49 protein-coding genes and 1 riboswitch (1 of these 50 running past the window's edge) are annotated in these 57,671 nt (G+C 50.8%); of the genes, 29 read left to right on the forward strand and 20 right to left on the reverse strand.

What is annotated here, in order from left to right:
• The coding region (locus IDAT_RS13335) for a hypothetical protein (RefSeq protein ID WP_034730905.1) at window positions 1–532 on the forward strand (532 nt) is incomplete at its 5' end.
• A gap of 78 nt (window positions 533–610) precedes the next feature.
• Window positions 611–877, forward strand: a complete 267-nt coding sequence (locus IDAT_RS04065; protein ID WP_156099477.1) for a hypothetical protein — start codon at window positions 611–613, stop codon at window positions 875–877.
• An 81-nt stretch (window positions 878–958) separates the two neighbouring features.
• On the opposite strand, the gene IDAT_RS04070 is transcribed toward IDAT_RS04065, so the two are convergent.
• Window positions 959–1,954 carry an endonuclease/exonuclease/phosphatase family protein gene (locus IDAT_RS04070; RefSeq protein WP_051986574.1) on the reverse strand — a complete coding sequence of 332 codons (996 nt, stop codon included), beginning with the start codon at window positions 1,952–1,954 and terminating at the stop codon, window positions 959–961.
• A gap of 110 nt (window positions 1,955–2,064) precedes the next feature.
• Here IDAT_RS04070 and ubiD point away from each other — a divergent pair, with 110 nt between their 5' ends.
• The 6 genes from ubiD (at window position 2,065) to IDAT_RS04100 (ending at window position 9,349) form a co-directional block, all read left to right on the forward strand.
• Window positions 2,065–3,534, forward strand: a complete 1,470-nt coding sequence (ubiD, locus tag IDAT_RS04075; RefSeq protein ID WP_034730911.1) for a 4-hydroxy-3-polyprenylbenzoate decarboxylase — start codon at window positions 2,065–2,067, stop codon at window positions 3,532–3,534.
• Between the two features lie 14 nt (window positions 3,535–3,548).
• Window positions 3,549–4,247, forward strand: coding sequence for an NAD(P)H-flavin reductase (gene fre, locus IDAT_RS04080; RefSeq protein ID WP_034730914.1), 699 nt, complete (start codon window positions 3,549–3,551; stop codon window positions 4,245–4,247).
• A gap of 21 nt (window positions 4,248–4,268) precedes the next feature.
• A riboswitch (TPP riboswitch) is annotated at window positions 4,269–4,379 on the forward strand.
• Window positions 4,380–4,437: 58 nt separating this feature from the next.
• Window positions 4,438–6,564 carry a TonB-dependent receptor gene (locus IDAT_RS04085; protein WP_034730916.1) on the forward strand — a complete coding sequence of 709 codons (2,127 nt, stop codon included), beginning with the start codon at window positions 4,438–4,440 and terminating at the stop codon, window positions 6,562–6,564.
• A 27-nt stretch (window positions 6,565–6,591) separates the two neighbouring features.
• Window positions 6,592–7,227: a nicotinamide riboside transporter PnuC gene (gene pnuC, locus IDAT_RS04090; RefSeq protein ID WP_034730920.1), complete on the forward strand. Its 636-nt coding sequence runs from the start codon at window positions 6,592–6,594 to the stop codon at window positions 7,225–7,227.
• Entirely contained in the window at window positions 7,209–7,991 is a 783-nt protein-coding gene (locus tag IDAT_RS04095) for a phosphotransferase (RefSeq protein WP_034730922.1), read from the forward strand. Before pnuC ends, IDAT_RS04095 begins: the two co-directional genes overlap by 19 nt.
• 11 nt (window positions 7,992–8,002) lie before the next feature.
• The gene (locus IDAT_RS04100; protein WP_034730925.1) at window positions 8,003–9,349 is read left to right on the forward strand and encodes an MFS transporter; all 1,347 of its coding nucleotides are present in this window, start codon (window positions 8,003–8,005) and stop codon (window positions 9,347–9,349) included.
• 65 nt (window positions 9,350–9,414) lie between these two features.
• Here IDAT_RS04100 and IDAT_RS04105 read toward each other — a convergent pair whose 3' ends face one another.
• From IDAT_RS04105 to IDAT_RS04120, 4 genes are all read right to left on the reverse strand, one after another.
• Window positions 9,415–9,612 carry a DUF3185 family protein gene (locus IDAT_RS04105; protein WP_034730927.1) on the reverse strand — a complete coding sequence of 66 codons (198 nt, stop codon included), beginning with the start codon at window positions 9,610–9,612 and terminating at the stop codon, window positions 9,415–9,417.
• Between the two features lie 80 nt (window positions 9,613–9,692).
• Window positions 9,693–10,169, reverse strand: a complete 477-nt coding sequence (locus IDAT_RS04110) for a Dps family protein (RefSeq protein WP_034730929.1) — start codon at window positions 10,167–10,169, stop codon at window positions 9,693–9,695.
• A gap of 105 nt (window positions 10,170–10,274) precedes the next feature.
• Entirely contained in the window at window positions 10,275–11,201 is a 927-nt protein-coding gene (gene trhO, locus IDAT_RS04115) for an oxygen-dependent tRNA uridine(34) hydroxylase TrhO (protein WP_034730931.1), read from the reverse strand.
• Window positions 11,202–11,273: 72 nt separating this feature from the next.
• Window positions 11,274–11,813 (reverse strand): protein tyrosine phosphatase family protein, encoded by a 540-nt coding sequence (locus IDAT_RS04120; RefSeq protein WP_051986575.1) that lies wholly within the window; start codon window positions 11,811–11,813, stop codon window positions 11,274–11,276.
• A 110-nt stretch (window positions 11,814–11,923) separates the two neighbouring features.
• Between IDAT_RS04120 and recC the strand changes: the two genes are divergently transcribed.
• From recC to IDAT_RS04145, 5 genes are all read left to right on the forward strand, one after another.
• Window positions 11,924–15,367, forward strand: coding sequence for an exodeoxyribonuclease V subunit gamma (gene recC, locus IDAT_RS04125; protein WP_034730932.1), 3,444 nt, complete (start codon window positions 11,924–11,926; stop codon window positions 15,365–15,367).
• Window positions 15,360–19,046 carry an exodeoxyribonuclease V subunit beta gene (gene recB, locus IDAT_RS04130; protein ID WP_034730934.1) on the forward strand — a complete coding sequence of 1,229 codons (3,687 nt, stop codon included), beginning with the start codon at window positions 15,360–15,362 and terminating at the stop codon, window positions 19,044–19,046. The genes recC and recB overlap by 8 nt, the downstream gene beginning before the upstream one ends.
• Window positions 19,043–20,947 carry an exodeoxyribonuclease V subunit alpha gene (gene recD / locus IDAT_RS04135; RefSeq protein WP_034730935.1) on the forward strand — a complete coding sequence of 635 codons (1,905 nt, stop codon included), beginning with the start codon at window positions 19,043–19,045 and terminating at the stop codon, window positions 20,945–20,947. The genes recB and recD overlap by 4 nt, the downstream gene beginning before the upstream one ends.
• Window positions 20,944–21,363 (forward strand): alternative ribosome rescue aminoacyl-tRNA hydrolase ArfB, encoded by a 420-nt coding sequence (arfB, locus tag IDAT_RS04140; RefSeq protein ID WP_034730937.1) that lies wholly within the window; start codon window positions 20,944–20,946, stop codon window positions 21,361–21,363. The genes recD and arfB overlap by 4 nt, the downstream gene beginning before the upstream one ends.
• A 73-nt stretch (window positions 21,364–21,436) precedes the next feature.
• Window positions 21,437–23,974, forward strand: a complete 2,538-nt coding sequence (locus tag IDAT_RS04145; protein ID WP_034730939.1) for a penicillin acylase family protein — start codon at window positions 21,437–21,439, stop codon at window positions 23,972–23,974.
• Here IDAT_RS04145 and IDAT_RS04150 read toward each other — a convergent pair.
• Window positions 23,958–24,860, reverse strand: coding sequence for a MaoC family dehydratase (locus tag IDAT_RS04150; protein WP_051986577.1), 903 nt, complete (start codon window positions 24,858–24,860; stop codon window positions 23,958–23,960). The genes IDAT_RS04145 and IDAT_RS04150 overlap by 17 nt on opposite strands.
• A 103-nt stretch (window positions 24,861–24,963) precedes the next feature.
• Between IDAT_RS04150 and IDAT_RS04155 the strand changes: the two genes are divergently transcribed.
• On the forward strand, window positions 24,964–26,025 hold the full coding sequence (locus IDAT_RS04155; protein WP_034730941.1) for a helix-turn-helix transcriptional regulator: 1,062 nt from the start codon (window positions 24,964–24,966) through the stop codon (window positions 26,023–26,025).
• A 92-nt stretch (window positions 26,026–26,117) separates the two neighbouring features.
• On the forward strand, window positions 26,118–27,389 hold the full coding sequence (locus IDAT_RS04160) for an NAD(P)/FAD-dependent oxidoreductase (RefSeq protein WP_034730943.1): 1,272 nt from the start codon (window positions 26,118–26,120) through the stop codon (window positions 27,387–27,389).
• Between the two features lie 5 nt (window positions 27,390–27,394).
• Here IDAT_RS04160 and IDAT_RS04165 read toward each other — a convergent pair whose 3' ends face one another.
• The 3 genes from IDAT_RS04165 to IDAT_RS04175 all read right to left on the reverse strand — a co-directional run bounded on the left by IDAT_RS04165 (window position 27,395) and on the right by IDAT_RS04175 (window position 29,782).
• Entirely contained in the window at window positions 27,395–28,429 is a 1,035-nt protein-coding gene (locus IDAT_RS04165) for a bifunctional glycosyltransferase family 2/GtrA family protein (protein ID WP_034730945.1), read from the reverse strand.
• Window positions 28,430–28,439: 10 nt separating this feature from the next.
• Window positions 28,440–29,408: a DUF3667 domain-containing protein gene (locus tag IDAT_RS04170; RefSeq protein ID WP_081909750.1), complete on the reverse strand. Its 969-nt coding sequence runs from the start codon at window positions 29,406–29,408 to the stop codon at window positions 28,440–28,442.
• A gap of 113 nt (window positions 29,409–29,521) precedes the next feature.
• The gene (locus tag IDAT_RS04175) at window positions 29,522–29,782 is read right to left on the reverse strand and encodes a hypothetical protein (protein WP_034730948.1); all 261 of its coding nucleotides are present in this window, start codon (window positions 29,780–29,782) and stop codon (window positions 29,522–29,524) included.
• A 186-nt stretch (window positions 29,783–29,968) separates the two neighbouring features.
• Between IDAT_RS04175 and IDAT_RS04180 the strand changes: the two genes are divergently transcribed.
• Window positions 29,969–30,523 (forward strand): WYL domain-containing transcriptional regulator, encoded by a 555-nt coding sequence (locus IDAT_RS04180; protein WP_034730951.1) that lies wholly within the window; start codon window positions 29,969–29,971, stop codon window positions 30,521–30,523.
• On the opposite strand, the gene IDAT_RS04185 is transcribed toward IDAT_RS04180, so the two are convergent.
• Entirely contained in the window at window positions 30,508–30,993 is a 486-nt protein-coding gene (locus tag IDAT_RS04185) for a methylated-DNA--[protein]-cysteine S-methyltransferase (protein WP_034730953.1), read from the reverse strand. The two genes, IDAT_RS04180 and IDAT_RS04185, sit on opposite strands and share 16 nt — an antisense overlap.
• 84 nt (window positions 30,994–31,077) lie before the next feature.
• Between IDAT_RS04185 and IDAT_RS04190 the strand changes: the two genes are divergently transcribed.
• Complete coding sequence (locus tag IDAT_RS04190) at window positions 31,078–32,283, forward strand: Nramp family divalent metal transporter (protein WP_034730954.1); 1,206 nt, start codon at window positions 31,078–31,080, stop codon at window positions 32,281–32,283.
• Window position 32,284: 1 nt separating this feature from the next.
• Here IDAT_RS04190 and IDAT_RS04195 read toward each other — a convergent pair whose 3' ends face one another.
• Both IDAT_RS04195 and IDAT_RS04200 read right to left on the reverse strand, forming a co-directional pair.
• Window positions 32,285–33,286, reverse strand: a complete 1,002-nt coding sequence (locus tag IDAT_RS04195) for a hypothetical protein (RefSeq protein WP_051986578.1) — start codon at window positions 33,284–33,286, stop codon at window positions 32,285–32,287.
• 69 nt (window positions 33,287–33,355) lie between these two features.
• On the reverse strand, window positions 33,356–35,038 hold the full coding sequence (locus IDAT_RS04200) for an NAD-dependent malic enzyme (protein ID WP_034730956.1): 1,683 nt from the start codon (window positions 35,036–35,038) through the stop codon (window positions 33,356–33,358).
• Between the two features lie 51 nt (window positions 35,039–35,089).
• On the opposite strand from IDAT_RS04200, the gene IDAT_RS04205 reads away from it, so the two are divergent.
• Window positions 35,090–35,575 (forward strand): OsmC family protein, encoded by a 486-nt coding sequence (locus IDAT_RS04205; RefSeq protein WP_081909751.1) that lies wholly within the window; start codon window positions 35,090–35,092, stop codon window positions 35,573–35,575.
• Window positions 35,576–35,577: 2 nt separating this feature from the next.
• Here IDAT_RS04205 and IDAT_RS04210 read toward each other — a convergent pair whose 3' ends face one another.
• Together IDAT_RS04210 and IDAT_RS04215 are read right to left on the reverse strand one after the other, a co-directional pair.
• Window positions 35,578–36,279, reverse strand: coding sequence for a 2OG-Fe(II) oxygenase (locus IDAT_RS04210; protein ID WP_034730961.1), 702 nt, complete (start codon window positions 36,277–36,279; stop codon window positions 35,578–35,580).
• Window positions 36,276–36,722 (reverse strand): DUF488 domain-containing protein, encoded by a 447-nt coding sequence (locus tag IDAT_RS04215; protein ID WP_034730962.1) that lies wholly within the window; start codon window positions 36,720–36,722, stop codon window positions 36,276–36,278. Before IDAT_RS04215 ends, IDAT_RS04210 begins: the two co-directional genes overlap by 4 nt.
• 101 nt (window positions 36,723–36,823) lie before the next feature.
• Between IDAT_RS04215 and IDAT_RS04220 the strand changes: the two genes are divergently transcribed.
• Window positions 36,824–39,310 carry an ExeM/NucH family extracellular endonuclease gene (locus IDAT_RS04220; protein WP_051986579.1) on the forward strand — a complete coding sequence of 829 codons (2,487 nt, stop codon included), beginning with the start codon at window positions 36,824–36,826 and terminating at the stop codon, window positions 39,308–39,310.
• A 52-nt stretch (window positions 39,311–39,362) separates the two neighbouring features.
• Here the strand turns inward: IDAT_RS04220 and IDAT_RS04225 are convergent, their stop codons facing one another.
• Complete coding sequence (locus IDAT_RS04225) at window positions 39,363–39,932, reverse strand: SOS response-associated peptidase (protein WP_034730965.1); 570 nt, start codon at window positions 39,930–39,932, stop codon at window positions 39,363–39,365.
• 129 nt (window positions 39,933–40,061) lie between these two features.
• Between IDAT_RS04225 and gdhA the strand changes: the two genes are divergently transcribed.
• The 6 genes from gdhA (at window position 40,062) to IDAT_RS13120 (ending at window position 47,102) form a co-directional block, all read left to right on the forward strand.
• Window positions 40,062–41,414: an NADP-specific glutamate dehydrogenase gene (gene gdhA, locus IDAT_RS04230; RefSeq protein ID WP_034730968.1), complete on the forward strand. Its 1,353-nt coding sequence runs from the start codon at window positions 40,062–40,064 to the stop codon at window positions 41,412–41,414.
• On the forward strand, window positions 41,414–42,556 hold the full coding sequence (locus IDAT_RS04235; RefSeq protein ID WP_034730980.1) for a sensor histidine kinase: 1,143 nt from the start codon (window positions 41,414–41,416) through the stop codon (window positions 42,554–42,556). Before gdhA ends, IDAT_RS04235 begins: the two co-directional genes overlap by 1 nt.
• The gene (locus tag IDAT_RS04240) at window positions 42,553–43,200 is read left to right on the forward strand and encodes a response regulator transcription factor (protein WP_034730983.1); all 648 of its coding nucleotides are present in this window, start codon (window positions 42,553–42,555) and stop codon (window positions 43,198–43,200) included. The genes IDAT_RS04235 and IDAT_RS04240 overlap by 4 nt, the downstream gene beginning before the upstream one ends.
• Before the next feature lie 75 nt (window positions 43,201–43,275).
• Window positions 43,276–45,432: a S46 family peptidase gene (locus IDAT_RS04245; RefSeq protein WP_034730984.1), complete on the forward strand. Its 2,157-nt coding sequence runs from the start codon at window positions 43,276–43,278 to the stop codon at window positions 45,430–45,432.
• Window positions 45,433–45,576: 144 nt separating this feature from the next.
• On the forward strand, window positions 45,577–46,950 hold the full coding sequence (locus IDAT_RS12970; RefSeq protein WP_051986580.1) for a DUF3300 domain-containing protein: 1,374 nt from the start codon (window positions 45,577–45,579) through the stop codon (window positions 46,948–46,950).
• An 8-nt stretch (window positions 46,951–46,958) separates the two neighbouring features.
• The gene (locus IDAT_RS13120) at window positions 46,959–47,102 is read left to right on the forward strand and encodes a DUF2256 domain-containing protein (RefSeq protein WP_081909752.1); all 144 of its coding nucleotides are present in this window, start codon (window positions 46,959–46,961) and stop codon (window positions 47,100–47,102) included.
• Here the strand turns inward: IDAT_RS13120 and IDAT_RS04255 are convergent, their stop codons facing one another.
• The 3 genes from IDAT_RS04255 to IDAT_RS04265 form a co-directional block, all read right to left on the reverse strand.
• Window positions 47,103–49,991: an insulinase family protein gene (locus tag IDAT_RS04255; RefSeq protein WP_034730987.1), complete on the reverse strand. Its 2,889-nt coding sequence runs from the start codon at window positions 49,989–49,991 to the stop codon at window positions 47,103–47,105. It lies immediately after the preceding gene.
• A 118-nt stretch (window positions 49,992–50,109) separates the two neighbouring features.
• Window positions 50,110–51,141 carry a GGDEF domain-containing protein gene (locus IDAT_RS04260; protein WP_034730990.1) on the reverse strand — a complete coding sequence of 344 codons (1,032 nt, stop codon included), beginning with the start codon at window positions 51,139–51,141 and terminating at the stop codon, window positions 50,110–50,112.
• Between the two features lie 2 nt (window positions 51,142–51,143).
• On the reverse strand, window positions 51,144–52,163 hold the full coding sequence (locus IDAT_RS04265; protein WP_034730992.1) for a CNNM domain-containing protein: 1,020 nt from the start codon (window positions 52,161–52,163) through the stop codon (window positions 51,144–51,146).
• Window positions 52,164–52,255: 92 nt separating this feature from the next.
• Between IDAT_RS04265 and IDAT_RS04270 the strand changes: the two genes are divergently transcribed.
• The 3 genes from IDAT_RS04270 to IDAT_RS04280 all read left to right on the forward strand — a co-directional run bounded on the left by IDAT_RS04270 (window position 52,256) and on the right by IDAT_RS04280 (window position 54,528).
• Window positions 52,256–52,951 (forward strand): DNA-3-methyladenine glycosylase I, encoded by a 696-nt coding sequence (locus IDAT_RS04270; RefSeq protein WP_034730994.1) that lies wholly within the window; start codon window positions 52,256–52,258, stop codon window positions 52,949–52,951.
• A gap of 67 nt (window positions 52,952–53,018) precedes the next feature.
• A complete protein-coding gene (locus IDAT_RS04275; RefSeq protein ID WP_034730996.1) occupies window positions 53,019–53,399 on the forward strand; it encodes a BlaI/MecI/CopY family transcriptional regulator in 381 nt (126 codons plus the stop codon).
• Window positions 53,392–54,528, forward strand: coding sequence for a M56 family metallopeptidase (locus IDAT_RS04280; RefSeq protein ID WP_034730997.1), 1,137 nt, complete (start codon window positions 53,392–53,394; stop codon window positions 54,526–54,528). Before IDAT_RS04275 ends, IDAT_RS04280 begins: the two co-directional genes overlap by 8 nt.
• On the opposite strand, the gene gorA is transcribed toward IDAT_RS04280, so the two are convergent.
• Window positions 54,529–55,884, reverse strand: coding sequence for a glutathione-disulfide reductase (gene gorA / locus IDAT_RS04285; protein WP_034730999.1), 1,356 nt, complete (start codon window positions 55,882–55,884; stop codon window positions 54,529–54,531).
• A 127-nt stretch (window positions 55,885–56,011) separates the two neighbouring features.
• Between gorA and IDAT_RS04290 the strand changes: the two genes are divergently transcribed.
• Window positions 56,012–56,722, forward strand: a complete 711-nt coding sequence (locus tag IDAT_RS04290) for a M48 family metallopeptidase (RefSeq protein ID WP_034731000.1) — start codon at window positions 56,012–56,014, stop codon at window positions 56,720–56,722.
• 1 nt (window position 56,723) lies between these two features.
• Here the strand turns inward: IDAT_RS04290 and IDAT_RS04295 are convergent, their stop codons facing one another.
• Window positions 56,724–57,671 carry the end of a S9 family peptidase gene (locus IDAT_RS04295; protein ID WP_034731002.1) on the reverse strand. 1,356 nt of this gene lie beyond the right edge of the window, so 948 of the gene's 2,304 nt are visible here — the last part of the coding sequence; its start codon lies off the right edge, out of view — the gene reads right to left on this strand; it ends in the stop codon at window positions 56,724–56,726.

Genomic DNA, 57,671 nt, shown 5'->3' on the forward strand with positions numbered 1-57,671 from the left:
TGCCAATGACCCGATTAACAACGTAGATCCATCTGGAAAATTCTTAAAATTGGCGAAGGCAGCATTTAACGTTGTCAGGAGAGCCATAAAAAACGGAGGAGACTTCAGGAAAGCCGGAGCTGATGAACTTGCTAGTTTTGCAGATAATCTAAGTACATTGGCGGATGGCCAACTTACTTTAGATGATGCGTTTGCAGTAGCGGATTTAGCTACTGGTTTTGGTGGAGAAGCTAAGCAAATCTATCATCGCTTAGGTGATTCTGCCGAAAATATTCAAGCTATACAGAAATCTGGTAAACTCGAGGGGAACGCCCCAACAAACTTTGTTCAATCTGATATTCCAAAAGTCCAAGCATATGGTGGTCCCTTACCTGAGGGGAAACAGGGGTTTGAATTTACAACGTCTGCAACTCCTGACTCAGGAGGTATTCCAGGGCAACCAACTTGGTCGGGGAATGGGCACAATCCAGATGTTCAAACGGTCGGAGATAAAGCAGTTATTAAGTGCGACGTTACCAAAGTTCAATGTTAGGTAAATATGAATATGTTAGATCAAAGGAAATTCACTGGGTGGCCAAGTAGGGATTGTTATCCGTTGATGAGATTATCAATGGAGCCAGAAGAGTTATCAGATAAGTTTGGTATAGAATTTGTTGATGGAAGAGATGATCTCGATCATTTTTTAGCAGGCCATATTTTTGATGAAATCATCGGATTTGTAGTCTTTATTAGGCACCGCAATGCTCCACAATCAGGTACACCAGTATATGTGGATTCACAGGTGAGTTCCAATAAATCAATTGAGCGGATCACAAAAGTGCTAAGCCTTAAACAAAATCAAATTAATTGGACTAGAGAGCTGGTTAAGGATAATTAATTTGTGCAGCAGTTTCGAATCAAAGGCCCCGCGCTTTTGGGGCCTTTTGAGGGTGTTCAATATTCTGTGTCACAGCCAACCTCATTCCTTTTTCAATGCCAGCTCGATCAGCAATGGGAAGTGATCAGAGCCAAACTTAGGCAGGCGTTTCATTTCTACCAACAGAAAGTGGTTGCTGTGAAACAGGTGGTCGAGCGGCCAACGCAAAAACGGTAGTTGGGTGTGAAACGTATTAAAGAAGCCACGGCCCATGCGCGGATCGAGCAATCGACTGGTTTGCAAAAACTCGCGGGTCGTAGGCGACCAAGCAACATCGTTTAGGTCACCGGTAACGACGACGGGGCCATGCTCTTTTGCCGCACGCTTGGCAATGGTTAGCAGCTCGCGATCGCGGGGCTTGGACTTTTCGTTTTCGGTTGGACTCGGCGGCGCGGGATGTACGCAATGGAGTTTGACGACACGGCCACCGGGCATTTGTACGTCGACATGAATCGACGGCACGTTATCTTCAATCACATTTTCGACCGAAATGTTTTCCAGTGGCCAAACTGAATACAGCATCATGCCGTATAGGTTGTTCTGTGGCACGCGAACAACGTGAGGCAGGTCATCTTCAATGTCGGTGAGCTGCTGCTGCCACCAGTCGTTGGTTTCGACGGCGACGATAATGTCAGGGCGCTCGCGGTTAATGGTACGAACCAGCTCGATAGCGTTGCGATTAGGTTGTAGCACGTTGACGGTAAGAATGCGTAGGTGTTCACAGACTTTGCTTTCGTCACGCTTGCGCTTGTAGCGCGGGACTGTGCGTGCGGCCAGTGGCGTGTAAGGAAAGATCCACCAGAGGTGCCACGCGCACGCGGCGAGTTGGAACGCAACCAATAGCCATGTGCTGCCCGCCGTCAGTGGTAGCCAGTAGGCGCTGGCTAGCAGCAACAGCAGAGCCACAACCGTTAATTGTAGACGTGGAAAATCCCAGACTCTGATTAACCAATGGGTGCGGCTCGACCATGGCACTACACTCACCAGCACCAATAGTGCAGTGAAACAAGCGATAAGGGTAAAGCTAGTGGTGGGCATGGAACAGCATCCTTGTGACGACAATGGCTTTAGCCTAGCGTACTTTGAAAGCACTGAAAACCGCCGTGAAACTCCGTATAATGGAAAAAAACTGAAAAGCCGAGGCAGCAGTGAAATATCAAGACTTGCGAGACTTTATCGCGCTCCTTGAACAGCGTGGTGATTTAAAACGCATTCAGATTGAGGTCGACCCCTATTTAGAAATGACGGAAATCTCTGATCGCACGCTGAAAGCGGGCGGGCCTGCGTTGTTGTTCGAAAATGTCAAAGGCCATAGCGTACCTGTGCTCGCCAATTTATTTGGCACCCCAGAACGGGTTGCACTGGGCATGGGGCAAGACTCCGTCGAAGCGTTGCGCGATGTCGGCAAATTACTGGCGTTTCTGAAGGAGCCAGAGCCACCGAAAGGTTTTCGTGATGCCTTAAACTTGTTGCCGGTGTACAAGAAAGTGCTCTCAATGTCGCCTAAGCAACTTAAAAAAGCGCCGTGCCAAGAGGTGGTGCTCAGTGGCGAGCAAGTCGACTTGACGCAGTTGCCGATTCAACACTGCTGGCCCGGCGACGTTGCGCCGCTCATAACGTGGGGCCTTACGGTGACTAAAGGGCCACATAAAGAGCGCCAGAATTTGGGCATTTATCGGCAGCAACTGCTCGGTAAGAATAAAGTCATCATGCGTTGGCTGTCGCACCGTGGTGGCGCGCTAGACTTTCAAGAATGGCAGCGCCAGCACCCGGGGGAGAACTTCCCGGTTGCGGTGGCCTTGGGCGCTGATCCCGCCACCATTCTTGGTGCCGTAACACCAGTGCCAGATAGTTTGTCAGAGTACGCTTTTGCCGGTTTGCTGCGCGATGGCAAGACCGAGGTAGTGAAATGTGTGAGCAACGATTTACAAGTGCCCGCGCATGCCGAAATCATTTTGGAAGGCTACATCGCACCAGGAGAAATGGCGCCTGAAGGACCTTACGGTGATCACACCGGCTATTACAACGAAGTCGATGAGTTTCCGGTCTTTACCGTGACGCATGTCACGCAGCGGCGGCAACCTATTTATCATTCAACTTACACCGGACGGCCACCAGATGAACCTGCCGTATTAGGTGTCGCGCTGAACGAAGTGTTCGTGCCTTTGTTGCAAAAGCAATTTCCAGAGATTGTCGATTTTTATCTGCCGCCCGAAGGTTGTTCCTATCGCGTTGCCGTGGTGACCATGAAGAAGCAGTACGCCGGACATGCAAAGCGGGTGATGATGGGTGTGTGGTCGTTCTTGCGGCAATTTATGTACACCAAATTCGTGATTGTCTGCGACGATGACGTCAATGCGCGTGATTGGCAAGACGTCATCTGGGCGATGACCACGCGAATGGACCCCGCTCGTGATACGGTGTTGGTTGAGAACACGCCGATTGATTACTTAGATTTCGCCTCACCAGTGTCTGGGCTCGGCTCAAAAATGGGCATGGATGCGACCAATAAATGGCCGGGTGAAACCGAACGTGAGTGGGGCGTACCTATTGTGATGGCCGACGAAGTGAAAGCGAAGGTCGATGCAATGTGGGACGAATTGGGCATTTTGGATTAAGGATTCTTGGATTAATGAAACAATTATTAGCGCAGTTGGCAGAGCTCGAAAATTTGACACCACAGGTGTATCGCGTGGTGTTGCAGTTGCCAGAAGCGATTGAGTTTAGTGCCGGACAGTACTTACAAGTGGTCATGGGCGAGCGCGATAAGCGCCCGTTTTCCATCGCTTCTTGTCCATCGAAAACAGATACGGTGGAGCTGCACATCGGTGCAACACCGGATAATCCCTATGCCATGGAAGTGATTGAACGGCTGCAACAACAGCGTGAGTTGGTGATTGAAGCTCCACTGGGCAGCGCGCAGTACCGTCCGAACAGTGAGCGGGCGATGATCCTCATCGCTGGTGGTACGGGTTTTTCCTACACTTGGTCGATTTTGCAGGCGCACTTGCGTAAGCAACCAGAACGCCCGGTCACCTTGTATTGGGGCGGACGCAAGCCGGCCGATTTGTATTACGATGCCAAACTGCAAGCCTTAAGCGAGCAGCATGAGCATTTTCATTACCGTCCAGTAGTAGAAGAAGCTGATGCACAGTGGCATGGCGCGATTGGCCTAGTGCACCAAGCGGTGATGCTTGAGCAAACAGACCTGGCAGAAGCCGATGTCTATGTGGCAGGTCGTTTTGAAATGGTGCGCGTGATTCGCGATGATTTTCATGCGCGTGGTCTGCCGCTGGCACAGCTCTATGGCGACGCGCTAGCCTTCATTTAAGCACGCTGTTATACTTTGCAGCGCATTACCAAGGGGTGCCCCCGTATTTAACGGTGTGGCTGAGATGCTATGAGCGAACCCTTTGCACCTGATCCGGTTAATACTGGCGTAGGAATGGTAACGAACTTAGTTCATCCAGATCTCTTACCCGACCGGATTGTTTCTGAACCAGAAGTTGAGGAAATAATCCATGATTCGCAATCTTTCTTTATTGAGCGCGCTTGCCGCGACCACCACTCTTTGCAGTTCGCCTGCGTTGGCGCAATCCACCGACGACGCTAATCAATCCATCGAACGCATCACCATTCAAGGTGACTTTCGCCGCATGACCGTGCAAGAAGCACCCACCAGCGTCACCGCTTTAGTGGCCGAGCGCTTTGGTCAACGGGGTGCGGTGCACCTTGAAAGCATGCTTAATGCCATGGCCAATGTGAACTTTTCTGGTGGTAGTTCGCGCGCACGTTTTATCCAAATTCGTGGCGTGGGCGAGCGCAGCCAGTTTGTGGACCCGATCCAGCCCTCGGTTGGGTTGCTCATCGACGGCATTAATTACAGTGGTTTGGCACAAGCTGCGCAGCTCTTTGATATTAGCCAAGTCGAAGTGTATCGCGGGCCGCAAAGTGGTCGTTTTGGTGCCGATGGAATGGCCGGTATGTTGGTACTTGAGAGTACCCAGCCCGGCACAGAAGCCCAAGGCCAATGGCAATTAGGTGTCGCCAATTACGGCGGTGTGCGCGGTGGCTTTGCCGCCGGCGCCGAGCTAGGCGCATTGGGACGGGGGCGTATCAGCGTCTACCAGCAACGTGACGATGGCTTCATTGAGAATACCTATCTGCAGCGTGACGACACCAACAGTCGCTCAGAGCGCAATCTACGTATAAATCTGTTCACCGAATTAGCACCTGATTGGTCACTGCGAACGACTTTTCATGCCTTGCGCCAAGACAATGGCTACGATGCCTTTTCGCTGGATAACGACCGCACAACTTTATCGGATGAACCTGGTGAAGACGATTTACGTAGTCGCGCCGGTCGGTTAGCACTCACTTACAATGGCTGGCAAGCTGCTGAGGTCGAGCTGAGCGTCAGCACGCTAACGGCAGACAGCGTCTACAGCTACGATGAAGATTGGAGCTATGTCGGTATCGCACCGGGTTGGGAATACAGCTCGTTTGATGCATATGAGCGTGAACGCGACGACCAAACCATCGAGTTACGGATTGTCAGTCAGCAACCACTTATGTTGGCGCAACGGGAAACCGATTGGTTGGCCGGTATTTATATTTACGATCGTGACGAAACCTTGCGTCGCGATTTCTATAACTGGGACATTGACCAACAAGATGCCTTTACCAGTGACTACTTAAGCGAGCATCGCGCTATTTATGGTGAACTGACCCATCATGTGAATCCTGCTTGGCAACTGACCGCCGGCGCGCGCTTTGAACGCTATGATAATGGCTACACTGACTCGAATCAGGTACGGGAAAACCCGACCGATACGATGTGGGGAGGGCGCCTAAGTTTAAGTTATTTGCCCGAGGTCGATCAGCTTTGGTACCTGACTTTAGCGCGTGGTTACAAAGCTGGTGGTGTCAACGGTGAGGCTTTGGGTAAAGCGCAGGACGCGAGTTTGACAGATTTGCGCGACTATTTATTGGCACGCGCGACTTTTGCGCCGGAGTTGCTCACCAGCCTAGAGTTAGGGCACAAAGTGGTCAGTGCCGATCAGCGTTTGGCGCTGCAAGCCGCAGTTTTTGTACAACAGCGTGATGACGTTCAACTCAAAGGTTGGGTCAACCGCGATCAAAGCTTTGTCGGCTACCTGCAGAATGCGGCTGAAGGCAATGCCTACGGTGCGGAGCTTGAAGTCACTTACCGCGTCAACGAAGCAGTGGAAACCTTTGCTAGCGTTGGCTGGTTGGAAACTGAAATCGATGGTTTCGTCACTGAAGACGGCGTCGATATGAGTGGTCGAGAGCAAGCCCATGCACCGAATTATCAATACAATGCGGGTGTGCGTTGGCAGTTGCTGGAAAATCTGCAACTGACGCTCGAAACGGATGGTAAAGACGGCTTCTATTATTCTGATTCGCACATGAGTCGCGCTGATTCGATGCAAGTCCTCCATGCCAATGTTCGTTGGCAACTGGGTGCGTGGCGGTTGTCGTTGTGGGCGCGTAACTTAACCGACGAAGATTACGGTATTCGTGGCTTCTACTTTGGCAATGACCCGCGCAAAGAGTATGTGCCAGAAACCTATGAACAATTTGGTGAACCACGTCGCTTTGGTTTCACCGCCAACTATCACTTTTAAGCAGCTGTCAGCGCAAAGGAAACACCCATGAATCCGTGGCTACAACAACTGGTTGAACAAATCCTTGCGACGTCTTGGTTAGAGTGGACTGCGGTCGTATTAGCCATCGGCTATCTGGTGTTGGCGGCACACCAATCTTTGTGGTGCTGGCTTGCGGCGGGCATCAGCTGTGTGATCTACACGCAGCTGATGTTTGGTGCTAAGTTGTACATGGAAGCTGGGTTACAGGTCATTTATGTGCTACTCGCAGGCTACGGCTGGTGGCAATGGCGTTACGGTAAGGCGCAAATCGACGCGCAACAGGTCAGTGCCTTGAGTTGGCGCTTTCATGTGCTGTGGTGTGTGGTGTTAGCCGTGCTGGCTGCTGCTTTGGCGTGGACGCTACAAACCTTTACCGACGCCGATGCGGTCTGGCTCGATAGCTACACCACCGTTTATTCGCTGTTCGCAACCTGGCTCCTAACACGCAAGCAATTCGCCAACTGGTGGTACTGGCTAGTGATCGATGCCATTTATGTGTACCTTTATAGCAGCAAAGGTTTTGTGATCACCGGCGGACTTTATGGCGTATATTTAGGTCTGGTCGTGTACGCAATGTGGCAATGGCGCGTTGGCGCGCATGGAGCATCAGCACAGGAGCAACAATGCAGCAGCAGTGGTTAGAAAGTCTGCCCATCCACGGGGTTATTAAAACCGAGCCGCTCTTACGCGGGGTCGCTAATAACGTCTATAAAATCGTCACCACTCAGCAAACCTACATCCTGAAACAGTTCCGCTTCGACCATCCTTACGGACTTGATCGTGACCAAGAAGTGCGCGTGCAACAACAGTTGGCAGCGCAGCAATTGGCACCGCAAGTATTGCACTACGATGCAGTGCAGGGCTTGGTATTACAAAGTTACCTTGAAGAACCCGATCTGGCGCATGCCGATGTTGCCATGACGGTGAAATTACAAACGCTGGCAGATCTATCTGCGCACATTCATCGATTGCCCGTTGAAGTGGCGGTTTGGTCGTTACGCGAGCGGTTACAGCGCTACTGCGATCAATTAGCCGAATTTGATGCCGAACATGCCGCGCAATTTAAGTCGCGGCTGCAAAAGTTTCGTAAGTTACTCGACAGTTTTGCCGCGCACCCGGTGTTTTGTCACAACGATTTGGCGCTGCATCACGTGTTCTTGGCACCGACGCCGAAAGTTATTGATTGGGAATACGCAGGCATGGGCGAGCGCTATTTTGACCTTGCCAATACCATTGCAGCGAATGACTTAGAGCGCCCGCAACAAAAAGCTTTTTTAAACGCCTATGAAGCTGCCGCAGGTTTTACCTTGCAGTACGACACCTTGGCGCATTGGATGGAGCTGGTCGCAGTGGTGAATCAGCTATGGTACGAGTTGCATCATCATTTGCAGCGTATTAGCGAATAAGGAAGTGAACCATGAGTGATTCGGCCCAGCAACAAAACCTGACCGAAAAAGTCTATGGCTATTTAGCCGAAGATGAAGACGCACGGGTCTGTAAGGATATTCCCGACGCGGCCTGTAATGATCAGCCAAAAGCCTTTATTGCACATTTGCTTGCGCTGAGTATGACCAAGCTAGGCGATTCCTTAGTCAGCGCTCGGTTGGTGCTGCCGTGGATTTTGTCCTCCTTGGGTGCGCCATCGGCCTTTATCAGTGCCTTGGTGCCGCTGCGCGAATCATTGGCGTTATTGCCACAGTTAATTATTGCACAGCAGCTACGCGAAACGCCGATACGTAAATGGTTTTGGGTTGCCGGTTCACTGGGGCAAGCGCTGGCTTTGGTTGGCATGCTGTTCAGTGTGCTGGCGCTGCGCGACGCGGCGCTCGGTTGGGCGATTGTCATTCTGTTGACGATTTTCAGTACGGCCCGCGGTGTGTGTTCGGTGGCAATTAAAGATGTGCAAGGAAAAACCATTTCTAAAACCCGGCGTGGGCGTTTATCCGGTATTGCCGCATCGGTGGCTGGGCTGCTGTCAGTGCTGACCGCGCTGGTAGTGATTTTTGCACCGCAATTTCTCGGTCAAGCGGCCAGTGACGGTAATGTTCTGATCTTTACCGGTTTGCTAGGGTTTGCTGCCATTTTGTGGTTTGCGGCGGCAGTCACTTATGCGCAAGTACCTGAGGTACCCGGCGCAACCGAAGGTGGTGGCAACGCGATGATTGAAGCGTTGAAGTCATTGCGCTTGTTGTGGCAAGACAAGCAATTCGGCAGTTTCGTACTGACGCGAGCGCTATTGGTGTCATCGGCTTTTGCCATTCCCTACATAGTGGTGATGATTCAACGCAGTGGTGAAGGTAGTCTCACCAGCTTAGGTGGAATGATGTTGGCGAACGGCATCGCTGGCATGCTGGCTGGACGCTTTTGGGGCAAATGGTCCGATTCGGCCAGTCATCATGTCATGGCAGCGGCTGCGTTTATGGCGGTTGCGGTTATGGCAGGTGCGTTATTGTGCTTTACCATGAGTGACGATTTGCTGGCCCAGCAATGGCTGGCAGGTTTACTTATCTTTTTGGCTGCGGTTGCCCACCAAGGTGCTCGCGTGGGGCGCAAAACCTACTTGGTCGACATGGCGACACAAGAAAATCGCGCACAGTTTACCGCAGTGTCCAATACAGTGATTGGTCTCGTGCTGTTACTTGGTATTTTGCTCGGTGTGGTGGATAGCTTCGCCGGTGTAGAGATGGTCATGGTGGTGCTGATTGTGCTGGGTTTAATCGCAGGTTTTCGCGCGCTGACCTTGCCGAATGTGCAACAAGACTAACCTTTGAAGCGTATAAAAAAGGCCGTGCGACATTAGGTGTCGCACGGCCTTGTTCATTGAACGCTTTATTTACCGCGAATGATGCCGTAAAGCCCGACAATCACCGCAACGGCGCCGCCGATCAAATACCACATCGCGTTGTCGGTAGTTTCACCGGTTAACGCTTGGCTTGCTTCAGATGCGACGGAGTTATACGCCTCGTAACCGAAATACAGCAAGATAATCCCTACGACTAAAAGAATAATGCCAATCACTTTATTCATGAAACGGTCCTTTTCTTTCTTGTTTTGAGGTTTACTTCCAATTTCAGCTTAGCAAAATCTTGAGCGAATACAATGAATTGTTAGGCACCCAAGTAAGACGTTAACATCCAAGCAGTTTTTTCCTGCTCTTTAATGTAGTCGCTCATTAATGATGACGTGCCTTCGTCACCAGCCTCACCGGCAAGCTCAAGCAGTTCGCGTTGCAAGCGGATGGTGACGCGATAGCTGTCCAAAATCTCACGTACACAGGCTTTGCCGTCGTGAATATCTTTAGCTTCGATAATTTCACTGCTTTTGATGTACACAGAGTAGGCATGCAGTGGGCGCTGGCCAAGGGTTAAAATGCGTTCGGCGATTTCATCGACTTTGAGCAACAAGTCGTTGTAGGTTTCTTCAAATTTAGCGTGCAGTTCAAAAAACTCTTGGCCTTTGATGTTCCAGTGGAAACCGCGCACGTTCATGTAAAAGATTTGGTAATTGGCGAGGAGCTCGTTGAGTTTCTCGGCAAGCTTTTCAGCGTGATGTTGGTCTAGACCAATAACGTTTAGCTGTTGCATTACATACTCCTTGTTGTGAGCTTAAAAACTTGATGTCTATAATAAAACTTATGGTTAAGTATAGACGTTTTCAAGCCACAACAAGAAGTTTATGTAAGCGATTGCCTACATCGATTTTTCTTCGAGCTTACCGTCGCGAATATGTTGCTCGCCGCGTTGCTTGGCGAGTTGGATTTGCTTTTCACGCTCGGCAAAGCGTTGCTTTTGCTCTGGAGTGGTTTTATCAAAGCAATGTGGACAGCTGACCCCTTTTTGATAATGCTCAGAGGCTTTTTCTGCTTCCGTAATCGGCATGCGACAGGCATAGCACTGATCGTAATCGCCTTGTTCGAGGCCGTGGCGCACGGTTACGCGCTGGTCAAAGACAAAACAATCACCGTTCCATGTGGTATCGGTTTCTGGCACCTCTTCTAAGTACTTCAAGATGCCGCCTTTCAAGTGATACACCTCGTCGAAACCAATCGACTTTAAATAAGCGGTGGATTTTTCGCAACGAATGCCGCCGGTGCAAAACATCGCTACCTTTTTGTGTTTGGCCGGGTCAAGATGATCTTTCACGTACTGCGGAAATTCACGGAAACTATCGGTCTTGGGATTGATTGCACCCTCGAAGGTACCGACTGCATATTCGTAATCATTACGAGTATCGATCAGCAGAACTTCAGGGTCACGAATCAAGTCGTTCCAATCTTTGGGTTCAACGTAGGTACCGACCACGTTTTTCGGGTCGACCCAATCGATACCCATGGTAACGATTTCTTTTTTCAGCTTCACTTTGGTGCGATAAAACGCTTGGGTATCGCTCGGTGACTCTTTGTGTTCGATGTCACTGAACTCGTCGCGACTGCGAATAAAAGCAAGCACGGTATCGATGCCTTCGCGGGTGCCACAAATGGTGCCGTTAATGCCCTCGCGTGCAAGCAGTAAGGTACCTTTGACGCCCTGTGCAACCATGCAGTCGTAAAGGGGCTCGCGAAAGGCTTCAAAATCGTTAAATTCCACAAACTTATAGAGTGCGGCGCAAATATACATGTTACTTCCTTCTTTTGGCGATTCGGATCGCAAATCCGAGGTCAAAAATTGCGCGCGTATTCTAGCATAAAATTATTCGCTGAGCAGCTCTTCGACACGCTTGCGTAGGCTTGTCATGCCATAACGCTCACCGATGGCAAGGGCTTCTTCGGTGCTGGCACCTTGATGCCATGCTGCGCGCAACGCCATCATCGCCCCCGCACGGTTACCACTGGCGCAGTGCATGTAGATGGCTTTTTCTTCGTTCAGCCACAAGTTCTGATGGAACAGTAAGACGTTTTCTTTGGTCAGATCATCGGCGCCCGCAATCGGAATATGGTAATAGGCAAGGTGATTCTCGGTGGCCCATTCGGCTTCATGAATACCATTCATTTCGGCATGGCTACGTAAGTTAATAATCATATCCACGCCGGCATCGGCAAGTTCTGCAACTTCGTTTTTCTTCGGTTGTCCGCCAACAAAGTGGCGCGGCTCGGGATGCGCAAAATTCATGATTTCGCTGACCTCGGCGTTGGCCTGTAATGCCTCGCTTTGGGGTTCCTCATAGACAGTAACGCAAGCGCTCAACAGCAGTGTTGCCAATGACAGCGTGAGTAATTGCAAAATTTTCATGAAAAGTGTCCTTTTTTACGGTGTCGCGCGACACCAAATGTCGCGCGGTGTTGCTAGCCTAGCCCTGCATGATTGGGTAGGATGATCCACATGCAAGGAGAGGATAGCAAATGAGTGAAAAAAACGCAGGATTAATCGTTGCCCACAGCCACAGGTTAGAGGACCTGACCGATTTGGTGGTGCGCTTCACACGGATTGCTCCTCTCAACCCGCTCGAAAGTGAATGCATATTGGTGCAATCGAACGGCATCGCGCAGTGGCTTAAGCGGCATCTGGCCGAGGCTACAGGTATCGCAGCTATGCTCGATGTGACGCTGCCGGCCCGTTTTCAGTGGCGCGCTTATCGCGCCGTGCTCGGCGATAGTTTGCCCAAGCACTCACCGTTTGATAAAGACCGTCTGACTTGGCGCTTGATGCGCTTATTACCGAGTTTGGTTGAGCAACCGGAATTTGCCAGTCTAGCGCGCTACATCGCGGACGATCGGCAGCAACGCAAGCTGTATCAATTGTGTGAGCGTCTCGCTGATTTGTTCGATCAATATCAAATTTATCGTGCTGATTGGCTCGCTGATTGGGCCCAGGGTGGCGGACTTAAGGCAAGCGGCGAGCAAGCATGGCAACCGATTTTATGGCGAGCAGTCCTCAACGATGTCGGGACCACAACCTTGCCTGACCGTGCCGAATTGCATCAGCGTTTTATCGCCAAAGCCCAGCAATTATCGCCACAAACGCGCCCAACGGCGCTGCCGCCGCGCATCATCGTGTTTGGCATTTCCAGTTTGCCGGAGCAAATGGTCGAAGTGCTGCATGCCTTGTCGAGTTGCTGCCAAGTCGTACTCTGTGTCCATAACCCATGTCGGCACTATTGGGCGGACAGCGTTGATGGTAGCCAAGTGGTTCGTGAGTGGCGCCGCAAACGTCAGCAGCGTAAGCCTGGACAAGCCGAGCTGAGCATCGACAATTTGCACACCGAAACCCATCCATTGCTGGCATCTTGGGGGAAACAAGGTGGTGACTACATCGCCATGTTGGATCAATTCGATGCGACCGAGGAACAAGCTGAGCGTTATCCGCAGCTACGCTTCGATTTGTTTGATGCAGCGCCTGGAGCAATCAATACGCGCTTACAGCAGTTGCAAGACGATATCTTAGACTTGCGCAGCCCGATTGAGGCTAAGCCGTTATGGCAGCAATTGCCGCTGGATGACAGTATTCGGCTGGTCAGTTGTCATAGCCCACAGCGTGAAGTGGAAGTCTTGCATGATCAATTATTACACTTGTTTCGCACCGAGCCCGAGCTTAAGCCTAGCGATTTGATCGTTATGGTGCCTGATATCGACACCTATGCACCGCATATTCAGGCCGTGTTTGGTCGCTACAGCAAAGACGATCCGCGAGCGATACCGTTTACCCTAAGCGACCAAGGTACACGCCATCGTCAGCCCTTAGTGGTGGCGCTTGAATATGTGCTGAATATCGCTGCGCACCGCGCCACCGCAAGCGAGTTACTCGATTTACTGCAAGTTCCTGCACTACAACAACGGTTCGGTTTAACCGACGCCGATCTAGAGCAATTACAAATGTGGTTACAAGCGGCTGGCGTGCGCTGGGCCTTGCATGAGCAACATCGCGAGCGGTTAGGTTTACCGGCTGCCGCGGGACGCAACAGTTGGGCGTTTGGATTGCGGCGGATGCTACTGGGCTACGCTATTGGCGAACCAGAACCTTTTGATGCCACCTGGGGTGGAGACGTTCCTTACCCAGAGGTCGGTGGACTCGGTGCCAATGCTGCTGGCGCTTTACAACAACTCCTGCAAGTGCTGGATGATTCCTTTGCGCTCGGCGTGCAAGAGCAGCCGCCACAAGTCTGGACCGCGCAATTGCAAGAGCTGATGCAGCGGCTGTTTGCCGCGCATGACGAGCACGACGAGTTGTTACTCGACAAGCTGGAGCGGCAATTGCACGCCTGGCTGGAAACGACGCAAGCCGGCGCTTTCAATGAGCCGGTCGCGCTGTCAGTGGTGACGGAAAGTTGGTTGTCGCGGGTTGATGAACAGCAACTCAATCAAAGATTCTTAGCAGGTAGTCTCAATTTTGCCACGCTAATGCCAATGCGTGCGATTCCATTTAAAGGTGTGTTTTTGCTGGGCATGAACGACGGTGTTTACCCCCGCCAGCGCAAACCTTTTGACTTCGATTTGATGGCCAACGACGTTCGCCCTGGTGACCGTTCACGCCGTGAAGACGACCGTTACCTGTTTCTTGAAGCCTTATTGTCAGCGCGCCGTTGGTTTTCCATTAGCTGGTGTGGTCGAAGTATTCGTGATAACACCGAGCAGCCACCGTCTGTTCTGGTCAGTCAATTACGAGATCACTTAGCGCAGTTAGGGCACGAACAAGAGCCTGAGCAACACCACATGCAGGCCTTTCATCAAGCCTATTTTCGCCGCGCCGAGAGTAGCGCACGAGGTTATTTTACTTTTGCTCATGAGTGGCAAAGTTTGCACCAGCAGCAACCAGCTGGCGCTGCGGAGTTGACGCCTTTGCCGCCGATGCAGTTGGAAGGCGAGTGGACCTTGCGCCAACTTGGACAATTTTTACAAGAGCCGGCACGTTGGTTTTTAACCCAGCGCCTGCAGAGTTATTTGCCGGAAACGCGAATCGAGAATCATGATCATGAACTGTTCACGCTCGATGGCTTGACCCGTTGGCAATTGCTCGATCGCATGCAGTTGCCACTACAAGAAGCACTGACCCAGCAGACACCCGCCGAGCAGTGGCACCAATGGTTAACGCGCTACGTTATGCACTTACAAGCTGCGGGGGAACTCAGTGTGGGTGCCGCGGGGCAGCCACAAGTGACGACCTTGACCCAAGCGGGTGAAAGCCTTTGGCAGCAAGCTGAGGCGCTTGTGCAGGATTATCCGCAGGTTTGCCCACGCCTGACCGTAAGTCGCAGCGAACCGGTGCCGTTGGTCGAAACTTTTACCGGAATTCGCTGCAATGCCGCGGGTGAGCGAGCGCGTTGGGTGGTTTCAGCGTCACGAATTGTCGAGCGAAATGGCACTCCACGGTATGCAAAGCTGCTCGGCCAATGGCTCGAACATCTACTATTGAACACACACACGCCGCACCGAACCTTTGTGGTAAGCGTAGAGACTACGCTAGTGCTGGAGGCGTTGCCGACAGACCTTGCTGAGCAGTTAATGCAGACGATTTTGTACTGGGCGCAACGCGGCTTGCAGCAACCCTTGCCGCTGCAGTGCGAATTGGTCTTTAGCGGTTGGCAAGACGCTCTTAAAGCTGGCGGTGTTGATGCCGTGCGCCAACAGCAGGGGCATTTTTTAAATACCGCAGCTGAAGAAACCTATATGCAAGATCGCTACAAAGGTGCTGTTGCTCTGCGCAAGCGGGCGCGCTACCTGCGCCGTTTTTATCCTGATTTTGCCAGTCTTTGCACGCATGCTGAACTCGCACACGAGGCAGCGCTTGCGCTTTACTTGCCACTGGTAAGCTATGTGGTCAAAGGGAATGGAGGTACCGCAGATGACTGATCCTATTCAAGCACTTGACCCGTTGCGCTTGCCGTTGCGCGGCAGCCATCTGATTGAAGCGAGCGCCGGTACCGGCAAAACTTACACCATCGCGGCGCTGTATGTGCGCTTGGTGTTAGGGCACGATGCTGATGATCTGCAGCAAAGCTCGGCTGGTGCACGTATGCGCCTACCCAAAGAAATTCTGGTCGTCACTTTTACCGATGCCGCGACCCAAGAATTGCGCGATCGGATTCGTGCGCGCTTGGCAGAAGCGGCGCGCTTCTTTCGCGGCGATAGTGACACCGACGATAGCTTTTTGCGCACGTTGCGTGAGGCCTATGCTCCAGAAACTTGGCCGCAGCAAGCCCGTTATTTAGATCTCGCTGCCCAGCAAATGGACGAAGCTGCAGTGTCGACCATTCACGGTTGGTGCCATCGCATGCTCAGTGAGCATGCGTTTGCCAGTGGTAGCCTGTTCAATCAAGTGTTGAATACCGAGCAAAGCGAACTTTATTTGCAAGCTGCGCAAGATTATTGGCGGCGTTTTATCGCCAGCAAGACGAGCGATCAACTCGCTGCTTACACACTCATGACCCAGCAATTCTCCAGCCCCGAGGCACTTGTCAGCCGTAGTCGTGAGCTCATGCATGTACCACTCGACAGCTTGGCCGATGAGTTAACCGCGATAGACGCATTTTTAACCAAGGCGCAACAGTTACGTGATGAGTTTCACCAAACACCGCAATGGCGCGAAGCCTATGCGCAGTTCCAAGCGAGTTTTGTCGATAGCGTGTTTGCCAAGAAACAAGTGGATGGGCGTAAATTGCGAGTGGATTGGCTCAACAACTGGCTGCAAAAACTTGAGCAGTGGTTGCAGCTGTTAGAGTCGGCACCGGATAGTGCCAGTCTGTTGCCTGAGTTGCCGCCAGCTGGCTGGAATCGCTTGCAACCCGAGGGCTTACAAGAAGCCGCAAAAGTTCCATTGCCAGAGGACGCGTTGGTCTTGCCACGCCTGCTGCAGCGGCTTGCGGAGGCCCATGCTGCCTTGCCTGATCCGCAGCAGCAAATTCTCGAGCATGGCGCGCGTTGGTTGCGCGAACGTTTCCGTGAATTGCAGCAACAACGTGCCGAGATCGGTTTTGATGATATGTTGACGCGCTTGCGTGATGCGCTACGTGGGCCGCAAGGTGATACCTTGGCAGCACAATTGCGACAGCAATTTCCCATCGCCATGATCGATGAGTTTCAAGATACCGACCCAGTGCAATACGAGATTTTTAATCGCATCTATCGGATTGCTGAAACACCGGAAGACCATGGTGTCTTTTTGATTGGTGATCCGAAGCAGGCCATTTATTCGTTCCGCAACGCTGATATTTACACTTATCTGGAAGCGCGCCGCGCCACTGCCGGGCGTCATCATACCTTAGCAAAAAACTTTCGCTCCACGACCGCCATGGTGGCGGCAAGTAACGCGTTATTTGCCCAAGCCGAGGCGACCGATCAGGGCGCGTTTTGTTTTAAACAGGGCGATGACAACCCGCTGCCGTTCGTGCCGGTCAGCGCCAACGGTTTAGCGCATCGTTTTTATCGCGAGGGTTCGCAAGCGCCGGCGCTAGCGTTAGCAACCTTGGCCGATGATGATGACTTACCTAAGCAGTTAGAAGGGCATGTCGCAGAGTTGTTTGCCGAGCAAATCACGCGATTGTTGAATGACTCGAATACTGGGTTTTACGACCCCGAAACTGATCAATTACAGCGTCTACAACCGAAAGATATTGCGGTATTGGTCAACAATGGTCATGAAGCACAGTTGTTGCGTGAGAGTTTACGCGCCCGCCAAGTGGGCAGCGTATACCTGTCTGATCGACAATCGGTATTTGCTGGCACTACCGCCGAAGAACTCTACATTTTGCTGAGTGCCTGCGCACAACCAAGAGACCCCAGACACTTGCGTGCCGTACTGGGGTGCCAGCTGCTCGGGCTCGAGCTGGCGCAGCTTGAGCAAATCAGCAGTAACGAAGCTGATTGGGAAGCGCTGGTGCAGAACTTCTTCCATTATCATGAGTTGTGGGAGCGCCGAGGTGTACTGACGACACTGCAGCAATTACTGCATGACTATGAGATACCGGCGAAATTATTGGCGCGACCGAATGGCGAGCGGGAACTCACTGACTATCTGCATTTGGCGGAATTACTGCAGCGGCAGTCAACACTGGTTGAAGGCTCGCACGGTTTATTGCGGTTCTTAGCCGAACACATTGAAGCGGCGCGTGAGGGCTCCGAAGCCAGCAATGCAGAGCTCCAAGTAAGGCTCGAGAGTGACGCCGAATTGGTACAAATTGTCACTATCCATAAATCCAAAGGTTTACAGTATCCACTGGTATTTTTGCCATTTGCGTGTGCGGCGCGTGGCGACAGAGTAAATTTTCCGTGTCGTTATCATGATCCGGACGGGCAATTAAAAGTTGCTTTGGAAGATTCTGCTGAGGTCAAGGAGCAGATACTCGCGGAACGTTTCGCCGAAGAGCTGCGTAAGCTTTATGTTGCGGTAACGCGCGCGCAATACGCTACCTTTGTTGGGGTGGTGCCGTTTAAACACCAAGAGAAATCGGCCTTACACTACGTGTTCGAAGCCGCCGAACGGGACCTCAATACGTTGGCTCCGGTGCCCTTTGCTGACGATGGCGAAGTGCCTGCCGCGGCCATTGCCGAGGTTGAGGATCTTGCTACATGGCAAGGACAGTCACTGTACACGCCGCCGCAAGCCCATGAGGCGGCGCTCGAAGTTTGCCGCATGCCGGCACAATTTCGTTACCCACAGTGGTGGATAGCAAGTTACAGTGCGTTGCGCTACGGCGCTGCTGAAACCGGCGACAGCAGTGAAGATGCAAACGCCAGCAATGTCGTCGAGGCACTCTACGAAGACCGCAACGCTCTAGAGCAATTACCACAGCAGCAAAGCATTCATGCCTTTCCGCGCGGCGCAAAGCCGGGTACCTATTTGCACAATCTGCTTGAAGATGCCGCGACTGAGGGTTTTGCCAAGCTCGCGCATGACCGCCAAGCGTTGCAGCAATTTGTGCACGAGCGCAGTGAACTAGCCCCGTGGCAAGAACATCAACAAGTGCTGTGCGACTGGTTGGAAAAGTATTTAAAGACGCCGTTTCGGTTGGCTGTGGAAACTCCGCCGATGCGCTTGTGCGATTTGCAAAACTATCAAGCTGAACCTGAGTTTTGGTTTCCCGCGAATGCCGTCGCAACGCGCGAACTTGACGACTTGGTGCGGGGCGCGATTGCCCCCGGTCATGCCCGTCCAGCGCTGTTGCCAAATACCCTACAAGGTATGCTGAAAGGCTTTATCGACTTGGTGTTCGAGTGGCAGGGCAAATATTACGTGGCCGACTACAAGTCCAATTATTTGGGCGCGGATGCTCAGGCATATAGCGCCGAGAAGATGCAAGATAAAATTCTCGACAGCCGCTATGATCTGCAATTTGTCATTTACACCTTGGCACTGCACAAACTGCTGCAGCAGCGTTTGTCGGACTATGACTACGATACCCATGTGGGCGGCGCCCTGTATTTGTTCTTACGCGGTAATGAAGCCGCTACCGCAGGTGCCTATTTTAATCGCCCACCGCGCGCTCTGATAGAAACATTGGAGCCACTGTTTAGCGTAGAGGAGGTCGCATGAAGGTGCTAACTGAACTGCGAAAGTGGTATCAACATGGCTGGCTACGGGCAATTGATTTCAGCCTCGCTGAGTACCTCGCAATCAAAGGAGAAAGCGCGGAAGTTGTGCTGCTCGGAGCCCTGGTCAGTCACCAGCTCGGCCGTGGTCATCCGTGCTTGGACTTGCAGCAGTTGCAGCGCGAACCGCAACACACCTTACAGCTACCACCAGAACATGCGTCGGCCGAGAGTCGCCAGCAGTGTTTAAGTGTTACCGCGTTGCTAGGCATGGTCACCCTCGAAGATGAAGCACAACTGCATGCAGCGGCGGCAGTCAATCAACAGCATTCGCCTTTGGTCTTGCAAGATCAACGCTTGTATCTGCGCCGTTATTGGAACTATGAACAGCAAATTAAACAGGATCTCGCCACGCGCATGGCCGCAACCCGTGCGATTGATCCACAACAACTATGTAGCGACTTAGATGACCTATTCGGCGCCACTGACACACTTAGTTGGCAGCGTCTAGCGTGTGCATTGGCAGTGCGAAGCGGTTTTACCATTATTACCGGCGGCCCCGGTACGGGCAAAACCTACACTGTGGTGAGGTTGTTGGCGTTATTGCAACGACAGCGCAGCAGCGCTGAGCCGTTACGCATTCGACTGGCCGCGCCAACTGGTAAAGCAGCGGCACGGATGCAGGAATCGATCAACAAAGAGCGCGCCAATTTGCCAGCGCACGATCAAGCCGAATTACCCGAAGCGCATGCGGAAACCTTGCATCGATTGCTCGGTAGCCGGCCGCACAGCCGCAGTTTTCGCCATAACCGACAGCAACCCTTGGTGGCCGATATTCTGATCATCGATGAAGCCTCGATGGTTGATATCGAAATGCTGGCGGCGATTACCGCTGCGCTGCCTGCGCATGCCAGCTTGATCTTATTGGGCGACAAAGACCAATTAGCGTCAGTCGAAGCCGGCGCAGTTCTAGGGCAGCTGTGTGCTGATGCACAAGCAGGGCATTATGCGCCAGAATTGGCGCATTGGCTGGCCAGCACCCAACGCGCGGCACTTCCTGAACATGTCGTCGATGAGCACGGCGCGGTCCAATGGCCTTATTTGCAGCACACTATGATGCTGCACGAGAGTCGGCGTTTTGATGCCAGTAAAGGTATTGGCAAACTTGCGTTTGAGATCAATCGTGGCGAGACCCGTTGGCTACAAGACTGGCTGCGCAATGCCGAAGCCATGACGACGGCAGACGCAGCCATGGCCAATATTCATCGATTGCAGGTTGCCACGCCGCAACAGGGTGAGTTGAAGCGGCTGGTACAGCGAGGCTATCAACCCTTGCTCGATTTACTTGACCAAGCGGAGCAGGTGACTGATTCCGATACTTGGGGTAGACAATTATTGTGGCAATTACAGCAGTTCCAGGTGCTTTGCGCCTTGCGTGAGGGCGACTGGGGGATGCTCAACCTCAATCGCTTGGTCAGCCAATGGCTGTTCGCCGAACAAGCGGAACACGATAATTGGTACGTCGGACGCGCGGTGATGGTGACCCACAACGACTACAGTCTCGATTTGCGTAATGGCGATATTGGCTTAGTGGTGAAGCGGCCTGAGGATGGGTCGTTACGGGTACTTTTTATGGGCGACAACGGCAAGCTGCGCTGGTTGTTGCCCTCGCGACTTGCGCATATTGAGACCGCCTTTGCGATGACCATTCATAAGTCGCAAGGCTCTGAGTTTACCCATACCGTGGTGGTCATGCCCGATCGCGATGCGCCGATACTGACCAAGGAATTACTCTATACTGGTATTACCCGAGCCAGTCAGGAGTTTACTTTGGTTGTTGCCCAACCCGAACTTGTCATCAAAGCTACCGAACGTCGTGTTGAGCGTATTGGAGGTTTAGCGTGAGTGACATTCAGATATCCCAGCGCGTCAGTATTCCTGAACAGGAAATTGAGTGGCAGTTTATTCGCTCCAGTGGGGCTGGCGGGCAAAACGTTAATAAAGTCGCTACCGCGGCGCAATTGATCTTCGATATTAAAGCGTCATCGCTGCCGGACTATTATAAGCAACGTCTGCTTGCCAAGAGTGACCATCGCATCACCGCCAGTGGCAAGGTCATCATTAAATCGCAAAGCACACGCAGCCAATTGCAAAATCGCGAGCTTGCGCTCGAACAGTTTATCGAGTTAGTGGCGAGTGTGCAGCGTCAAGCCAAAAAGCGGATTCCAACTAAACCCTCGTTGGCAGCCAAGAAGCGCCGTATTGAAGGCAAGAAAAAACACGGCGACGTAAAGAGTTTGCGACAAAAGCCATTGGTCTAAAGCGACTTGCGAGACCCGTAACGGGCAGCCATACTGCAACAACCTTTTCAAATAAAAATAACAGGTAAACGCTATGGCAAAACCAACTTTCCAGCGTGCATGGCTACCTACCGCTATCGCACTGAGTATATTCACGCTTGCCGGTTGCGGCGACGGCTATGACCCAGATCCAGTCGATGAGGTTATCGTCACCAATCCCGAACCTGAAGGTTTAGTGACCTTTGATCCGGACGGTACCCTAGAAGCAGACATTACTTGGACCGATTATGGCGTACCTTACGTCAATGCGGAGAATCTTGAAAGTATCGGTTACGGCGTTGGCTATGCGTTTGCCCGGGACAACATTTGTATTCTTGCGGACCAAATCATCAAATTTAACTCAAAACGTGCTATGTATTTCGGTCCAGACCGCGTGCCGGGCAGTGGTGACTCTGACAATATTCTCAACGATTTTGGTTATTTAGCTTTAGGCATTCGCGACAACGCGGAACAGGGCTTCAGCCAAATCAGCGAAGAAGCACAAGCTATCATTACCGGCTATGCAGCAGGTTATAACCGTTATCTAGCCGATACTGGGGTCGACAATATTGCACCGGCATGTGCCGGACAACCTTGGGTGCAACCGATCACCCCAATTGATTTGATGACCTATGCGCAAGGTGTGGCCTTATTGCCCGGCGCCGCCAACTTTACTGGCCCGTTATTCTTAGCTGTGCCACCACAACAGAATGCTGGCGCTACTAATAAGGCAACGGGTGAAGCCATGTCGCTGGCGCCAATTGCTGAATTGCATAGTGAGGTGCCGGATACCAACCCAACTGAAGCCGGCTCCAATGGTTGGGCCATTGGTAAAGATTTAAGTGCAACTGGGCGAGGTATGTTGATTGCCAACCCACACTTTCCGCACAGCGGTAACCAGCGTTTTTGGCAGTTTGGCGTTGAAATTCCGGGTAAAATGAAGGTGGTTGGCGGCTCGCTGTCGGGCATGCCGGGTATCGTCAATATCGGTTTCAACGAGAATGTCGCTTGGACTCATACCTTCTCCACGGCATCACGCTTTACTGTACATCGCCTCACGCTGGATACGAACGATAGTGAAGGAAAAACATACCTACTCGATGGTGAACCCGTCGCCATGACGCGTAAGCAACACGAAATTGAAGTTGCCACTGGTCCTGGCACCTTTATGACCTTGCAGCGTTCGAGCTATCACAGCGAGTTTGGACCGATAATCGTGATTCCGAACGCGCTGCCTTGGGGCACTGATCCGGTAACCGGCCAACAAGTGGCTTACGCGCTATTTGATGCTAACTTGCCAAACTACGAATTGTTCGACCACTGGCTGGGGATGAATTTAGCCGATGATATCGACTCCTATAAGCAAACCTTCGTCGACAATACTGGCACTGTATTCAACAACGCCATGATGGTCGATAAAGACGGTAATACCTTCTTTACCGACGGCTCTTCGGTGCCGAATATTCGCCCAGCTGCCATTGCGGCATGGGCAGAGAATCCGTTGTATCAGGGCTTATCACAACAAGCTGGATTGTTTATTTTCCCAGGTGATGACAGCGATTTTATTCCACAAGGCACAGTGCCATTTAGCGAAGCGCCGCAACTAGAGCGCAGCGACTTTGTACAGAACTCAAATGATAGCTATTGGCTAACGAACCCAGCAGCGCCCATCACCGGTGTCTCGCCACTGTGGGGGCCAGTGGGTAATCAGCAGTCGTATCGCTCACGAATGGCACAGAAAATGCTCGCTGAAGGCGGGTCAGTGGATGGTAAGTTCACCCGTGAAGACCTAGTAGAACGGCTTATCGGTAATCGTGCTTGGTTGGCTGAGGAAGTGTTAGCTGATCTGGTTGCGCATTGCGAAGCGCGCGGCACCACCCCAGTCAGTATTGCTGGCGGTGCAAGTGTCGATATCTCAGCTAGCTGCGCGGCATTGGCAGCCTTCGATGGACGCATGAACTTGAATAGCGTTGGTGCGATGCTGTTCCGCGAATTTGCCACTGAGTTCCGTCGTAACCCACAATGGGTGAACGCCTATGCCCCCGCACAACCTACGACGACGCCGAATACCTTGTTGGCAAATGACACCGTGTTGCAGCAGCTTGCCACCGCACAAGCGCGTATCGAAAATGCTGGGCTAGCCGTTGATGCAACCTTGGGTGAAGTTCAATTCGTTGAACGTAGCTTGCCAAACGGCATGCCGTCAGGTGTACGTTTACCATGGGGTGGCGCGAACAACGTCGAAGGTGGCTTTAACGTATTCCGCAGTAATATGGGGAACGATGGCACTGTGTTACCACGCCATACCTATCCGTTGTTGCCAGGTTCCGATTTGAGCGCAGCGGCCGGTGGCTACCATATCACTTACGGTTCGAGCTGGATGTTTGCGATGGAATTTACCGCAGATGGCCCAGTGGCAAATGGTTTGCTGACCTACTCACAGGCTTCAGACAGCAACTCAGATCACTACCTTGACCAAACGCTGTTGTATTCATCACAGCCACAGCTGCGTCCATTGCATTTCCACAATGACGACATTGCTGCGGCAGCGATTGAAACCTTAACGTTGAGTGGTGCTAGCGAGCGAGAGTAAAACGACCCTCAAGGCGCTGGAGATTGTCTTCAGCGCCACACACCTGATAATGCCCTGCGGTATCATCGCGGCATTGCTCCCACAATTGAATGGTTGCGGGCATTGGCACAGGGCGTTTGAAGTTCACATCAATTTTTTGGATCGGTTGTTGGTGCTTGCGTTCAATTTCCGCATGCGCACGACCGGCCATATACATGCCGTGAATGATCGGTTGTTCGAAGCCAAACCAACGCGACAGCAACGGATGTAAGTGAATCGGATTAAAGTCACCGGAAAGTTTGGCATAAGCGCGACCTTCAGCCGCTTCAAGCCGCCACAGAGCGAGCTCTTGCCAATCATCGTTGGGTGCTTCTGCAACTTTTACTTCACGCGGTTTTGCCGGTTTAGGTTGGTTCTTCGGCATCACCTGATACTCACTCACACAGGTGACAATTTTCTCATCGCCTTGCCAAAAGGTAACGGTAAAGACCGGGCGTAACCGCCGTGGTGAAACTTTCGGACCACGCGCGGGTAGTTTGATGTGGGCATCGATGACGAAGTCTTCACCGAGTTGAATGGGTGCGTGTTGTTCTAATGCATTGCTTACATGAACCAAGCCGGGCGCTGGCCAAGGGAAGCTGTCTTCGAGCATTTGCGCTAAATGAACGCGCTGAGCTAGGCAATACATCAAGGTCAAAGGTACCTCACTCACAAAGCCGCCAAACGCATCCTTGTAACGACCTACTTGCGCAGCAGTAAGCGCCGGAGCTTGATATTGGCCGGTGAGTTCAGTTGCCTCAGCAGTCGCAGCGTCTTGACGCGCCACGGTAAAGAGCGAGCGCAAATACATGCCCGGTAACTTGGGTAATGGTGCGGCTGAGGTAGTTGAAGCTTCGGTATCGTGCATAATTGTTCCTAACGTCAGATGCGCTAACTATAACATAATTTTGACTTTCGTAGCTATTCGTCAGTAGCATCAAGATTCCACCTAGTATACATGGAAACGCACAATGGAAGGACAAACCACTAAGGGCGAGAGCCTAACGATCCGCTGTATTTACATGTTATTAGCACTGTACGAGCGACCACGCACGGTGGCAGAGCTCGAAGCCTATTTGCAAGAGAAAGGCTTAGCACAGGTTTCGCGCCGTTCTTTACAGCGTAATCTGGAAGACCTCGAAGGGCATTTTGGTCTTTATCGCGAAGAGCGTGAAGCCGCAAATGCTGCCGATGTCTGGAACTTGGCGCAACAAGACTTCGAAAAACTACTGGAGCTTGAGGATCCGGTAGCGCTGGCGTTAGTGATTGCCGAGCAGCAACTGAAGCAACTAGGACCCATGACGGTGTTTGCACCGGTGCAAAGCTTATTTGAGCGCGCACGGGAACAGTTAGCCAGTCGCAACACCACGGCGTCACTTTGGTTAAAACGCGTCAAAGTGAGTGCCGCTTCGCATCGTTTAGTGGGACCTGAGCTTGCCAGCGAGCAAAGTCAGCGACTGCTCGATGTTGCTTTGCGACAGGTGGCGATCCGTCTCCATTACCACCCGCATCAGGGTGATCCAGCACAAGTCATTCGTGCGACGGCGCTGGCGGTGTTTTATCGTGGCGCGGTGGCCTATTTAATTGTACGCGACCATAGCAATGACCGCGTGCGACAGTTACCGTTTTCACGTATCAGTGAAGTGCGCGAGGTGGTGACCGAAGATGCTCGCGTGGGTGACTTTGATCTCGATACCTATGCTGCAAGCGGCGCGCTGGCATACCGTTTTGGTGACCCATTTCGGCTCGAAGCAGTGGTGTTTAATTCAATTCGTCGTGAAATAGAAGATGCGCCCTTAGGTGAAGATCAAGAATTGCTAGAGCTTGCCGACCAACCGCATTGTCGGTTACTGCGTGTGACCGTGCCCTACACGTTAAACTTGGTGCAATGGTTATTGGCTCGTGCGGCCTATTTAAAGATTATTGGACCCGATGATTTTCGCAATAAGTTTCAAGAAGAGTTGCGACGTGCGTTAAAAAACTTTGAATCTGAAGAACTTTGTGTTCCCGCGGAAAGAAATTTCGGCAGTTAGCTAGATTAGAGCCGCATGAAATTTGTTTTAGCACTTGACGAAATAATGTTCATCTATCATATTTTAGTTATAGCTAAAATAATGGGGTGAATATGACTAAGGTTATTGTTGCTGGTGCTGGACTCGGTGGTGTGTCTGTCGCATTTGAACTACGTGAAGAGCTCCCGAAGGAGGTCGAAATCGAGGTTGTCGGCGAAGGCAATGAGTTTAATTTCGTCCCTTCCAATCCATGGGTTGCTTTGGGTACGCGCACGCGCGACCAAGTTGTGATGCCGATTGATGAAATTTTCAAAAAACACAAAATTACTTTTAATGGATCGGGAATTAAACACATAGATGCAGAGCAGCGTAAGCTCTCGCTCGGTGATGGCACTGAATCCGAATATGACTATCTGGTGCTATGTACGGGTCCGCGCTTAGCCTTTGAGAATATCCCAGGAGCAGGCCCTGAGGGAGGCTACACGCAATCCATTTGTACTGTTGATCATGCAGTAAAAGCGCATGATGCATACAAAGCACTGATCGAAAATCCTGGTTCAGTGTTGGTGGGTGCTTTGCCAGGCGCAAGTTGTTTCGGGCCCGCTTATGAATACGTGCTGTCGCTTGAGTATGAATTACGTAAGCTAAAGATTCGCGACAAAGTTCCCATTACCTTTGTGACGCCTGAGCCGTATGTCGGTCATATGGGGCTTGGCGGCGTAGGTGACTCGAAAGGGCTGATGGAGCATAAATTCCGCGAACATGGCATCAAATGGATATGCAACGCCAAAGTTACCGAGTTCACCGAGACGGAAGCCCATGTTGAACTGGTTGACGACGATGGCAACGTGAAATCAACGCAACAAATGCCGTTCAACTTGGCCATGTTCTTGCCTGCTTTTAAAGGTTCCGAGGCAGTGGCGGAAGTACCTAACCTATGTAATCCAAAGGGTTTTGTGAAAACTAATACCTTTCAGCGTGCTGAGGCCTATCCCGAGATTTATGCGGCAGGTGTCTGTGTTGCAATCGCACCGATCGAAGAAACGCCTGTTCCAGTCGGAGCGCCAAAAACTGGCTTAATGATTGAATCCATGACATCAGCGATAGTGACGAACATTAAAGCTAGTATTAACGGTAGTGAGGCATGGGTTGAGCCGACGTTGAGCGCTTTGTGTTTAGCGGATATGGGAAATACTGGTGCGGCCTTCCTGGCAGTCCCACAGAATCCGCCGCGCAATCGTAACTGGACCGGTTCTGGCCGTTGGGTGCATTGGGCTAAAGTCGCCTTCGAAAAATACTTTATGTTTAAAGTAAAAATGGGTACTAGCGAACCAGTGTATGAAAAAGTTGGTTTACGGATGATGGGCATAAAGCGCTTGAAATAAGCGCTTTATGCACTGCGAAAGACCAACTTTTTCTGCAGTCGATAACTTAGCAAAAAGACGATAACTTCTGCTGCGGGTTTGCCAATAAAGGGCGAAATAGTCAGCCACATCAGTCCTTTGGTAAGCCCGTAATTGAGTAGTACCAGCACTGCTGCCAGCAAAGTGTAGTGGGTTGCATCGCGACGCAGCGAGCCGCCTTTGCCAAATACCCATTGTCGGTTCATGCTGAAATTAAAGATACCGGACGCCAGTCGCGCCAAGGCAATGGCAAGTAAGATCTCACCGGTGAAGCCGTAAATGAGTGCGAAAAGCCCGTAATCAAGCGCCGCAGAAGCAATCCCCACCCCCGAGAATTTGAGAAACTTCTTATAAATAATCGCCGAGTCGGTTAACGGTTTGAAGTGGCTACTTTGGTTGCCTCTTTCATAGACTGTGGTGATCTCTAAAGTTTCAAAGGCGATACCTTGTTGCTTAGTAATAATCAGCATATCGAGTTCGAATTCATAGCGGTCGCTATCGGTCTCTAGCAATGCCGGAATAAGTTGTTTCGGAATACCCCTTAGGCCGGTTTGGGTATCGGGAATACTTACGCGTAAACCTAAACGAAAGGTCGCGCGGGCAAAGTTATTGCCCAGCCACGAGCGAAACGGAATATCTTCTTGCTTGAAGTTGCGGCTTCCCAACCACAAGGCTTTTGGTTGTGCTGCGAAAGCTTTGGCAACTGCAATAATATCATCGGGTAAATGTTGTCCGTCGGCATCAGCAGTCACAACACCAATACTCTGAGACGCGTGCTCAGTCACCCAGCGCATCCCAGTTTTTAATGCGGCACCTTTGCCGCGGTTTTGCTCATGCGTGAGTACTGTGACCTGCTGGCGCTCGCGCAATGCGTCGAAGATTGATGCGTCGGCGCTGCCATCGTTGATAATGACGATGCGCGCAAAATACTCAGACTGAAGCAACAAGGCGTCGACGACGTCGAGAAGACGCTCATCCGGTTGGTAAGCGGGGATCAAAACTAGCGGTAGCTGTGCGCGCAAAGTATCCTCTCTAAGCTGTTAAAATGCCGATGAAAACCATCAAAATAAAGGCAGTTGTGAGTAGCAAGGTATAGCCAATACCACACAGTGCGAACTTAGTTAATGTCCAACCCCATGTTTGCTCATAAACAATTTTTAGCGTGAACAGCATATAGCTGACCATCCACACTAGCAGAATATTCTCAATCCAATCAACCACATTGCTGACGATCAGCCAGCCAGTAACAGAGGTTATATAGTCCGACCCACGACTGAGAATGGTGAGAATACTCAGCGAGAGCAACAGAAACGCATGAGTGTGCAATGCTGCACTCAAATGCTCAAGATAAAACCGCCCTGAAAATGGGTACATGAGTTTCAAAAACAGAGCCCAAAACGGTAGCATGATCAGCATCATTTGCGGTGCAAGCGACACTAAGCGTTGCACCAATAATTTCGGGTTTTCTAATAGATATTTGACCTTTTCTTCGATCATGTTCTCTTGTTCGGGTGTCGCAAATGGCACTGAAACCCGCAGGCCGTCTATAGCTTCAGAAGTATCAGTGGGAACCGTTGGCACCGAGATGGACGCGTTAGCCTGCTGTTTGTCAGTCAGTTCGTCGGTGGGCTTAATTTGGGTAAAATCGATGAGCGAGGTCAGAATTAAAAACGAAAATAACGAAACGAAAAAGTACAGCCGTAACGGTGGTACAAAGGAGGCATGGCGGCCTTTGACAAATTCTTGTGTTAGAAAGCCTGGACGCATGAAGAGTGCGATCATGGTGCGATAAAAGCGTGAATCCCAATGACTAATCTCGCCCATAAGATCGCCAACAACCGCAAAAATACTTCGAATATAATGACGATCTTGTTGGCCGCAGATGTGACAAAATTCACCTAATAGTTCACTATCGCAATTTTTGCAGCGCTGGGTGTTGTTTTCTGTAGGCGCGGTCGTGGTTTCAGATACCACAACTTGATGGGTCGTTTCAGCTGACATAGCTTTATTGTTATTGTTGTTCTGCAGTCAGTGTAGCGGAAGTTTTTAGGATTTTCTAAAAAAAAGCCGGCCCATAACAGACCGGCAAAGTACTTTCAGGACTGGATCTCGAATTACCTATTATCGCCGTTGTCTTTTTTCTTACTGTCTTTGTCTTTCTTTGCGTCTTTTTCGTCATCTTTCAAGGCAGCACGCTGCGCTTCACGTTCAGCTTTCATTGCTTCATGCTCAGCTTTCATCTTTTCACGCAGCTCTTCTTTACGCTGTTCGGCGCTAGTTTTGGTGTCTTCTTTCTTTTCATCGCTTTGCGAATGAGCTGCCAATGGCATGGCGAGACTAATACCCAAAACAAGTAGTGTAATTAAACGGTTCATTGTCGTTACCTCCGTTTCAATGATGCGGACATTGTACCAATTTTAGACAGTATTTGTACGGCAAAGTGTCAAGATACCGAAAGTTTGCTTTTATTTTACAAATTAGACATACTGCGACATGACATGTCGCAGGTCGGGTGTAACTTTAATTAAAGCGACACTGAAGTAGAAACGGAGTTCAAATACATGCAAACGGTACTGCGCTACTTGTTAATGTTGCGTCACATACCAAAGCAACCACAAAAGATTGATGTGAATACGCTTCGTGAAAGACTCTCTGAACAAGGGGTAGACGTAAGCGTACGAACGATACAGCGCAATCTGATTGAGTTGTCTGAGATATTTCCTCTCACCACCGACGAGCGTAATAAGCCTTTTGGGTGGAGCTTGATGAGCGATGTTGCCATCGCGCCTTTGCTTCCTGGGATAATGCTAGAGCGCGTTACGCAGCAAAATGGTGCTGACGCTACCAAAGATGACATTGTCCAAACTGTCCAACTCGAGCTCAGATGCGATGCTGAATTGAAGTCACACTTTGAATCCTTTCCATTAAACGAAACGCAGCGCTTAAAAACTAACGGCGAGAGTATTTTGCTCACAGTAGAAGTAGCGCATACAGATAAACTTCTTGCTTGGCTGTTAAGTTATGGTGCGCGTATCGAAGTGTTAGAGCCGGAAGTTTTGCGGCAGCAAGTTGCTGAGCAAGTGACCATTATGCGCCGCTATTACGAAGTTGATTGACGCAGGCGATTGGCACTCCCTTCTAATTCCAGTAACCAAGCCTTTTTATCAAGTCCTCCGGCATAACCGGTGAGGGTGCCGTTGGCACCAATTACGCGATGACATGGAATCACAATCGCCACTGGATTATTGCGATTCGCCATACCGACCGCGCGCATGCCTTTTGGCGAGCCAATACGTTTGGCAATTTCACCATAACTGGCTAATTGGCCATGCTTAATACCGCGCAGTGCCTGCCAGACACGCTGTTGAAATTCCGTGCCCTGCGGTTGTACTGGGAATTCGAAAACGGTGCGTGAACCGGAAAAATAGTCCTGTAACTCGCGTTTGGCTTGCGTTAGCAGCGGCACATCATCATTGCGTGCTGTGAGCTCGTCGGTAAACTCGATAATAGTAATAGCCTGTGAATTACAGGTGATGCATAGCGGTCCGAGCGGCGTTGCCATACTTGCTTGATAAACGGTGTGCATGCTATTGATGTGCCCTTAACCAAATCATGTTTCAATACTCAACAGTATAGTTGAGTGCAGCCAAGCGAACAAAGAGAAGAAAAAATGAACTGGCGAAATTTTCAATTAGGTCCAGCAGCTCTGGTGGCAGCAGCTTTTATTGGTCCTGGAACAGTGGTCACCGCGTCACTCGCGGGAGCGAATTTTGGTTACGCACTGTTATGGGCGTTGGCATTTTCCGTCATCGCTACACTAATCTTACAAGAAATGGCAGCGCGACTCGGGGTGGTAACTCGACAAGGGTTGGGAGAGGCCATTCGCGAGCAGATTCAACGACCGGCGCTACGCTGGGCGGCAATGGCGCTGGTCATCAGTGCGGTGGTCATTGGTAATAGCGTTTATCAAGGCGGTAATCTAAGTGGCGCCAGTTTAGGCGTTGAAGCACTGATAGGAAGCTCGGCAAGCTGGTTACCCTTGATACTCGGGGTCTTAGCAGCGGTATTATTGTGGAGTGGTAACTATCGACTACTCGAGCGCGTCTTGATTGGCTTAGTGATGCTGATGAGTGTCGCTTTTATCGCGAGTTTCCTGTTGGTACAACCGGATTGGACAGCATTCTTTCGCGGCTTGTTCATTCCCTCTATTCCTACCGGTAGTTTGCTCACTGTGATTGCTTTGATCGGTACGACTGTAGTGCCCTACAACCTGTTCCTTCATGCCGCAAGTTCAGCACAGAAATGGCGTGGTGCAGAGGACTTGCCGCGCGCCAGGGGGGACTTGGTGGTATCGATTCCATTAGGTGGACTCATCTCGATTGCGATTGTATCGACCGCTGCTGCCGCGTTCTTTGGTCAAGCCGTTCAACTTGAAGGTGCTGCAGACCTCAGTGCTTCGTTGCGACCTGTAGCTGGTGAAGGGGCTACGTGGCTCATGGGCATTGGCTTATTTGCCGCTGGGTTATCGTCGTCGCTTACGGCACCACTTGCTTCGGCGTATGCGCTAAGTGGCATTCTCGGCTATGGTGGACAATTGAAGAGCTGGCCATTTCGTTTAACCTGGTTAGCCATTATCGGCATTGGTACCTTGATTGCGTCGGCGGGCATCCGCCCAGTCGAAGTGATCATGTTCGCGCAAGTCGCGAATGGTTTGTTGCTGCCGATTATGGCGCTGTTTTTATTGTGGGCGTGCAATCAGCAACGCCTTGGCGAGCATCGCAATAGTTTGCCGCAGAACGTTGCAGCGGTTGCTGTGGTGGTTGTGGCGATCGGTTTGGGCTTGCGCAGTGTCGGTGCCGCCTTGCAGTGGTGGTAGGTTAATTACCGAATAGCATTTCGAGCTCGACACCAACTAACCAACGTGGTTCACGTGATTCGTTGAGGTGTTCGCGTGGGTAATGGAGCCCAATCCAACTCTCCAAGTACAACCAATCGCGTAAAAAGCGTGAGCGATGCAAGCCACGAATGCCGTAGTCTTGTAGAGGAACTTCGGCTTCTGTTTCGCCGTACCACCAAAGTTCGGCACCAAGTGCGCGCTCGTAACCGTATAAATAATAGATTTTTTCTGACGCATGCCAACGCACACCTTCGGTGCGTTCGGCAAAGGTGCCGCGGATCCAGAACTTGTTGAACCAATTTTCGCTCAACACAAAATCATGTTCGATGGTCTGTGCGATACCAAAGCCATCGCTATCGCGCCAAAAGCCAACGGTTTGCCAATGCAATTCGCTGCGATCATTGATGATACTGTCGAATCGATAACGGGCGCGTACGTATGGATCAGCGTTGATACCGTCGCGCAAGCCAGCACCAAACGAGAGTTTGTGTTGCTTATCTATCATCGGATCAAAGCCAAGTCCCACCATCCATTCCTCATCGCTGTCATCGCGCTGGATCACGGTAGGACGGGTCGTTTGTTGGTCGTTGATAAAGTCATCGAAATCACCGCGTCCAATAATGGCAGAAAAACGCCGTTCAGCATGCGGCAAAATAACCCGTGCACGGAAGCTCGAATCGACTTCCCAGCCATCGTATTCATCCCATTCGGGGCGAATACTGAAACTGCCATAAACATCTTCGTAATCTTCGGGATTTACCTTATCGGTAAAAAACGAGTCAAGCCAAGCAGCGGTTGAACTTACCGTCGAATGGATGCCACTGCGCATACTGTCGAGCATGGGTTGCTCAACTTTGTCTTGGTCTTCAGACGTTGGCTTTTCTTGTTTGTCTTGCGCGTAGGCTGAGTTAGCGCTCACTACTAAGCTGATAACACCGAGTAGCTGCAAACACCGTCTCATGTTGTGATAGCGGCACCACATTGCGCAAATCTCCTTGTCTGATGTTATTGAACATACAAGGAATTTACGCAATGCGCCAGTTAAGGAAAGTTAAATACTCACACGCTTGTAGTTGCGGTACTCAGGACGCCAGAAGTGCTTCTCAATACGCTCACGCAGCATCTCATCACTAATCTCCAGAGCATGCCCCTGTTGCTGGGCTACCTTGCCAACCGCAAACGCAATTTGTTTACTTAGTTCAGCGACTTGGGTGAGTGGCGGCAGAATGGCTTCACTCTCACCGTTGGCTCGAGGTGAAGCTTCGGCAAGCGTGTTACTTGCCGCCATCAACATTTCGTCACTAATGATGCGTGCTTTCACCGCTAACACACCCAAGCCAATGCCGGGGAAGATGTAACTGTTGTTGCACTGGGCAATCGGATAGCGCTTGCCGTTATATTTGACCGCTGCATAGGGACTACCCGTAGCGACAATGGCGTCACCTTCGGTCCATTCGATAACATGTGCAGGGTGTGCCTCGATTTGCCGCGACGGATTTGACAGCGGAAAAATAATCGGTTGCGGCGTGTGCTTATGCATTGCTCGAATCACTTGTTCGGTGAATAAGCCTGGCTGCCCTGAAACCCCAATGAGAACCGTTGGTTTACCACAATGCATGACATCTAACAGTGAGGCGTATTCGCCACTGTACTGCCAGTCAGCGAGGTCTGTTTGCGTTTGCACCAGCGCTTGTTGGAAATCGCGCAAGCCCTCCATGCCCTCAGTCAACAAGCCGAAGCGATCTACCATATAGACACGCTGGCGCGCTTCGGTATCACTAAGACCTTCAGCGACCATCTGAGCGATGACCTGCTCGGCGATACCACAGCCAGCTGAGCCAGCGCCAACGAATGCCACGCGCTGATCTTTCAGGGCGACACCCTTGGCTTTGCAGGCGGCAAGGAGGGTACCTACCGTAACCGCGGCAGTGCCCTGAATATCGTCATTAAAGCAGCAGAAGTCATCGCGATAGCGCTGCAGAATTGGCATCGCATTGGGCTGTGCAAAGTCTTCAAACTGAATCAAGGCTTCTGGCCAACGGCGCCGCGCGGCATGCATGAATTTCTCAATGAACTCATCGTAGCTGGCTTGATCGATACGCTTGTGGCGCGCTCCCATATACATCGGGTCATTGAGCAGCTTTTCATTATTGGTGCCAACGTCGAGGCACACTGGCAAGGTGTAAGCTGGACTAATACCACCACAAGCTGTGTAAAGGCTCAGTTTACCAATCGGAATGCCCATGCCGCCGATACCTTGGTCACCGAGGCCCAAAATCCGCTCGCCGTCGGTGACGACAATGACTTTTACTTTGCGCTTGGTGGCGTTGCGCAAAATATCGTCAAGCTGATCGCGTTCTTCGTATGAAATAAACAATCCACGTGAACTGCGGTAAATATCAGAAAATTGCTCGCAGGCATCACCGACCGTTGGGGTATAAATGATCGGCATCATCTCTTCCAGATTATCTTGTAGTAATCTGTAGAACAGCGTTTCATTATTATCTTGAATAGCGCGCAGATAGATGTGTTTATTCAGCGCGGTATCGAAGCTTGAGTATTGCAAGTAACAGCGTTTGACTTGCTCTTCGATGGTTTCGTAGCGCGGTGGCAGTAAACCGGTGAGGTTAAACATGGCTCGTTCTTCCCGAGTAAACGCACTACCTTTGTTGAGCAGCGGTGTTTCAAGAAGGTTTGGCCCAGCATAGGGAATGTACAGCGGATTCTTCGACATAGAAGCATTCTCCTGGCGCATACGATAGATGACAAAAATGAGCCGATTATTATGGCAGATATCAGAGAGGATCACATGGAAAATCCGACGTTTGAGGTAAAACTTGAGTTACTCGACAACTACAAGTTCGCAATTGATTTTGGCGAGTTTGGTGAAATCATTACCGACGAACCAGAGCCTTTAGGCAGCGGTGAAGGACCCAACCCCAGTCGCTTATTAGCGGCCGCGACCGCCAATTGTCTCGCGGCGAGTCTGATGTTTGCGATTCGCAAGTACAAAGGCGACCCCGGCAAAGTCACCGCAAGTGTGCAAGGGCATCTGGAACGGGTCGACGGGCGCTGGCGCGTCACCAGCATGGATGTCGAATTGAAACTCGGTAACAGTGCCGCCAACTTAGACAAACTCGACCGAGTGTTAGCGCAGTTTGAGGACTTTTGTGTGGTCACTCAAAGTGTTCGCAGTGGGATCGAGGTCAATGTGCAAGTGCGCGATCACGATGGTACTGGCATCGCTTTGCCCGACACCAGTGACAATTAATTTTAGCCAAAGAGCTGTGCGCCGGGGTTGCTGAGAATCCAACTGGTCAGAATGTATTTATCATTCGAAACCGGCGTGCAGCCGCGGTGCGTATGGGTGAAATAGCCGGGCGCAATAACCATGCGCCCTTGCTTGGGCTGAATACTGCGCTGCTGATAGTAAAAGTCAGTGGTCCCCCCCTCTGCTACATCATTCAGATAGAACATGAACAATAGCGTTCGATGTAGTGCTTCGTAGCCCTGCTGTTGCGGAAACACTTCGCAGTGCCAATAGTTGTAATTACCCTGCCCACGCAGATACTTTTGCGCTTGAATTGGACCCAAGCGATAGAGTAATCGCATGTATGCCGCCTCGTTACCTACCGCTACTTCATCGAAGTTTTCATGGGTAAGCGCAACGGCTTCGCCGGTCTGTGGGTGCCGAACTTGCAGCGCAACTGGGGCAATCAAGGCAAAGCGATACTTTTTGAAATACTCGACCGCACAACGTTCGGTCGCTTGAATAATTTCCTGCAATAAGGGGTGGTACTCGGGGTGCTGGTTGAGATACAGATCCGTGCTCAGTTTTTTGCTCGGGTCAACACCGCCACCGGTGCGGCCTTGCTGCACATGCGGACTTTGCTCAAAAGTGCGTATGATGCGCTGGCATAGTTCAGGACTCAGGGCATCGTCATAGACTTCAATAAAATCGTTGGTCGTTGTCATTTTTGCGTTACTTCATCTATTACATCTGCATAGCATACCGGAGAACTTAACGCGTTGCCGTCAGCTTGTTCATCTTCTTTATCGAGTTTCTGTATGAGCACTTGGTGAATTATTGGAACATGGGAGTGCTCGACATCTTTCGCGGCTGTAAGCAAGGTGACTTTGCCTTGGCGGCAATAGCGCATGAGTTCGATGAGTACATCTTCCTTGCCCTCAAGTTCAGCACAATAACGCTCCACAAAAGTTGGATAATCGATGTTATCGGCATGATAGGTCTTACGCAACGCGTCGGAGGGAGTGATGTCTTTGCACCAAGCGCTGAGCTTTGCATCTTCTTTTTTCACACCTCGTGGCCACAATCGGTCGACCAATATGCGTTGACCATCACTCTTTGCGAACGATTCGTAGATGCGCTTTTCTTGAATTTTGTAGCTTTGCGTCATGATGTCATTCGCCTGTCACAAAAAGTCATTAAATTGTTATTGGAAGTGCGTTATAGTGCTTCGGCAGTTAACGTGGAATAAACAACTATAAGAGAAGGACTATGAAACGTCATAACCTAGCACTCGCTGTTTCGGCACTATTAGCCAGCAGCGCGGCTCATGCCGATATTATTATTTCTGAGTATATCGAAGGTAGCAGCAACAACAAGGCCATCGAGTTTTACAATGCTGGCACTACCGAGATTAACCTCAGTACTTATGTTCTTGAAGTCTATTCAAATGGCAGCACCACTGCTGGCAACACGGTTGCATTAGAGGGAACTCTCCCAGCAAACGGAATTTATGTAGTTGCACATCCGTCAGCTTCAGATGCGATTCAAGCACTTGCTGACAAAACCGGTAACCTGTTCTACAACGGTAACGATGCGCTGGTACTGAAAAACGGTGATACTGTCATCGATTCAATGGGCCAAGTTGGTGTTGATGAAGCATGGGCGTCTGATGGCGTTGCCATGGCAGAGCAGAGTATCCGCCGTAAAGATTCGGTGCTTTCTGGTGACACCGATCCAAGTGATGCGTATTTCCCAAGCGACACCTTCAATGCTGGTGAACGCGATGATATTAGCAACCTAGGTCAACACTTAGGCTTCGGTAGTGGCGGCGAACCAGAGCCAGAACCAGAGCCAGCACCTGAGTTCGGTGCTTGTGGTGACAGTGCAACATTGATTTCGGCTGTGCAAGGGAGTGGCTTCTCTAGCCCTGTAGTCGGTAACGAAGTTGTTGTTGAAGCCGTTGTTACTGGTGTATTCCTCGATGGCGATCGTCCATTGGATGGCTTTTTCTTGCAAGAAGAAGATGCCGATCAAGATGCCGATGCGAGCACGTCAGAAGGTGTGTTTGTTTACCATCAAGACACAGCAGTTGCCGTGGGTGATGTCGTACGTTTAGCTGGCGCAGTCAGCGAATACTACGATTCAACGCAAATCAGTGGCTTAACTGGGATCACAGTGTGTAGCACTGGTGCCAGTGTAACGCCTGCGAACTTCAGTCTGCCGGTCGCCGAAATGGCAGAATTTGAAGCGGTTGAAGGCATGTTAGTCAGCTTCGAGCATGACGTTGTTGTGACCAATACTGAAACTTTGGGTCGCTACGGTGAGTTCTGGATTGCTGCAGAACGTTTGTTTACCCCGACGCAAGTTGCTGAACCAGCAGCAGGTAGCGGTGTGAATTATGGCCTGAATGCGATGTTAATTGATGACGCGCAAGGTGGCAGTAACCCGGCAGTAGTGCCATTCCCAGCGGGTGGCTTAAGCGCACTCAATCCATTACGTTTGGGTACAGAAATCACGCGCCCAACAGGTGTGATCAATTACTCGTTCAGCGAATACCGTTTGTTACCGACGAGCGACTTGCAGTACGTCGACACTAACCCACGTACCGACTCGCCAGTTTTGGCCGATGAAGGTGATTTGCGTGTTGCTTCATTCAACGTTGGAAACTTCTTCAATGGTGATGGTGCAGGCAATAACATCGACTCGGGTCGTGGCGCAGACAATGCCGCTGAACTTGAGCGTCAACTCGACAAGTTGGTCGCCGCAATTGTGGGCATGAATGCTGACATCATCGGTTTACAAGAGATTGAGAACGATGGTTTCGCAGAAACTAGTGCATTAGCGCAACTGGTCGCCGAAGTAAATGCGGTCGACACTGCCGAATGGGCTTATGTGACCTTTGGCGACGCGCAGTACATTGGTGGTGATGAAATTACTAACGCGTTGATTTATCGCACTGATCGTGTAGCCGAAACCGGTACAGCGGTATTTACTACTGATGAACCGTTCGATTTTGGTAACCGTCCGCCAATCGCGCAGACGTTCCACGATTTGGTCAACGAAGATGAAGTGACTGTTGTGGTGAACCACTTCCGTTCGAAAGGCGGTTGTAGTGACAGCGCAGCGGCTGGCGACCAAGACAACAACGATGGTCAAGGCTGTTGGAATGCAACACGTGTACAAGCGGCTGAAACGCTGATGGCGTGGATTGCTGGTGACCCAACCGGTCGCGACGTCGAAGACGTGTTGATTATCGGTGACTTGAACGCTTACGGTATGGAAGACCCAATTCAAGCATTGGTAGCTGGTGGCTACGCTGACCTGCAGATGGACGTGTTAGGTGCGCAGAACCACACTTATGTGTTCGATGGTCTATCGGGTTCACTGGATCACGCACTTGCATCGGCAAGCTTGAGTGAGAAGGTTGTGGCGGTTGCAAACTGGCACATCAACTCAGATGAGCCGGAAGTCCTCGACTACAACACTGAGTACAAAGACGAAACGCAACAAGCGGCACTTTACAGTGTAGACCCGTTCCGTAGTTCAGATCACGACCCAGTGGTCGTCGCGATTGCGACGGTGCAAGGTGATACTGGCGATAACGACGGCGGCGATCCTGATGTCGACGATGGCGGCTCTGCGCCTCCAACGGAAGAAGAAGCACCGAACTTGGATCACGCAACAACAAGTAGCTCGTTCCCAGTATGGTTTGCATTTGGAGCCTTAGTATTAGCCTTGTTCCGACGTCGCGCGTAACAACTGATCAGGCTTAATTGAAAAGCGCTAGCAACTATTGCTAGCGCTTTTTTTATGCGCGTTCAACTGCGATAGCGTCGTCCTCGACATGACGTGCAACTGCATCAAGTTGCGCTGGGGTCGAGTTAAACCAATAGTCGATGTGCTGGCTTGGAATAATAAGTGGCATGCGATCATGATAAACCGCGCAGGTTGGCGTTGGCGCGGTGGTAAAGGTGACCAATTCAGGTCCCTGCTTGCCTTTGAAAACAATACCTGCCATCAACAAAGGCTGCTGGTTGCGCGCGCTAAACAGATATTTTTGTTTGCGTTCATTTTCGAGACGCCATTCATACCAACCGCTCACCGGTATCAAACAGCGCGACTCCGCATATGCCCGTTTAAAAGTGGTTTTTTGCGCCGCAGTCTCAACCTTAGCATTGATCAAAGCATGCTTTGCCCATGTGGGCTGAATCCCCCAATGAGTCGTCACTTGAAGCAAGCCTCTCTGACTCGACATGATGACATCAACGCGTTGCGTGGGACGCAAATCACTGTTGTCTACGGTTTGAAAATCAAGCCCGAGTTGCTCTTGTAGGTATTGCGTAATCGGCGCTGCAATCACATTCATTCGGCCACACATAAAAATCTCCGAAGTTCGACTATTCTTTGGCTATTCCTTGAGCAAAATAGCAAAAAGGACTAGCCATGCGTAGGTCAAATGTGGTCAAAATAGAAAGTAAGGCCGTATCCCTAGCGACAAGGAGGATCCATGACTTATATTCATGACAGTATTGAACAATTACGTAAGAGTAGCCCTGCACAAACTGAGTTTTACCAAGCAGTTGAAGAAATCCTTGAATCGCTAGCACCACTGCTCGAAAAGAACCCAAAATATCGTCAGCACTCGATTATCGAACGTATGTTGGAACCGGAACGGCAACTGATGTTCCGCGTCACTTGGGTTGATGATGATGGCAAAGTACAAGTCAACAAAGGTTATCGTATTGAATTCAATTCGGCCTTAGGTCCCTACAAAGGCGGTCTGCGGTTTCATCCGAGTGTAAACGCAAGCATCGTAAAGTTTCTTGGCTTTGAACAAATTTTTAAGAATGCGCTGACAGGTTTGCCGATTGGCGGTGGCAAGGGCGGTGCCAACTTCGATCCGAAAGGTAAGTCGGACGGCGAAATTATGCGTTTTTGTCAAGCGTTTATGACAGAGCTGTATCGGCATATTGGACCAAACACTGATGTCCCAGCCGGTGATATTGGCGTTGGTACCCGCGAAATCGGTTATATGTTCGGACAGTACAAGCGTATCGTCAATCGCTTCGATGGCGTATTAACCGGTAAAAGTACACTTTGGGGTGGCTCTGCGTTGCGTGTCGAAGCGACGGGTTATGGTTGCGTGTACTTCGCTCAACACATGCTTGAAGACGCTGACGATACGCTCGAAGACAAGAAGTGTTTGGTGTCGGGTTCGGGGAATGTCGCCATTTACACCATGGAAAAACTCTACGAGCTAGGTGCTAAACCCATCGCTTGTTCTGACTCCAGTGGCACCCTGTATCATCAAGCTGGTATTGATCTAGACTTGATAAAAGAGATAAAGCAAGTGCGAAGTGGGCGTTTGCGAGAATATCTAGAAACCCACGATGATGCTGAATACACCGCTAGTGATGACTATCCCGAAGATGGTCAACAAATTTGGCGTTACTCAGCTGATTTGGCATTTCCCTGTGCAACCCAGAATGAGCTGAACGAGCAAGACGCCCAATGCTTATTAGAAAATGGTGTAAAAGCGGTGATTGAAGGCGCCAACATGCCTTGTACCAACAAAGCCATCGATTTGTTGCTTGAACAACAGGTGCTGTTTGGTCCCGCCAAAGCTGCCAATGCCGGTGGCGTTGCAACTAGCCAGCTCGAAATGGCGCAAAACTCAAGCATGACACGCTGGAGTAGAGAAGAGGTGGATGAGAAACTGAAGGACATCATGCAGCGAATTTATCAGGATGCGAAACGCACAGCGGAAGAGTTTGATGCTCCTAAGAACCTTGCATTAGGAGCCAATATTGCGGGGTTCCGTCGGGTTGCTGACGCCATGATAGCGCAAGGCGTGGTGTAATGCGTGAGGATGCCGGAGCAGTCAGTATCGAACGTTGGGCAGGCCTCATTACGTGGGGTCTGCTCAGCGTTATCGTGTTGTGGCTGTACGCCGATGACTTGCCCAAGGGTTTAACTGACCCGCGTTGGTCGCTCACGCTCGCACTCCTGTTGGGCTTTATTGTGTTGTTTGCCTTGGCAACTCGAGATCGCGCCTTTCAGCGCGAGCCGCAGACCCGAACGCTTCTGGTATGTCTGCAGCTCGTCTTCATTTATCCGTTGTACTGGCTAACCCCCTATAATTTCTTGGCAATTCTGTTGACCATGTGGAGCGCGCAGTTACCTATTTTCATGACGGTGCGTAAGGCCGCACTGGTCGCCCTTGCGGCCTCGGCGGTCTTTGGGGTGATCTATCAGTGGCGCTGGCAGATGGACGATGCTTGGTTGTCCGCTCTGTTATTTTGGGCGTTTCATCTATTCGCGATTACTATGACTGCCAGCCAATTGCGTGAACAACGGAGTCGCGAGCGCGAACAACAGCTCAACCGCGAACTCCGTGCCACGCAAGCGCTGCTTAGCGAAGCGAGTCGGCAACAAGAGCGAACTCGGATCGCGCGTAATATCCATGATTTACTGGGTCACCACTTGACCGCTTTGAGTATTCATTTGCAGGTGGCGGAGCGCAAGTCTACAGCCGAAGCGCAGCAAATGGTGCGCGAAAGTCAGCGTATTGCCAAACTGTTACTCGCAGACGTGCGTGAAGCCGTGGCCGAGTTGCGCGATAACGAACAACTCGACATTCGCCAAGCACTCAATGCACTCACAGGTACTATCGATGGTCGCGTTATAAGGTTGCAGATGGATAGCACGGTACAGGTGACTGATGTTGAGATTGCCGATGCCATTGTGAAAGCCGCCCAAGAGGGAATCACCAACTTCCTACGCCATTCTCGTGGGAATGCAATGACCATCGCTGTGATGACCCAAGCTGATCGTGGCTTGCTGTTGGAATTGCGCGACAATGGGAGCGTTGGGCCCGAGCTGCGCCAAGGAAATGGTCTGCAGGGCATGCATGAGCGCTTCGCTGCGGTTGGTGGTGAATGCCACATTGATACCCGTGAAGGTTTGTGCATTCGCTGTTCGATTCCGACGGAGGCGCTATGACCATTCGCGTACTGCTCGTCGATGATCAGATGCTGGTATGCCAAGGCTTACAAAGCTTACTGGCGCTAGCAGAGGGTATCGATGTCGTCGCTACCGCAGCAGACGGGCAGGTTGCCGTAGATTTTCTGCTGGAACAGACAGTTGATGTGGTGCTGATGGATATTCGTATGCCCCGATGCGATGGTTTACAGGCATTAGCATTGCTGCGTGAAAAGCATATCGAAATTCCAGTGTTGATGCTGACCACCTTTGATGATCATCACAGCATCATGACGGCAATTCGGGCGGGCGCTAAAGGATATTTGTTAAAAGATGTTTCGTTGGAAACTTTGGTGGAAGCTATTCGGTGCTTACACAACGGCGGCACCTGGTTGCAACCAAGTCTGACCGAACGCTTATTGACCGATTTGCAAACGGCACCACCGTCAGTTACCAGTGAACTTGCTGAGCCCTTGTCGGACAAGGAGCTTGAGGTACTGCGATTGATGGCTGCTGGACTTAGCAATCAAGAAATCGCTGAAGCCTTGCACAAATCAACCGGCACCGTGAAGAATCAAGTGTCCACTGTACTTGCCAAGCTTGGCGTGCAAGACCGCACGCGTGCAGTGCTGAAAGCTCTTGAGCTAGGGCTGCTAGTGCGTTGACTTTTTGCCGCGACAAAGCAATGATGAAGCAACCTAGTTAACAGTAATCAAACTATTCTAACAACGAGTCCTAACATGAAAAAATCACTAATCGCGCTGGCCCTATTCAGCTCTATGGCTGCGGCCGACGAAGGCATGTGGATGCCACAACAGCTGCCGGAAATTGCTGACAAACTTAAAGCTGCTGGCTTGCGGCTTGATCCAAGTGAACTGACCCAATTGACAGAATTTCCGATGGGTGCCGTGGTGAGCCTTGGCGGCTGTTCGGCGTCATTTGTGTCACCGCAGGGCCTAGTTGTGACCAATCACCACTGTGTGTACGGCAGCATCGCGTATAACTCTACACCTGAGAATGACTTATTGGCGAACGGCTTTCTTGCCACAAGTCTTGAAGATGAAGTTTCAGCATCGCCAGGTTCGCGCATTTATGTGACCAAGGCCGTTGAGAACGTCACTGACCGAGTGATTGACGATGCGACGGCGCAACTCGAGGGTAAGGCGCGAGTCGATGCTATCGAAAACGCGTACAAAACCATTGTTGCCGAGTGTGAACAAGACGCTGGCCATCGTTGCAGCGTCTCTTCGTTTTACGGTGGTCTGGAATACTACCTCATCAAGCAGCTAGAAATTAAAGACGTGCGTTTGGTGCACGCACCAGCCGAAGGTGTTGGTAAGTTTGGTGGTGATACAGACAACTGGATGTGGCCGCGCCATACCGGTGATTATGCGTTTTATCGCGCGTATGTCAGCCCAGAAGGCGAGTCAGCAGAATTCTCAGAAGAGAACGTACCTTATCAGCCAGATTTTCATTTGAAAATTGCACAAGAGCCGCTCAACGAGGGTGATTTTGTGATGGCAATTGGCTATCCGGGGCGCACTAACCGCCATCGTTTACCAAGCGAAGTAGAGAACACTTTTGAGTGGAGCTATCCGCAATTGGTTGAGCGCTTTCAAGACAACTTAGCTATCATCGCCGAGCAAACTGCTGAAGATAAAGACGCAGAATTGAAGTATGCAAGTCGTGTCGCAGGGTTGAACAACTACCTGAAGAACCGTCAAGGCATGTTGGATAGTTATGCCAACACCGATTTGCTCGAACGTAAGCAAGCTGAGCACCAAGCGCTTACCGCGTGGGTGAATAGCAGCGATGAAAATCGCGAAGCCTATGCCGCAGATTTAGCCGCGATCGAGCAGCTCTTGGCACAAAGCCAAGCTGAAGACCGTGAAAGTTATTATCGCTCGCTGGCAACACCACGTCTGCTCGGTATGGCACAAGTGCTGTACAAATTGAGCCAAGAGCAAGCGAAGCCTGACGCAGAACGCGAAGTCGGCTATCAAGAACGTGATTTACCGCGTTACCAAGCTTATGTAGCGGGTATGGATCGTAGCTTCGATGCAGAAGTCGAAATGGCGTTGGATTTCTACAATCTGAAGAACTATTTACAAGTTCCAGCCGAGCAACGCGATGCTGAGTTCGATGCGGCATTGGGTTTAGCAGCGCAAATGAGCGATGCCGAGCTGCGTGAATTGATTAACAGCTGGTATGCGAATACCGCTTTGACTGAATTGGATACGCGCAATGAGTTATTAGCAGCAACGCCAAGTCAGTTTGCCGATCATCAAGATGTATTCGTGCAAGCGGCAGTGAAACTCTACCCAGAGCAGCAAGCACAGGAAGATGAAGCGGAAGAGCTGGCTGGGCAAATTCAACAAGCGTACGCGAACTACATGCGTGCAAAAATTGCCTTTATGCGTGAGCAAGGCGAAGCTGTGTATCCAGATGCCAACAGTACGTTGCGCGTGACCTACGGTAACGTTACCGGGCGTGACCACGGCACCTACGATGGTACTGCATGGACCGCATTTACGACACTGCGCGGGATTCAGCAAAAAGCGACGGGTGAAGGTGAGTTCAATGCGCCACAAGCGCAGCTTGATGCTATCGCAGCCAAAGACTATGGCGATTATTACGTTGAAAGCTTAGATTCGGTGCCGGTGAATTACCTTGCAACCCTCGATATTACCGGTGGCAACTCTGGATCCGCAGTATTGAATGGCAACGCTGAGTTAGTTGGTTTAGCGTTCGATGGTACCTTGGATTCGATTATTTCGGATTGGGATTTCAATATCGACAATACGCGCTCGATTCAGGTCGATAGCCGTTTCATGTTGTGGCAAATGGAACATGTAGATGGTGCCGATAATCTGCTGAAAGAGCTAGGTATTCAGTAATTGAAGCGCAATTTCAAACGAAACACCGCCAGCAGGCGGTGTTTTCTTTTCTGCATCTTTACATTAATTGGGTCACGAAATAGCCGCCGCTACCGTCTATACTTGTACAGGTAGTCAAACTACCCGCCAAACGGAGGCTTGATAATGAAATCTAAACGCAAGGCAAAATTGCCTCTGCTGCAGCTAAGTGTTATTGGCTTAGCTTTAGCAAGCTCAGTTGGCTGTACAGCGATGAATACTGCACATGCCGAACCTGACCGTCATCGCACCAGTGCAGCTTATGGCACTTATGAACAAGCCGAGCTTGATAGCTTGCTTGCACCTATTGCGCTCTATCCAGACAGCTTACTGTCACATATTCTGATTGCCGCAACTTACCCCTTGGAAGTTGTACAAGCTGAACGTTGGCTGAGCAAACGTGAGCACTTATCGCCCGAGCAAGCATTGGCAGCTGCGGATGAAGAAGCTTGGGATCCGAGTGTCAAGGCTCTAGTTGCAACCCCCGACGTAGTGCGTCGCATGAGTGAAGACCTTGAATGGACGCAAGCGGTTGGTGAAGCCTTTATCGCGCAGCAAGAAGATGTTTTGGCTAGTATTCAGTTACTCCGAGACCGAGCGTATGTGGCCGGTAACTTGCGCGGTGATGATGACATCAAAGTGGTGCGCGAGCCGCAGCAAATTCGCATTGAAACGGTGCGCACTGAATATGTCTATGTACCCGTATACGATGCCCGCTATGTCTACGGACCTTGGTGGCATCACAGTATGCCGGTGTATTGGTCACGTCCCGGTTTAACGGTCAGTATTGGCTCCGGCATTCGTTGGTCATTTTCGTATCACGTACCAAGCTGGTATTTCTTTAGTGATTTTTATTGGCCGAGCCGCCATGTCGTGGTGCATCATCACCATTATTATGAGCGTGATCGTCGTGATCGGTGGGACCGTCGCTATCGGCCGCATCCACGCGATGGTGAACGCTGGCGCCATGATCCGCGGCACCGTCGCAATGTTGATTACCGCCACCCAGACTTGGTACGCAATCCGCCGCGCTATAGTGACCCCGATGATCGCGTGGTCGGTGCACCAGTTGAGCGTGAGCGCCCACCGCAAGTGGAAATTCGCCGTCGCCTACTAGAAGCTGAAGCGCAACCGATTATGCGCCGTAGCGAGACGCCAACCCGCAAATACGCGGGTGAGGTTGAGCAGAAGCCCATCCGTGGTGATGTGCGTCAGCAGCCAGTCTATGAACGCGAGCGCAAAGAGCCGGTGATGCGCCAACAGCCTGTCCGCGCCAAACCGGAACCACGCGTGGTGCGCCAACAGCCGCGATTTGAGCGCAAAGAGCCGGTAATGCGTCAGCAGCCAGCACCAGTGGTACGTCAGCCAGCGCCAGTAGCACGTCAGCCAGTGCAAATGAAGCAACAGCAGCCAGTGATGCGGCAACAGCCGGCACGGCCGGTGAAGCAACCTGTTGCACAACCGAGTAAAAAGGCGCGTGACGCGAGCAGTATCGATTAAGAGTAGGTATGGCACATCGTAAACCGAATTTACCGAGTAAAATCTGTCCGGTGTGTCAGCGACCTTTTAGTTGGCGAAAAAAATGGGAGCGCGATTGGGAACAGGTAAAATACTGTTCCCAACGCTGCTCCCGACACAGGAAGGAGAGTTAATTACTGCTTTTTCATCGCTTGATGAAAATCGCTTAGGCTTTCTACCAGTGTTTGTTCTGCAAAGTCAGCGAAAGGCTGATCGACAAACTTAGTACCGCGCATTTGCACGCTCACACGCGGCGCTTCATCATTACGAAGTGTATCCCAGTAGAACTGTTTCACATCTTCCAGCGTTACATTCTCAACTGCCGTGATGAGCTGTTGGCGGCTATCGTAGTCGTAATTTTCACGATACCAATCGGAGATGATTGGCCCCAACTCGTCTTGCAAGTTCTTCGGTGGCTCTTTTAGCGTTACGAGTGTGCTGGTTTTCAGCTGTTCAAACTCTTCTTGGCTAAGCTCATTGAGCTCGGCTTCATATTCGACTTTAAACGCATCGAAACGCTCCTGCATATCCGCAACACCTTTAACCGGGGTTTGGATGTAGAGCACGAAAGCGGTGTACTCTTCGAGCTTACTGCTGCTTGCACCGACGGCGTAGGCAAGCTGTTCCTCAGTGCGCAAGCGGTCAAACGCAATGGTGCTGAGGTGCTCTTGCAAGATAGTGCCGGCTGCTTGCGTCGCAAAGCCTGGCGTCAGGTTGACGTGTGCATCGACCAGACCGACGTCAGCAACGTCAATATCTTGCTGCACTACGATACGCTGGCCAGCTTCAGGTAACCAAGCACCTGCACGAACATACTCAGTGACGTCGCGGTCACTCGGCAGCGCCTGCGTGATTTCTTCCGCAACGGTCGTTAGCGTGGCTTGATCGTAGTTACCGAAGGCAAAGACACGGACATGATTACTGCCTAAAAATTCAGGAATAAAGGCCGTCAAGTCGTCTGCGCTGAGCCCTTGGGCGGTCGCAATCAGATTCTCGATATCGTAGTTACCTTCGCGCAACAGGCGATTGTAGGCACCGAATGCTTGGTAGAACGGGAACTGCTTACCCTGGTTGCGCAAACCACGCACCATGCGGTCGACTGCTTGTGCAAAGGCTTGTGGTTCAACGGTAATGGCTAAGCCATCGAGCGCTTGCTCAAGTAACTGCGGCTGTTTATCGGTGAAACCGCCAACGCGCAATGACAATCCTGTACCCGATGACAAACGCATTTGCATACCGGCGATCCCGGCTTCAGTTGCTAATGCGCTATTTTGCAGGGTATAGAGATCACGCCACAAACCTAACAACACGTCCGCTTCGACCGACTGCAATGGTGCTGCACTGTTCATGCTGATTTCGAGTACGCCGCGTGGTTGGTCAGCAAACTCTTGTGACGGGTAGTGCCAAATGGTTAACGCATCGTTTTCGACCACAACTTCTGGCATGGTACGTGAAGCGTCGGCAACGATATCAAAGTTCTCTGGCAACATGCGGTTAACTGCAGGTAAGTTCATCGCCAGTGGTAAATCGTTATTCCAGCTCGCTTGCTCTTCGGCGCTAATGTCGACGACTTGATACTTGCCATCATAGTAATAGAGCTCGCTATCGCTCGGCTCTTGCTTACTTACATACCAGACGCGTAAGCGTTCTGGGGTGAGCTGCTCAAGCACGGCATTAATGGCCTCAGCATCGAAGCGTTCGTAGTGATACGGAGCGGCAATGGCCATAGTGGCTGGCACATTCTGCATCGCTTCGGCTAAGTTGGACACGTAACCAAATTCATCAGACTTCTGTAAGAAGCGGAATTGATTATCCAAACTGGTTTTAATTTCGTTGTAATACTTTTCGTCAACGCCTTGCTGCTTTATCAGATCAATGTATTGCATTAACGCGGCGGTAATCATTTCGCGTTGCTGCATGCCCGCATCGGTCAAGTTGACTTCAATTTGCAAGGTACCGTAGTTACCGTAATAAGTTGGGCTGGCTGAAGCATTGAGGCTGGAAATAAGACCCAAATTCTTCAACTCATAGGCAGGTGCGCCTGGCATTTCTGAGCCAATGAGGTAGGTGATGAATTCATTTGGTTTGACCGCGAACTGGTCGCTGTTGTCATCGATAATGAATTCCAGACGTAACTGTTTAACGTCTTGGTTCGGCACATAGTGAATACGCTTACCGCCAACCTCGGCAAAATCGATAGCCGTGGTCACCGCAGGTTCTGCGATTTCTTTGTTTTCGATAGAGCTAAAGTGTTTGATCGCCAGCTGCTCGAGTTCAGCTAAAGACTGATTACCAATCAGCGCGACCTTCATAATATTGGCCGAGTAATAACGCTCGTAGAAAGCGACGGTTTCTGCATGTAATTCGCTGCCTTCTTTGTCGCCCAGTGATTCGAGATTACCAATCAAGAAACGATTCGCAGGGTGTTCGCCAAGCAGGTTGCGTGCCAATTTGAATTGACCGAAGAAGTCCATTTCGCGGCGCATTGACCATTCTGCGTTAACTGCATTCTTCTCTTTATCGGTGTACTCGGGATACAACATCGGTGCTTTGAAAAAGTCCGAAAAGCGCGCTAGGGCTTCATCGACCGCGTTGTTATTCACGCTAAACATATAATTGGTAATGTCCAACCAAGTGTATGCATTTTGCGATCCGCCATTGGCTGACATAAAGGTCGAATAACCTTTGGTATCAGGATAGTTTTCGGTACCCAAGAACAACATGTGTTCGAGGTAGTGCGCCATTCCTTGTTGCGTCATCGGGTCTTGTAACAAACCGACGCCAACACTTAACGATGCTGCTGACTTTTCTGTGGTTGGATCCGAAATCAGCATCACTTCAAGTTCGTTCGGTAACACAATCGTTTTGTAACTGCGGTCATCATTGGGGGACTTGATAACAGCAGTCGCGTCGGCGGCTTTAGCGGGCTGTTCAACAGCGGTCGTTGGCGCTTCAGTGGTGGCAGTACCACAACCGCTGAGCAATGCGAGACTAATCGCACTACTGAGTAAGAGTTTCTTCATGTCTGTTCCCTAATTTTGCAAAGGTATTAAACGGTTTTAAGTACTTGGCAGTTTAGAGCGAAGAGGACCAGAAGTGGATGATTTATGCGTAATTCCCAGAACTGCTTTGTAACAAAATTTATGCAGTTGCTAGTTCAACGCGATTGCGACCGTTTTCCTTGGCGCAATAAAGCGCGCGGTCGGCTTGAATCAGTGCCTGTTCGATGGATTTATTCGGGTTGTAGTCAGCGACACCAAAACTCATGGTCAGCGTGAGATTTTGAAAGTGTTTGGTTGCAGCGATGCCTTTACGTAATTGTTCGCAATAATCGCGTGCCTCTGTGAGGGTGAAATTCGGGAGGATTAATAAGAACTCTTCACCGCCCCAACGGCCAATCAATGCGCGCTCTCGAGTGAATTCACGCAATTGGCGTGCGGCGTTTTGTAAGATCTTATCCCCTTGAATATGACCAAATTGATCGTTGATTTCTTTGAAGTGGTCGATGTCGATGATAACGATACAGGCTCGTTTTAAGGCACCGCTTTGCATGCGTACCTGCAGATCGCTAAGCAGCGTGTCAAGGTGGCTGCGGTTATAAAGGGAGGTGAGTTTGTCGGTAATCGATTGCAGTTTAAGCTCGCGGTAAGCGGTTTCGCGTGAGCCTTCGTAAAAGCGGTAAATAAACCATAGAGCGACGCAAACTTCGAGCACATTGAGCACGGCGCCAAGCCCTAGAGTTTCGGGTTGGGGGCGGTCAATTTGCTGCGCGATAAAATAGACAGTGTAGGCAAACAACAGCGCACTGAGTAACGCACCCATGCGACGACCCAACAGGAAAAACACAATCGGCGGTACAATCATCACCCATAACACCGAGTAGTTCTGCCCTTCAGCGATATTGATAAACATCACTACATTAAAAATGACAGCTAAACAAGCCAACCAGGACGTTCTATTGAGCTTCGCCTCGTCGTTGAAATACAGCAACAGCAGAGCTGCGGCAGCAAAGCTGATGAAGTTAAAGCTAGCTATTAAATAGGCATTAAAAACGAAAACATTGAGCGCACCAATCAGCAATGAAAATACCAGCATGATGCGGAGCACCGCACGAAGCAGGGTGCTCTGATGACGGACTGAATGTTCTGATTGCAAGGATGCGCTATGCTGCATAATTAAGCGTCTTCAGTTTTTATCCTTTTGCCCCAGCGCTGTTTCGCATAGCGGCGCAGGCTCGGAATGGTATCGGTTTCATCCATAATAGGCTGACCAAGAATAGTTTCGATAATATCCTCAAGAGTAATCAACCCCATCCAAGTGCCATGTTCGTCGAACACCACTGCCATGTGCTGACGGGTTTCCAGAAAGCGCGTAAGTAGGCTTTCAAGGTCAATACTGGGGCTGACGACTTCAACTTCACGCAGCAAATTGCTGACTTTTTCGTGGCGATGGGATTCTAAAGCTTCATTGCGCAAGATAAGGCCGTGCGGCACTTCGTCTTGATCGATCACCGGAAAGCGCGAATAAGGCATCGATTTGACCTGTTCCAGAAACTCAGCAACGGTACTATCTGGGTGTACCGCTTCACACACCATACGTGGTGTCATTGCTTTGCTCACTTTAATCGCGTGCAGATCCAAAATGTTGCTAATCACCCGCTTTTCGTCATCATCGATGGCATCTTGTTCGTGACCGACAATGGCTAATGCTTTGATTTCTGAGCGTATGTCGATATCGTGTGCATTTCCACCGATGCGTTTAGTGATTTGGTCAGATAACCAGATAAATGGTTTTAAGGAGATGATCATAAAATTCAGCAGCGGTGGTAACACCGGTGCCAAAGAACGCCAAAATTTTGCGCCGATAGTTTTTGGAATGATTTCAGAAAGCACGAGTATGAGCACGGTCATTACTGCTGACGTAATCGCTAGGTAGCCGTCACCAAATACCACGCCGACTTGCGCGCCAACCCCAGCAGCACCCGCGGTGTGCGCAATCGTATTAAGTGTGAGAATCGCAGCAAGTGGTCGATCAATAGTATCTTTGAGCTTCTGTAATTGCTGATGTAACTTGGGGCGGTCGGATTTCAACTGCGCGATATAACTTGGCGTAATCGATAACAGTGCCGCTTCAAGTATCGAGCACAGAAAGGACACGCCTACGGCAATTACAGCAAAAACGATGAGTAATAGCATTGCAACTCGCTAATAGAAAAAGACCGTGCAAAAATAGCATAAAAGACTGGTATGCCGCTAGTTTTCGTCATGCCAAACTCGGGGGCTAGAGCATGAAATTTAGTTACTTTTACGACCGCGCCGTAGCACGCAAAGGTGAAAAGGGAGTGCAGGAACGACTGCCAAAGTTGGCTCCCGTAGGCTGGCTTGAGCAGCAATCAGATGCCTTTTTTCTAGCTGAAATCACCCGTGGCATTTTTCGTGCGGGCTTTGTTTGGCGCATCATTGACGCGAAATGGCCGGGCTTTGAAGAGGCGTTTAGCGGCTTCGTACCGCTGTACTGGCAGCAAGTGCCGCCCGAGCGACTTGAGCAGCTTGCCGATGATCAGCGCATAGTGCGTAATTGGCAAAAAATAGAAACAGTACCGGTCAATGCCCGCATGATTGTCGAAGCGAGCGAGAGCCACGGTAGTTTTGGTAAGTTTTTGGCGCAATGGCCGAGTGCCGACCAATTCGGTCTATTGCAGCACTTCAAGGAACATGGTGCGCGGCTTGCTGGCGCAACACCGCAATTTTTCCTGCGTCGCATTGGCTGGGACGGCTTTATTTTATCCAGCGATGTCGTGACCGCATTACGTAATCATCGGTTGCTGGAGGCCTCGCCAACGAGTAAAAAAGGTTTGCAGCAAGCGCAACACTGGTTCAATCAATGGCATGACGAAACCGGTCTGCCCTATAGCCATCTGTCGCGTATCGTTTCCCTCACCATTGACGCGCGTGCCGCTGAGCGCCCCACGAAAAAAGTCTAAGTAAAATTTGACAGTTTAGATTACATGTGTAATCTTTTTGATTACAAACGTAATCGAAAGGTGTCTTATGATTGAAATTAGCAATGCCGAATTGGCTGTCATGAAAGTGCTGTGGCATGAAGCTCCGCTTCCTGCCGCTGACATTGTCACGCGTTTGCAACAGACGCAGGATTGGCAAGCCAAAACTATCAAAACGCTGCTCAATCGTCTGGTGCAAAAAGGAGCCTTAAGTTTCGAGCAACAGGGCCGCGCCTACCTCTACCAACCCACTATTGCCGAATCTGATTATCAATTGCATGCCGGACAAAGCTTTGTTCAGCGTTTGTTCGCGGGCAAGGTCACGCCCTTAGTCGCGACCTTCGCCGCCGCTGAGCAGCTGAGTAAAGATGATATTGCTGAACTCAAGGCTTTGGTGGCGCAACTGGAGCAGGAGCAAAACGATGTTTGAATGGCTACTTAACGGGACTATTGTCATTGCTGTAATAGGTACGCTGCGACTCGTTAGCCATCGTTGGCTGTTGCAACAACTGGGTGCAGTCACGCTCTACAGTTTGTGGTTAGTGCTACCCATGTCGCTCATGCTGCTGGTTCTTGCAAACTTCTGGCCGCAACAACAGGTCAACAGCGCTGCTTGGCTGTGGGTCGTTGAAGCACAGCAGCAAGTACAGCAAATGGCGATGCAAAATCACAGTAGTTGGCTGGTCGTAAGTTGGCTTGTGGGCGTGACATTAGCATTGGCCTGGTTGGTGTCTCGCTGGCCTCTGTTGCAGCCAAAATGGCAGCTAGGACGCTTGCGGGTGGTGCGTACGCCGCGAGGCGAGAGCCCAGCAATGACAGGGATTCTGCGGCCGACGCTGTTGCTACCACGTGACTTTGCGCAACGTTTCAGTGCACAGCAACGTCATCTTATTCTCATGCACGAGCAGCAGCATTGGTTGCGCGCAGATACTAGCGCCAACTTACTTGCTTACTTTGTTTGTGCAGTCTTTTGGTTTCATCCAGTAGCTTGGTTGTGTTACCGCAGATTCCGCCGTGATCAAGAACTCGCTTGTGATGCCCAGGTGTTAGCTGATGCAGCACCTAGACAGCGGGCAAGTTATGCGCAGGCGTTATTACAGGTAGCGGCTACGACTCAACTGGGGCCGCAGTACAACCCCAATCTTTATCGCTATGGAGCATACAACACTATGAAAGAACGGATACAACTATTGAAACAACCACAACGCTTGCGTTATTTGCCTATGGTTTGCGCGACTTTGGTGAGTTTGGCCGTCGTCGGTGCATGGCAAGCGCCAGTAATAGCCGCAAACAGTCAGCAAAGTGAAGCTACGCCGATTGTTCGGATCAATCCTAGCTACCCAACAACTGCTGCAGAGCAAGGCATCGAAGGGCAAGTCACACTGAGCTTTAGTATCACCACTGATGGTAAAGTCAGCGATGTCGAAGTTGTGGAATCGCAGCCTCAAGGCGTGTTTGATGAGGCTGCGGTAGCAGCTTTGCAGAAATGGCGTTACCACCCAGAGCATGCTGGCGCAGGGCATAAGGTTGCCCTGGCCTTTCAGCTTGCGAGTGAGTAATTAACGTAAGGTAACGAATTCTTCGGCGCTAGTGGGGTGCAATGCCACAGTAGCGTCGAAGTCTGCTTTAGTTGCGCCCATTTTCATCGCTACCGCAAAACCTTGAAGGATCTCGTCCATGCCTTCACCGATACCATGCATCCCGACCACTTTTTCTTCGTCGCCAACACACACCAGTTTAAAGGTGCTTAAAGCCCGATGTGGCGTGACTGCATTGTACATGGCCGCGAATTTCGAGCGATAGACTTTGACATTGCCATCACCATATTTAGCAACCGCTTCGACTTCTGTCAGACCGACCGTGCCAATCGGCGGATGGCTAAAGACGATGGTGGGGATTTGGCTGTAATCCATATGTGCGTCTGGCAGTTCTGGGTTAAACAGGCGTTCGGCGAGTAGTCGTCCAGCTTTGATCGCTACCGGCGTTAATTGCGCTTCGCCAGTGATATCACCCACCGCATAAATACCTTTCACATTGGTGTTTTGGTACTTATCGGTGCGAATAAAACCAACCGGGTCAGCTTCGACACCAGCTGCTTCCAGATTGATTTTATCTGTTGCAGGTTCACGACCAATGGCCCAGACCAAGCAATCAACACCTTCAATCACGTCGCCGCCTTCGGTGTGCACCGTCAGTAAGCCATCGTCATTCTTAACCACTTTGGCAACACTCGCGTGCGTGTGTAGGGTCGGACCGTCTTGCGCTAAGCGTTCGAGTAGGGCATTGGTAATGTCCTCATCGAAATACCGCAACGGACGGTCGCGACGCACCAATAAATGCGCGTCAGTACCCAATGCATGGAGCACGCCGGCAATTTCCACAGCAATATAGCCGGCGCCGACCACCACTGCTTTGTTGGGGCGCTCTTCTAATGCGAAGAAACCATCAGAATCAATCCCGTACTCAGCACCTTCGCACGTCGGGATAATCGGCCGAGCGCCCACAGCAATGGTGATATGGTCTGCGGTAATGTGTTCACCATTCACTTCAACCGTGTTTTTATCCACGAACCGAGCAAACCCCTCGATGTAGTCCACACCGTTGCTCTCGAAACCACGTTGATAACCGCCGTGAATACGCTCAATATAGGCTTCGCGATTGTCCACCAGCGTTTTCCAACTGAAACCGGTTTGCTCAAGCTTAAAACCGTAGGCTTCGCTGTATTTCAAAGCTTCGGCGATGTGCGCGCCATACCACATGACTTTTTTCGGAACACAGCCGACATTGACACAGGTACCACCGACAGCCTTGGCTTCAATCACTGCCGCCTTAGCGCCGCGAATGGCTGCACGATTGGCGGAGGCAATGCCACCACTGCCAGCACCAATCGCTAAATAATCGTAATGTCGAGTCATGCGTTGTACTCCTGTTACATGCTAATCTGTGAAAAACGTAATTTTTAAAAAGTAGGCGGGCTGTATGATTACCTAAAACCACACAGTCTGCAATGCAACCAAGGTCTCAGGCGAGCTGAAATAACCGATGACGGCTATCTATCCAATCTATCGTAGTAAGCGCAGACGGACGCTTGCGATCAAAATTCGTGACGGGCAAGTTGAAATTAGGGCGCCTTGGCATTTGTCAGAGCGCCGCATTCAGGCCTTTGTTGCGGCTAAACACGATTGGATCAACAAGCATTTGTCGCGTCAACAGCAGCAACTTGCCGACTTTAGGGTGCGTCGTTGGCAGTCCGGTGAGCGTTTGCGTTGGCTTGGCGAGCCACTCACTTTGGTGGTGCAAACCCATACCCGCAAAAGCTGTCGGCGTGTGGCTAATAGTTTGCAAGTCACGGTGACGCCGCGTGCTAATCCACAAAAAGAACCGCGCGGCATGATTCGTCAATGGTATCAGCACCACGCGCAGGCTTGGTTGGATGCTTTTTTTGTCAATGAGTGGCCACACGACCATGTGTTACGCCCACAGAGCTGGGGTGTCGGGCACTTCTCGAGCAAGTGGGGGCATTGCACCCGCAAGGGCGAATTAAAGTTTTCGTGGAAGCTGTGGTTGGCGCCAGAGTGGGTGGTGCGGAATGTGGTGATTCATGAGTTGTGTCACTTGCAAGAATTCAACCATAGCGCGCGCTTTTGGCAACTTGTCGCACAGCATTCTGAAGATTATCAAGCAGCGGAAAAGTGGCTTCGTCAGCACGGCATGACCGTGCTGAACGAAACCTATCTCGATTATCGTGACTGAATTACTGCGGTTGCGCGCCAAGTGGCAAGTGTTCGCGTAAAAAGTCAGTCATCATGGTACGCAGGTGCAAAGTGGTTCCTTCACCTTCGTTGATACCGTGCGTCCGGTTCGGGTAAGCAAAGAACTCGAACTGTTTACCATGCTTAACCAACTCGTTGACCAAGCGCTCTGAGCCTTGGAAATGCACGTTATCGTCGCCAGTACCGTGCACCAACAGCAAATCACCTTGCAGGTTCGCAGCGTGGGTAATCGCTGAAGTCTCGCGGTAACTTTCCGCTGCTTCCGGCAGTAAACCTGAATAACGCTCTTGGTAAATAGTGTCATACAAGGTTAAGTCAGGCACTGGCGCCAAAGCGATACCAACGTCATAAGCGTCCGGATAGCGGAACAAGGCGTTCAACGTTTGCGAACCGCCACCACTGTGACCCCAAATGGCAACACGATCTGCATCAATAAATGACCAGCGCTCGAGCATGGCTTGCAGCGCATCGTATTGATCACGAACGGTCACTACACCCAGATTCTTGTATATCGAGCGGCGCCAGTCGTATCCGCGTGGCGAGCGGGTACCGCGGTTATCGATGGAAGCGACAATATAGCCCTGCTGGGTAAGGTAGGTATGCCATAAGAAGCGCTCACCGCCCCAACTATTGCTGACGGTTTGGCCCCAAGGTTCACCGTAAACGTAGAACACAATCGGGTATTCTTTGTTCGGGTCAAAGTTGGCCGGTTTCATCAAGAAGCCGTCAAGCGCTAAGCCGTCGCGCGCGCTAACTTGAAAGAATTCAAACTCACCTTTGGCCAAGTCGTCAATACGAGCTTGCACTTCAGCATTGTCTTGAATCATGCGGATGCGTTGGTGGTCAGGCAAGCTAATCATGTCGATTTGCGGCACTTGCTGAGCACTCGAGTAGGTGTGTACCGCATATTGAGCATCAGCCGAAAGCTG

The organism is Pseudidiomarina atlantica, from assembly GCF_000753735.1.
Classification (GTDB): Bacteria; Pseudomonadota; Gammaproteobacteria; order Enterobacterales; family Alteromonadaceae; genus Pseudidiomarina; species Pseudidiomarina atlantica.

Bases quoted from the DNA above. Each gene is read 5' to 3' on its own strand.
- IDAT_RS04065 (WP_156099477.1), top strand. From the start codon at position 611: ATGGAGCCAGAAGAGTTATCAGATAAGTTTGGTATAGAATTTGTTGAT.
- IDAT_RS04070 (WP_051986574.1), bottom strand. From the start codon at position 1,954: ATGCCCACCACTAGCTTTACCCTTATCGCTTGTTTCACTGCACTATTG.
- fre (WP_034730914.1), top strand. From the start codon at position 3,549: ATGAAACAATTATTAGCGCAGTTGGCAGAGCTCGAAAATTTGACACCA.
- IDAT_RS04085 (WP_034730916.1), top strand. From the start codon at position 4,438: ATGATTCGCAATCTTTCTTTATTGAGCGCGCTTGCCGCGACCACCACT.
- pnuC (WP_034730920.1), top strand. From the start codon at position 6,592: ATGAATCCGTGGCTACAACAACTGGTTGAACAAATCCTTGCGACGTCT.
- IDAT_RS04095 (WP_034730922.1), top strand. From the start codon at position 7,209: ATGCAGCAGCAGTGGTTAGAAAGTCTGCCCATCCACGGGGTTATTAAA.
- IDAT_RS04100 (WP_034730925.1), top strand. From the start codon at position 8,003: ATGAGTGATTCGGCCCAGCAACAAAACCTGACCGAAAAAGTCTATGGC.
- IDAT_RS04105 (WP_034730927.1), bottom strand. From the start codon at position 9,612: ATGAATAAAGTGATTGGCATTATTCTTTTAGTCGTAGGGATTATCTTG.
- IDAT_RS04110 (WP_034730929.1), bottom strand. From the start codon at position 10,169: ATGCAACAGCTAAACGTTATTGGTCTAGACCAACATCACGCTGAAAAG.
- trhO (WP_034730931.1), bottom strand. From the start codon at position 11,201: ATGTATATTTGCGCCGCACTCTATAAGTTTGTGGAATTTAACGATTTT.
- IDAT_RS04120 (WP_051986575.1), bottom strand. From the start codon at position 11,813: ATGAAAATTTTGCAATTACTCACGCTGTCATTGGCAACACTGCTGTTG.
- recC (WP_034730932.1), top strand. From the start codon at position 11,924: ATGAGTGAAAAAAACGCAGGATTAATCGTTGCCCACAGCCACAGGTTA.
- recB (WP_034730934.1), top strand. From the start codon at position 15,360: ATGACTGATCCTATTCAAGCACTTGACCCGTTGCGCTTGCCGTTGCGC.
- recD (WP_034730935.1), top strand. From the start codon at position 19,043: ATGAAGGTGCTAACTGAACTGCGAAAGTGGTATCAACATGGCTGGCTA.
- IDAT_RS04145 (WP_034730939.1), top strand. From the start codon at position 21,437: ATGGCAAAACCAACTTTCCAGCGTGCATGGCTACCTACCGCTATCGCA.
- IDAT_RS04150 (WP_051986577.1), bottom strand. From the start codon at position 24,860: ATGCACGATACCGAAGCTTCAACTACCTCAGCCGCACCATTACCCAAG.
- IDAT_RS04155 (WP_034730941.1), top strand. From the start codon at position 24,964: ATGGAAGGACAAACCACTAAGGGCGAGAGCCTAACGATCCGCTGTATT.
- IDAT_RS04160 (WP_034730943.1), top strand. From the start codon at position 26,118: ATGACTAAGGTTATTGTTGCTGGTGCTGGACTCGGTGGTGTGTCTGTC.
- IDAT_RS04170 (WP_081909750.1), bottom strand. From the start codon at position 29,408: ATGTCAGCTGAAACGACCCATCAAGTTGTGGTATCTGAAACCACGACC.
- IDAT_RS04175 (WP_034730948.1), bottom strand. From the start codon at position 29,782: ATGAACCGTTTAATTACACTACTTGTTTTGGGTATTAGTCTCGCCATG.
- IDAT_RS04180 (WP_034730951.1), top strand. From the start codon at position 29,969: ATGCAAACGGTACTGCGCTACTTGTTAATGTTGCGTCACATACCAAAG.
- IDAT_RS04185 (WP_034730953.1), bottom strand. From the start codon at position 30,993: ATGCACACCGTTTATCAAGCAAGTATGGCAACGCCGCTCGGACCGCTA.
- IDAT_RS04190 (WP_034730954.1), top strand. From the start codon at position 31,078: ATGAACTGGCGAAATTTTCAATTAGGTCCAGCAGCTCTGGTGGCAGCA.
- IDAT_RS04195 (WP_051986578.1), bottom strand. From the start codon at position 33,286: ATGTGGTGCCGCTATCACAACATGAGACGGTGTTTGCAGCTACTCGGT.
- IDAT_RS04200 (WP_034730956.1), bottom strand. From the start codon at position 35,038: ATGTCGAAGAATCCGCTGTACATTCCCTATGCTGGGCCAAACCTTCTT.
- IDAT_RS04205 (WP_081909751.1), top strand. From the start codon at position 35,090: ATGGCAGATATCAGAGAGGATCACATGGAAAATCCGACGTTTGAGGTA.
- IDAT_RS04210 (WP_034730961.1), bottom strand. From the start codon at position 36,279: ATGACAACGACCAACGATTTTATTGAAGTCTATGACGATGCCCTGAGT.
- IDAT_RS04215 (WP_034730962.1), bottom strand. From the start codon at position 36,722: ATGACGCAAAGCTACAAAATTCAAGAAAAGCGCATCTACGAATCGTTC.
- IDAT_RS04220 (WP_051986579.1), top strand. From the start codon at position 36,824: ATGAAACGTCATAACCTAGCACTCGCTGTTTCGGCACTATTAGCCAGC.
- IDAT_RS04225 (WP_034730965.1), bottom strand. From the start codon at position 39,932: ATGTGTGGCCGAATGAATGTGATTGCAGCGCCGATTACGCAATACCTA.
- gdhA (WP_034730968.1), top strand. From the start codon at position 40,062: ATGACTTATATTCATGACAGTATTGAACAATTACGTAAGAGTAGCCCT.
- IDAT_RS04235 (WP_034730980.1), top strand. From the start codon at position 41,414: ATGCGTGAGGATGCCGGAGCAGTCAGTATCGAACGTTGGGCAGGCCTC.
- IDAT_RS04240 (WP_034730983.1), top strand. From the start codon at position 42,553: ATGACCATTCGCGTACTGCTCGTCGATGATCAGATGCTGGTATGCCAA.
- IDAT_RS04245 (WP_034730984.1), top strand. From the start codon at position 43,276: ATGAAAAAATCACTAATCGCGCTGGCCCTATTCAGCTCTATGGCTGCG.
- IDAT_RS12970 (WP_051986580.1), top strand. From the start codon at position 45,577: ATGAAATCTAAACGCAAGGCAAAATTGCCTCTGCTGCAGCTAAGTGTT.
- IDAT_RS13120 (WP_081909752.1), top strand. From the start codon at position 46,959: ATGGCACATCGTAAACCGAATTTACCGAGTAAAATCTGTCCGGTGTGT.
- IDAT_RS04255 (WP_034730987.1), bottom strand. From the start codon at position 49,991: ATGAAGAAACTCTTACTCAGTAGTGCGATTAGTCTCGCATTGCTCAGC.
- IDAT_RS04260 (WP_034730990.1), bottom strand. From the start codon at position 51,141: ATGCAGCATAGCGCATCCTTGCAATCAGAACATTCAGTCCGTCATCAG.
- IDAT_RS04265 (WP_034730992.1), bottom strand. From the start codon at position 52,163: ATGCTATTACTCATCGTTTTTGCTGTAATTGCCGTAGGCGTGTCCTTT.
- IDAT_RS04270 (WP_034730994.1), top strand. From the start codon at position 52,256: ATGAAATTTAGTTACTTTTACGACCGCGCCGTAGCACGCAAAGGTGAA.
- IDAT_RS04275 (WP_034730996.1), top strand. From the start codon at position 53,019: ATGATTGAAATTAGCAATGCCGAATTGGCTGTCATGAAAGTGCTGTGG.
- IDAT_RS04280 (WP_034730997.1), top strand. From the start codon at position 53,392: ATGTTTGAATGGCTACTTAACGGGACTATTGTCATTGCTGTAATAGGT.
- gorA (WP_034730999.1), bottom strand. From the start codon at position 55,884: ATGACTCGACATTACGATTATTTAGCGATTGGTGCTGGCAGTGGTGGC.
- IDAT_RS04290 (WP_034731000.1), top strand. From the start codon at position 56,012: ATGACGGCTATCTATCCAATCTATCGTAGTAAGCGCAGACGGACGCTT.